The following is a 57,671-nucleotide window of genomic DNA, read 5'->3' on the forward strand; positions in this document are numbered from 1 at the left end:
CATGATCTTCTGGGTCTGCATCATGGGGTTGTCGGGCATCTGGGAGATGCTGCGCTTGATGCTCTGCCGCATGGTGAGGAACGTCGTCGTTCCCATGAGCACACAGGCGATGGCGATGATGACCTTGGCCATGATCGGGTCGCTGGCGCCGAGCTCCAGGAGCTCTTCGGGGGAACTGTTGAACTGGGCGGCGATGGGCGCCTCGAAGATCAGCGCCGCCCGCGCGCTCTCCACCAGTTCCTCGTCGAATCCGTAGCGCGCGTTGCCCTCGGCGACACTGCGCAGCACGCTGAAGAGCGAGAAGAAGACCGGCATCTGTAGGAGCAGCGGAAGACAACCCATGATGGGGTTGGTGCCGCTCTCCTGGTAGAGCTTCATGGACTCCCGCTGCAAGCGCTCCTTGTCATGCTTGTAGCGCTCGCGGAGCTTCATGATCTTGGGCTGGATGTCCTGCATCTTGCGCTGCGTGTTCATCTGTTTGACGAACAGCGGCACCATCAGCAGCCGCATCAGCACGGTGAGCAGGACGATCGACAGGCCCCAGGCCCAGCCGCTGTCAGTGTCGAAGCCGATGAAGGTCAGACCCGTGTGGATCCAGACCAAGATCCGGCCGACGATGTCGTAAAGCCAGTCCAACACCGGCCAACTCCTATGTGGTTCGGTTCAGCTACTAGTTCCCGGGAGCGGTTCCGGTGTGCCCGGTCTCGCCCGCGGACCCTCCGGGCTCCGCGTTCCGGTGTCCTCCGCGTGGTGGAACCGGATCGAGCCCCCCGGGGTTGAAGGGATGGCAGCGGGCGATACGCCGGACTCCCAGCCACGACCCGTACAGCGCACCGTGCACGCGCAACGCCTCGACGGCATACGCGCTGCACGACGGGTAGAAACGGCAAACAGGAGGAAAGAGCGGGCTGATGAAGCGCTGGTAACCCCGAATGGGCCAGATCAGCACACGCGCGAACACCGTCGTTCCGTGCTCGGTCATCGGCCCTTCCACCGTTCTCCACCCTCGTCCGGGCGGCGTTCACCTGCCGTTTCGCCACTCGCCGAGGTCTTCGCCGGAGGCCGTCGCCGACCACGCCGTGGGCGTGACGAGGTTCCCCGGGGGCGCATCGCCGCGGCGATCGCGCTGTCGAGTTGCGCCGCCAGTTCCTCGTACCGCGCGGCGGCGGCCTCGGGTCTGGCACGTACTACAAGCAGGCTACCGTTTGGCAGGACGGCCGATCGAGGCCGCATCAGGTGACGCAACCTACGTTGCACGCGCTTGCGCACCACCGCTCCCCCGACCGCCTTGCTCACCACGAAACCGATGCGAGGCGGCTCGGTCTCCGCGGTACCGGAACCCGGTGGGAGATAGACCACGCCCAGGGCGCCCTGGGACGAACGCCGCCCCCCGCGCATGACGGAGCCGAATTCGGCGCTGCTGCGCATCCGGTTCTTCGGAGAGAGCATCGGCTTCCTTCGGGCTGGGTGGCTTCTTCCCACGAAAAAGGGACCGGTCGGCGAGAGGGCCGGACCGGTCCGAGAACGTGGAACCGAACGTGACCTAGTGGTTCACGGTCAAGGTCGAGCGCCCCTTGCGGCGGCGCGAGGCGAGGATGGCGCGACCGGCCCGCGTACGCATGCGCAGCCGGAAGCCGTGGACCTTCGCGCGACGCCGGTTGTTCGGCTGGTACGTACGCTTGCTCACTGCTGGCTCCAGGGGCGTCTCAGGAAAGTACTACGACAGACCCCCAGGATATGCGGGGTCACGAGGTGCATGAGCCATGGCCGCGCTGCCGTGCGGGCACGGGCGCAGGCGATCATCGGCATAAGCACAAAGAAGATACGGCCTGCTCCGGCCGTGGTCAAATCGGACCGGGCGACGACCACGGCCCACGACACTCGGAAAGCCGGGCCGTCTCGCGCCGATCACCGGGACCGGCGCCCCGCCTCGTTCCCGCGTCCGGCGGAGGCGTCCACGTGAGCGGGCCCAGGGAAAGCCGTCCGACCCACTGCCGGTGCCTCGCCGAGCCCCTGTGGACAAGTCGTTGTCCACAGGCGTGTGAGACTTCCCCAACCTCGGACTCCTGTGGATAACCTCAGCCTGTGGATAACTTCTTCCTCCCTCCTCCTGCCCCTCCCCCTACGGGGGAAGGATTTTCCTTACACACCCACTGAGCTGCAATTTGTGGATAACCATGCGCCCCCTGCGGGAATCTGCCATCCTGTGGACAACCCTGTGGAAAACCTGTGGACAACTCCTCGAAGCTGTGGATACCCACAGGTAGTCAAAGCTTCGGCGTCTTCCGCTACAGCGAAGTTGTCCACAAGCCTGTTCGGCCAGGGCGCTCTCCCAGCCCCGGCACCATCCGGGCCGTAGGACAATGGGAGGCCGCCCCCGATGGCCCCGAGATCGAGAACGCACCGACCGACCCACGGGACACCGGCTCCGCCGTGACCCGGACCACCCCCTGCCGCCCACTCCACACCGCACAGATCCGCATCGAAGGGACAGCACCCATGGCAGGTCACCTTGGCTGACGCACAGGTCAACCTCGCAATGGTCTGGTCCAGCGTGTTGGACGGGATCGACAACGACTCCCTGCCCGCGCACCAGCGCGCCTGGCTTCCGCAGACCCGTCCACTGGGCCTGATCGAGGACACCGCCCTGATCGCGGCTCCCAACGAGTTCACCAAGAAGGTGCTGGAGACACGCCTGTACCCGGCGATCAGCAAGGCGCTGTCCGCGCATCTGGGACGGGAGATCAGGCTCGCGGTGACGGTCGACCCCACCGCGGTGCCGACCCCGCCGCCGACCCCCGCGCCGCACTCGGCCTACGCACGTCGTACACCCGCGGTACGCGCGATGGAGGAACACGGCTCCTCCGTCCCGGGTGCCGCGCCGGCCGGGGCCCCCACGGACGACGAGGCGAACGTGTCGGCCTCCCCCGGTCGACACGCGAGCCCCGCCCCTCCCCCGGACCCCGCCGCACCGCCCACGACCGACTCCCCCACGACTTCGTCGGCCTCGGAGGGGCAGGCGGACCTGCTCGGCCCCCCGAGTCCCGAGACGCCCTACGGAGTCGAGGAGGAGCCGCACACCGTCCGTGACGCGCCCGCGCCCTGGGTTCAACAGACCTTCGCCTCTCCCCAGGAGACGCCCACGGCTCCGCCCCGGTGGGAACAGCCCTCCGTGCTGGAACAGGAGCAGACCTCCTGGCGGCAGTCCTGGAACGACCCCGCATGGGATCGGCCCAACCGCTGGGAGACCCCGCGGGAGGACACCCCCTCCGACGCTCCCGAACCCCCGCCGGAGGAGGGTCGGGGGGAGGAGTCCGGCCCCTCCGCAACGGGAGATCGGCCGGAGGAGGTCACGCCCGGCGCACCCGAGATGCCCTCCACTCCCCCGGGCCGTTCACAGGAGGCCCCGCCGGGCGAGCACGCGCGGCTGAACCCGAAGTACACCTTCGACACCTTCGTGATCGGCTCCAGCAACAGGTTCGCCCACGCGGCCTCGGTGGCCGCCGCCGAGGCACCGGCCAAGGCCTACAACCCATTGTTCATCCACGGCGGGTCGGGGCTGGGCAAAACCCATCTGCTGCACGCCATCGGGCACTACACGCACCGTCTCTACGAGGGCTCCCGCGTGCGGTACGTCAGCTCCGAGGAGTTCACCAACGAGTTCATCAACTCCATCCGGGACGGCAAGGCGGACGGGTTCCGCCGCCGTTACCGGGACATCGACGTGCTCCTGGTGGACGACATCCAGTTCCTGGAGAACAAGGAGCAGACGCAGGAGGAGTTCTTCCACACGTTCAACACGCTGCACAACTCCGACAAGCAGATCGTCATCTCCAGCGACCGTCCGCCCAAGCAGTTGACGACGCTGGAGGACCGGATGCGCAGCCGTTTCGAATGGGGCCTGCTCACCGACGTCCAACCGCCGGAGCTGGAGACCCGCATCGCCATCCTGCGCAAGAAGGCGGCGCAGGAGGGCCTGGCGGCCCCACCGGAGGTACTGGAGTTCATAGCGAGCAAGATCTCCACCAACATCCGGGAGTTGGAGGGCGCTCTGATCCGCGTGACCGCCTTCGCCAGCCTGAACCGGCAGTCGGTGGATCTGGACCTGACCAGCCAGGTACTGCGTGACCTGGTGCCCAACACCGAGGTGCCCGAGGTCACGGCGGGAGCGATCATGTCCCAGACCGCCGCCTACTTCGGCCTGACGGTGGAGGACCTGTGCGGGACCTCACGCTCCCGCGTGCTGGTGACGGCCCGCCAGATCGCCATGTACCTGTGCCGTGAGTTGACCGAACTGTCCCTGCCCAAGATCGGACAGCAGTTCGGCCGCGATCACACCACGGTGATGCACGCCGACCGCAAGGTCCGCGCGCTGATGGCCGAACGACGGTCCATCTACAACCAGGTCCACGAGCTCACCAGTCGTATCAAGGACCAGCCCTCCCTGACCTGAGGCACGGTCCCCGTGCACGGACAGGGGGAGGGGGCACCGGCCGGTGCCCCCTCCCCTCCTCCGCCGACAGGGAGTCGATTCCCCCTGTCGTCGTGTCGCTCTGTGGACATGTCTCCCCGTGGCCTCGTGCACAGGGAGACAGGCCGGTTATCCACAGGGCTCCCGCCACCAGAGACGAGTTATCCACAGCCTTGTGTGGAGGAACGCCCACCTCTGGAGGGATTCGCCTCCTCTGTGGTCACCACCGGCCGTTCCTACCCCGAACAGGCCGTATCCCCTGGTTCTCCGTCTCCTGAAAGCCCTGCCACGTCCCGCGTGCCGACCTGGTCACACAACCTTTCCCATGCTCAATGTCAAGGACCGGACGAGGCCCTGTGGACAACGCTGTGCACAGCCTGTTTGCCCGGGTTGCGGTGGTCTGGAAGGCGGCTGGAAAAAAATTTTTGGGACTTCTCCACGAAGTTATCCACAGGCAAGGGGGTGAATCTGTGGATAACCCTGTGGACAACCTGTGGAAAACTACTCTCCGGCTGTGGGTAACTGCCCCCTGCTCTGTGGACAGGGCACCATGTCATCCGACCACCCGACCACCGGGTGTTGTGGACAACATGGGGAAAACCTGTGGACGAAGCTGTGGACACAGTGTGGAAAACCTGGGGACACCTCTGTCCGTCCACAGGGCACGCGAGTTGTCCACAGCGTTTCCCACAGGGCCTGTGGACAAAAATCCACGGGGTGACCTGCGGAAACAGTGGTTATCCACACTATCCACAGGCCCTACTACTACTGCGCACCTTCATTAACCAAGATGTGGCTTCACAACCGCTCCGCGAAAAATCTGTGGACAACTCTCCGATCCGGGTGCGACACCAGCCGGTCGCCGAGCCGGCAGCGGCAGGGGATGAATCCGGGTAACGTGTGGTCTCGCCCCTGTCCTCCGCCGCCCGGATCCGGACGGTGACACCCCACGGGTCCGAGGCGACTCCCTGCGGCACGGACGGACCGCGCATCCACGTGGTCCTTCGTCCACAGCCCTGTTGACGGAGCCCTCGACAGACCCACAGATCCACGAGCTGCAACGTTGAGGCTTCGACCGGCACCGCCGGTCGTGCGGAAAGTGAGTCGGAAAGTGAAGTTCCGGGTCGAACGCGACGTATTGGCCGAGGCTGTCGCCTGGACCGCGCGCACACTCCCGACGCGCCCCTCGGTTCCGGTGCTCGTCGGCATCCTGCTGGAGGCCGGTGAGTTCGACGGCCGTCAACAGCTGCGTCTGTCCGGCTTCGACTACGAGGTCTCCACCCAGGCCGCGGTGGACGTCGAGGTGGAGGAGCCGGGCAAGGTCCTGGTCACCGGAAAACTCCTGGCGGAGATCACCCGGAACCTTCCCTCACAGCCTGTGGAGGTCTCCACCGACGGCCCCAAGGTCGTCGTCACCGGCGGCAGCGCGAAGTTCACCCTGACCACCATGCCGGTGGAGGACTACCCCACGCTCCCGGAGATGCCCGGTGTGAGCGGAACCGTCGGCAGTGACGCCTTCGCCGCCGCGGTCAGCCAGGTGGCCGTCGCCGCCGGGCGCGACGACACCCTCCCGATGCTCACCGGTGTACGCGTGGAGATCGAGGGCGAGACCATCACGCTGGCCTCCACCGACCGCTACCGCCTGGCCGTGCGCGAGCTCACCTGGAAGCCGGAGAACCCCGAGCTGTCCGCGGTCGCCCTCGTGCCGGCCAAGACCCTCCACGACACGGCCAAGTCGCTGACCTCGGGCGCCGAGATCTCGATCGCGCTCTCCAGCGGCGACACCGGCGAGGGCATGATCGGCTTCGAGGGCGGAGGCCGTCGTACCACCACCCGCCTGCTGGACGGAGAGTTCCCCAAGTACCGGGCGCTTCTTCCGGACACCTTCAACTCCGTCGCCGAGGTCGGTCGCCAGGAGTTCGTGGAGGCCGTCAAGCGCGTCTCGCTGGTCGCCGAGCGCAACACTCCGCTGCGTCTGTCCTTCACCCAGGGACAGCTGGTCCTGGAGGCGGGCACCGGTGAGGAGGCCCAGGCCGTGGAGGTCCTGGAGGCGGACCTGGAGGGCGACGACATCCAGATCGCCTTCAACTCCGGCTTCCTGCTGGACGGACTCGGCGCCATCGGCACCGACGTGGCCCGGATGAACTTCACCACCTCGACCAAGCCGTCGATCCTCACCGGCAAGCCCGCGGAGGAGGGTTCCTCCCCCGAATACCGCTACCTGATCATGCCGGTGCGTCAGCCGGGCTGATCCGCGTCCGGTTCGATTGACTGGTATCTGCCGAAACGATCCGTGATCCGGACCGTTCGGCCCTCCAACCACAGGCGGCGAAGGGGAGCAGCACATGCAGCTCGGAATGATCGGTCTCGGCAAGATGGGCGGCAACATGGCCGTCCGCCTCCGGGAGAAGGGTCACGAGGTCATCGGCTACGACAGGTCCTCACCGGAGCGCGACGTCGACACCTTGGTCGAGCTGGTCGGTCGTCTGGCGGCCCCGCGGGTGATCTGGGTGATGGTCCCCGCGGGCGAACCCACCGCCTCGACGGTCGCCGAGCTGGGCGACCTGCTGGAGGAGGGCGACCTCGTCATCGAGGGCGGCAACTCCCACTACGCCGACGACCGCATCCGTGCCAAGTCCCTGGCGGAGAAGGGCATCGGTTACCTCGACGTCGGCGTCAGCGGAGGGGTCTGGGGCCGTCAGAACGGCTACGGCATCATGGTCGGCGGCCCGCAGGAGGACGTGGAGCGCGTCCGTCCGATCTTCGACGCGCTGACCCCCGACGAAGGCGGCGGCTTCGTCCACGCCGGACGTGTCGGCGCCGGGCACTTCGTGAAGATGGTCCACAACGGCATCGAGTACGGCATGATGCAGTCCCTCGGCGAGGGCTATGAGCTCATGGTCGCCTCCGGCCTCGTGGACGACGTCCCCGGCACCTTCGAGAGCTGGCGTGAGGGCACGGTGGTGCGCTCCTGGCTGCTCGACCTGGTCTCCAAGGCCCTGGAGGAGGACCCGGACCTGTCGAGCCTGCGCGGTTACGCCGAGGACTCCGGTGAAGGGCGCTGGACCGTCCAGGCCGCCGTGGACCTGGCGGTCCCGGCCCCGGCGATCACCGCCTCCCTCTACGCCCGGTTCGCCTCTCGCCAGGACGACAGTCCGGCGATGAAGGTCGTGGCGGCACTGCGTCAGCAGTTCGGCGGACACCCGGTGCACCGGGCCGAGACGTCCTCGGACGTCTGAGCCGCCCACCACCCCTCGCGCATCTGGGGGCGCGCCGACCACGGACGCCCCCCGGACCCCCCTTCCCCGCTCCGTTCTCCCGTGCCGCTGTTTCAGGAGGAAGGCCGGATGTACGTATCCCACCTGCAACTGGCCGACTTCCGCTCCTACAGTGAGGTCCTGCTGGAGATGGGCCCCGGAGTGAACGTCTTCGTCGGCGCCAACGGTGAGGGCAAGACCAACCTGGTCGAGGCGGTCGGCTATGTCGCCACCCTCGGCAGCCACCGGGTCTCCTCCGACGCCCCGCTCGTCCGCCAGGGCGCGCCCCGCGCGATCATCCGGGCCAAGGTGGTGCGCGACGACAGGTCCATGGTGGTGGACCTGGAGCTCAACCCCGGGCGGGCCAACCGTGCCCGGATCAACCAGGCGCCCGCGGGGCGCCCCCGTGACGTCCTGGGGATTCTGCGCGCCGTACTGTTCGCTCCCGAGGACCTGGCCCTGGTCAAGGGTGACCCGGGTGAGCGGCGACGTTTCCTCGACGACCTGCTGGTGGCCCGCACACCCCGCATGGCGGGTGTGCGGGCGGACTACGACAAGGTGCTCAAGCAGCGCAACGCCCTGCTCAAGTCGGCCTCCGGTCGGATGTTCGGACAGCGTTCCAGGCCCGACCTCGGCACGCTGGAGGTGTGGAGCGACCACCTGGCGGAGGCTGGCGCCGAACTGCTGGCCGCCCGACTCGAACTGGTGGAGGAACTGCGTCCGAGGATCGCCCGGGCCTACGCCGGTCTGACCGACTCGGGCGGCCCCGCCGTGCCCCACTACCGGAGCGGGGCGTTCCCCGAGGACGAACCGCCGCCGACCAGCCGTCCACAGCTCGCGGAGGCGCTGCGCGCGGCCATGGACGAGGCCGGGGAGCGTGAACTCCAGCGCGGCGTCAGCCTGGTGGGACCCCACCGCGACGACCTCCACCTGTATCTGGGGGAGCTGCCCACCAAGGGCTACGCCAGCCAGGGCGAGTCCTGGTCCTACGCGCTCTCGCTCAAGTTGGCCGCCTTCGACCTGTTGCGCTCCGACGGCGACGACCCGGTGCTCATCCTGGACGATGTCTTCGCCGAGCTCGATAGCGAACGTCGCCGCAGGTTGGTCGAGCGGGTACGGGACGCCGAACAGGTCCTGGTGACCGCGGCGGTGGCCGAGGACATCCCCCAGGAGTTGGACGGGGTCCGGTTCGGGGTCCGTGAGGGGGGCGTCGAGAGTGAGTGAGGGTCGTCCACACCCTGTGGAACGTCTTCCCGCCTCCGGTCGCGGGATGTGGGGCGGTGACGGTTCCCCTCCACAGCCTGTGGACAAAGGTCGACGGGCGGCCGGACCGCCTTCCTCGCCTCCCTTGTCTCCCTCCTCCGCTCCGGTGACCTCCTCCGTCGGCTCGGGAGCGGACCTGGCCCGCCAGGCGCTGGCCCGTGCCCGCGCCGAGGCCAAGGAGCGGGGAGCGGTGCCGCGCGGCGTCGCGCGCTCACGCCCGCGTGGCCGATTGCGGCCACGCAACGAACCCCAGATGTTCGGTGAGGCGGTGCGCACATGGCTGATCGAGCACGGCTGGCAGGAGCAGGTGGCCGTCGGTGGCGTGTTCGGTCGCTGGTCCGACATCGTGGGCGAGTTCAATGCGAAGAAGCTCCGTCCCGAGAGCTATTCGGACGGCGAACTCGTCGTGGTGGCCGATTCCGCGACGATGGCGACCCAGGCGCGGGCGATGGTGCGTGATCTGATGCGCCGTCTCAACCAGGAGTTGGGTGAGGGGACGGTGGTCTCCATCAAGGTCCGGGGCCCGGGTTCCCGGCGGCGTTGAGGGGGACCGCGCCGACGCGTTCGACTCCCGACCCGTCCACAGCCTGTGGATATCCGCAGATCAGTGCCTGTTCTCCCCTTCGGGTGGATGCCGGGAGCGCGGACGTCGACCGCCGGAGCGTGTTCTCCTGGCACCCCGCCGTGATCGCCACTCAACTGCACCGGGACTTGCCCGGAGGGTCTCCCGCGTGTAGGGACTCGTCTCCCTCCCTGAACGGTCGTTGTGGTGCGGCACAGGGCCGTCGATGCCACTTTGTCGTACCGCGCGGGGTATCATGAAGACGGTTCTTCAGACGCCTGTAGCCGGTACCACGCCCCCAAGAAGAGGATGGGCGGACGGGCCTGCGGCGGACGGTGATCTCCCAGGTGTCGCGGCATGTCGGCCCTTCCGATCACCCCGTCACGGGTTGACCGTCGTCCGCTCGGCCGCGGACGGCAGGCGTCCCCAGCAGGAGGGTGTACCCACTTGGCCTACGACGCTCGATCAATCACGGTTCTGGAGGGGCTTGAGGCGGTTCGCAAGCGCCCCGGAATGTACATCGGTTCCACCGGGGAGCGGGGCCTGCACCACCTGGTCTACGAGGTGGTCGACAACTCGGTCGACGAAGCACTGGCGGGGCACGCCAGCGCCATCGAGGTGACCCTGCTGGCCGACGGCGGAGTGTGCGTCGCCGACAACGGTCGCGGCATCCCCACCGACCTCCATCCCGTGGAGAAACGCCCCGCCGTCGAGGTCGTGCTCACCACGCTGCACGCGGGCGGCAAGTTCGACGGTAAGTCCTACGCCGTCTCCGGCGGTCTGCACGGCGTCGGCGTCTCTGTCGTCAACGCCTTGTCCTCCGCCCTGGACGTGGAGATCCGCCGCGAGGGGCACGTGTGGCGCCAGCACTACGAGATGACCGTGCCGGGGAGCCTGGTCCAGGGTGAGGAGACCGAGGAGACCGGTACCCAGATCACCTTCTGGCCGGACGAGAACATCTTCGAGACGACGGTGTTCACGTTCGAGACCCTGGCTCGACGCATGCAGGAGATGGCCTTCCTCAACAAGGGACTGTCCATCACCATCCGCGACGAGCGGCCCGAGTTCACCGACGGCGGCCCGACGGTCAACACCTTCCACTACCAGGAGGGCCTGTCCGACTTCGTCCGGCACATCAACACCAAGAAGGAGCCGGCCCACGCCTCGATCATCTCCTTCGAGGAGGAGGGCGAGGGCATCGCGGTCGAGGTCGCGATGCAGTGGAACCAGTCCTACACCTCGTCGGTGCACACCTTCGCCAACACCATCAACACGGCGGAGGGCGGCACCCACGAGGAGGGTTTCCGCGCCGCGTTGACCACCCTGGTCAACCGGTACGCGCGAGACCAGAAGCTGCTGAGGGAGAAGGACGACAACCTCACCGGCGACGACATCCGCGAGGGTCTCACCGCGATCATCTCGGTCAAGCTGGCCGATCCGCAGTTCGAAGGCCAGACCAAGACCAAACTGGGCAACACCGAGGCCAAGTCCTTCGTCCAGAGGGTCACCAACGAGCACCTGCGCGACTGGTTCGAGCGCAACCCCGGAGAGGCCAAGGACATCGTGTCCAAGGCCAGCCAGGCGGCGCGCGCCCGCATCGCGGCCCGCCAGGCGCGCGACCTCACCCGACGCAAGACCCTGCTGGAGTCCACCTCCCTGCCCGGCAAGTTGTCCGACTGCCAGTCGACCAACCCGGAGGAGTGCGAGGTCTACATCGTCGAGGGCGACTCCGCCGGCGGATCCGCCAAGGGCGGACGCGACCCCCACCACCAGGCGATCCTGCCCATCCGCGGCAAGATCCTGAACGTGGAGAAGGCCCGGATCGACCGCATCCTCAAGAACGCCGAGGTGCAGGCGATCATCACGGCGCTGGGCACCGGTATCCACGAGGACTTCGACCTCGACAAACTGCGTTACCACAAGATCATCCTCATGGCCGACGCCGACGTGGACGGCCAGCACATCCGCACGCTGCTGCTCACGTTGCTCTTCCGCTTCATGAAGCCGCTGGTCGAGGCCGGCCACGTGTACCTGGCACAGCCTCCTCTGTACAAGATCAAGTGGGACCAGCGCGGTGCCGACGCCGACTACGCCTTCTCCGACGCCGAGCGCGACCGGCTCATCGAGGCCGGGATCGCCGCCGGCAGGAAGGACCCCAGGCCGCGCGACCTGGTCCAGCGGTTCAAGGGTCTGGGCGAGATGAACGCCAGCGAACTGTGGGACACCACGATGGACCCCGCACGACGGGTGCTGCTCCAGGTCAGCCTGGAGGACGCCGCCCAGGCGGACGAGATGTTCAGTGTGCTCATGGGTGAGGACGTGGAGTCGCGTCGTTCCTTCATCCAGAGGAACGCCAAGGACGTCCGCTTCCTGGACATCTAGGGAACCCCGCGTCCGGGGCGATCGCCCCGGACGGTGGACCACGCTCGAACAAGCTTGATAGAAGGGATCGACATCCGTGACGGATGCGAACAACCCGGACGCCCCTGAGGGAGTGGACTCCTCTCTGGAGGCCCCCGCGCGGCCCGCCGACCGGATCGAACCGATCGACATCCAGGTCGAGATGCAGCGCAGCTACCTCGACTACGCGATGTCGGTCATCGTCGGCCGGGCCCTGCCCGACGTCCGAGACGGCCTCAAACCGGTGCACCAGCGCGTGCTCTACGCGATGTACGACGGCGGCTACCGCCCCGACCGCGGGTACTTCAAGTGCGCCCGCGTCGTCGGCGACGTGATGGGCAACTACCACCCGCACGGCGACAGCGCCATCTACGACACCCTGGTGCGCCTGGCCCAGTGGTGGTCCATGCGCATGCCCCTGGTGGACCCCAACGGCAACTTCGGTTCCCCGGGCAACGACCCCGCGGCGGCCATGCGCTACACCGAGTGCAAGCTCGCGCCGTTGGCCATGGAGATGCTCCGGGACATCGACAAGGAGACCGTCGACTTCCGTCCCAACTACGACGGTCGCTCCTCCGAACCCGTGGTGCTGCCCGCCCGTTTCCCGAACCTGCTGGTCAACGGCTCCTCGGGTATCGCGGTCGGCATGGCCACCAACATCCCGCCGCACAACCTGCGCGAGGTGGCCGACGGTGTCAACTGGTACCTGGACAACCCCCAGGTCGAGGACGAGGAACTGCTCGACGCGCTCATCGAGCGGATCAAGGGCCCGGACTTCCCCACGCGCGGACTCATCGTCGGCAAGCGCGGCATCGAGGAGGCCTACCGGACCGGGCGCGGCTCCATCACCATGCGCGCCGTGGTCGAGGTCGAGGAGGACCCGCGCGGACGCCAGACCCTGGTCATCACCGAGCTGCCCTATCAGGTCAACCCGGACAACCTCGCGCTCAAGATCGCCGACCTGGTCAAGGACGGCAAGGTCACCGGCATCGCCGACGTGCGCGACGAGAGCAGCGGTCGGACCGGTCAGCGCCTGGTCATCGTGCTCAAGCGCGACGCCGTGGCCAAGGTCGTGCTGAACAACCTCTACAAGCACACCCAGCTCCAGGAGACCTTCGGCGCCAACATGCTCGCGCTGGTCGACGGGGTCCCCCGGACCCTGCGCCTGGACCAGATGATCCGGCACTGGGTCAAGCACCAGATCGAGGTCATCGTCCGACGGACCCGGTACCTGCTGCGCAAGGCCGAGGAACGGGCGCACATCCTGCGGGCGTTGCTGCGGGCCATGGACCGCATCGACGAGGTCATCGACCTCATCCGCGCCAGCGCCTCCGCCGACGAGGCGCGCACCGGCCTGATGGGCCTGCTGGAGATCGACGACGTCCAGGCCCGCGCCATCTTGGACATGCAGCTGCGCAAACTGGCCGCGCTGGAGCGCAACCAGCTCACCTCCGAGTACGACGAGCTGATGGCGCAGATCGCCGACTACAACGACATCCTCTCCTCGGACGAGCGTCAGCGGAGCATCATCCGCGAGGAACTCGGCGAGATCGTGGAGAAGTACGGCGACGAGCGGCGCACCCACATCGTCCCCTTCGAGGGGGACATGCGCATGGAGGACTTCATCGCCGAGGAGGACGTGGTCGTCACGATCTCCCGCGGTGGGTACGCCAAGCGCACGCGTATCGACAACTACCGCGCCCAGAAGCGCGGCGGCAAGGGTGTGCGCGGCGCCCAGCTCAAGCAGGACGACATCGTCCAGCACTTCTTCGTCACCACCACCCACCACTGGATCCTGTGCTTCACCAACCAGGGCCGGGTGTACCGCACGAAGGCCTACGAGCTGCCCGAGGCGGCCCGCGACGCCCGAGGCCAGCACGTGGCGAACCTGCTCCCGTTCCAGCCGGGCGAGGAGATCGCGCAGATCATGGCGCTGCGCGACTACGAGGCCGCGCCGTACCTGGTGCTCGCCACCCGCGAGGGCCTGGTCAAGAAGTCCCGCCTGGAGGACTTCGACTCCGCGCGTTCCGCGGGCATCATCGCGATCAACCTGAGGGAGGGCGACGAGCTCATCGCCGCGCGTCTGGTCTTCCCCGACGACGACCTGCTGCTGATCTCCAGCGACGCCCAGGCGATCCGGTTCCCCGCCTCCGACGAGTCGCTGCGTCCGATGGGGCGCGCCACCAGCGGTGTGATCGGGATGCGCTTCCTGGAGGGCGACTACCTGCTGAGCATGGACGTCATCCGGCCCGGCGACGGTTCCACGGACGTGTTGGTGGCCACGGAGAACGGCTACGCCAAGCGCACCCTCGCCGAACAGTACCCGGTGCAGAACCGGGGCGGTAAGGGCGTTCTGACGGCCAAGGTGGTGGAGGCGCGCGGCAAGCTCGTGGGCGCCATGATGGTCGATCCCGAGGTGGACGAGATCTTCGCGATCACCTCCGCCGGCGGGGTCATCCGCACCGGTGCCGCCGAGATCAAGCAGTCCGGACGCACCACCATGGGCGTGCGCCTGATGAACCTGGACAACGGCAACAAGATCGTGGCCGTGGCGCGTAACGCCGAGGCCGCCGAGGAGGACGCCGTCGACGCTGAGGAAGGCTCCGTCGACACGGTCGAGGACATCGTCGCCGAGGAAGGCGACCCGCAGGTCTAGACTGCGCGTTAAGCCCCATAAGGGACGCGGGGTCCGGACGAACCGGACCCCGCGTCCCCGGTAGCGCCAATTACCCGCCCTCAAGGAAAGTCCAGCGGTAACGTTTCTATGTCTGACAACCAGCGGAACACCACCACGAACGAATCCGAGCCGGAAACGGCGGAGACCGCCGGCAGCGGGGACGTGGAGACGGCCGGGAAGGACACGGCGAGGACGGGGGGCACCGTGGCCGCCGAGGCCTCCGGAGAAGACGCTCCGGCCACGACGGAGGAGGGCTCCGCCGAGGCCGAGAAGGTCGTCGCCGAGGACGACCCGGCGAAGGCGGAGGAGCCGGCGGCCCCCACCGGAGCGGACGTGGCGGAGGACCGCGCGCAAGCGGGGGGAACGCCAGTGTCCGAAACGAAGTCGTCGGTGCCCAAGGGCCCGAACGCCGTGAAGGCGACCATGTCCAGCCGGAAGGCACACCTGACGGTCTCCCGTGTGGAGCCCTGGTCGGTGATGAAGTTCAGCTTCGTCGTCTCCCTGGTGTGCTTCATCATCCTGTTCGTGGCGGTCACGGTGGTCTACGTGACGCTGTCGATGCTGGGCGTGTTCGAGGAGCTGACCAAGATGATCACCGCGCTCCTGGAGGGCGACGGTGGCGAGGACGAGCTCGGGCTCAACCCCGCCGCCTGGTTCTCACCGGGGCGCGTGCTGGGCTACACCGGTGTGGTCGGCGCACTGAACATCGTGCTGATCACCGCGCTGTCCACGGTGGGGGCGATGCTGTACAACCTGGTCGCCGACCTGGTGGGAGGCCTGGACGTGACGCTCTCCGAGGCGGAGTAGGCGGTTCCGAGCACTCCCGTACGGGGGTAAAATGGGAGGTGAAGAGGGGCGCGTGGACCGCGTCCCGATTCACTTCCGCCTCCGCTCACCGGTTCGCTCCGGTCCTGAGGATGCGGTAGAGTTCCACTCGGAACGAGGGCGTATAGCTCAGTCGGTTAGAGCGCATCCCTGATAAGGATGAGGTCCGTGGTTCAAGTCCACGTACGCCCACACAGTGTGTGAATCCCAGAGCCTTGCTCCTCCATCCGGAGAGCGAGGCTCTTTCTCTTGCGGCACTCCCCCACGTGGAAGTCCCGTCCTCCTTCCGTCGGCGCCCGCGCTCCCCGGCACCGAGCGGTGTCGACAAGGCGCCGAACCGACACCAGGGGGAATCGCCATGTCGACTCGTCTCCCCGTCGACATGGCTCCCCGCCCGAAGGAAGCGCGGTCAGTCGCATGAGCCGACCCGACCCGCGAGCGCGGCGTTGAGTTCGCACACCATGTCGTCGGGGTGCGGGTCGGGGGCGAACGGGTTGAGTTGGGTGTGCACGTGGTGGCGCAGGACCTCGCTCACATACGGGTAGTACGGGGTGCGCGGGCGCAGCCTTCCCTCCTCGACGGCGTCGCGTAGGCGGGTCCAGTACTCGCTGTCCGCCGGGTCCTCCGACTCCAGTTGGTAGCCGCTGCCGCGCGAGGGAAGCAGGCCGGACGCGTGGAGGTCCTCCTGCGCCTCCCTGCCGGTCAGGGACCTGACCAGGCTCCAGGCCTGGTCGGGGTGGCGCGATTCCTCGGTGACCGCCAGGCTGTGGCCGCCGAGCACCGCGACGGGCAGGGGCAGCACCCCGAAGGCCGGATCGTCTCCCTCCGCCTCACCGCCCCAGCCGACCCAGGTGAGGCCTTCCTGAAGGGTCTCGTCGCTCTGGGCGTCGGCTCTGAGCCGGGAGACGGCCCGGGGCCAGTGGCGCATGAACACCACGTCACCGCTGCGGAACCGGTTCAGGCTCTCCGCCTCCGTCTCCTCCAGGGCCGCGCGTGGGATGACACCGGTCTTCTCCTCACCGGGGTTCAGGCCCTCCTCCAGCACGCGCAGTCCTTGGAAGTCCCCGCTCGCGCTGGTGGCCACGGGGCAGTCGCCCCCTTCGTCCGCTTCGTGGAAGATCCCTCCGCCACCGGTGTCCGCTCCGGAACGGTCGTCCAGGATGAACTCCAGGGCGTTCACGGTCAGCCCCTCGTAGTTGCCGAACTGGCCGGTGTACCCGTGGGCCAACCCGTGTTCGTCCCGTACCTCCTCCGCCAGTTCGAGCAGCCCGCGCCAACCGTCGGTGGCGGTCCGCTCGGTGATCTCCTCCGGATCCACCAGGTCCGCGCGGTAGTAGAGCAGCCCGACGTCCATGTGGAACGGCACCGCCCACGCCTGGTCGCGATGACACACGGCGTCCCGGGACCGATCCAGGAAGCCGCCCCATCCCAGGAGTTCGTTCTCGGTGTCCACCGGTAGCAACCACTCCCGTTCGACGAACTCCGGCACCCACTGGTTGTCGAGCGCCAGGACGTCATAGGTCAGATCGTCGGACTGCATCGCCACGGCCAACTGGGAGCGCTGCTCGTCCGCCTCGGGGGCCAGCCACTGAACGTCGACCCTCCAGCCCTCGTTGGCCTCCTCCCACCGTTGGACGAGCCGCATGTACACCCCGTCCTCACCGGACTCCTCCGTGGCGGTGACGTCCACGGCCAGGGCGATGCGGACCACCTGGTCATCCGGTGCCGTGCACGCGGTCGGGCCCAGTAACAGAAGCGGCAGCGCGGCGCATGCGAGGGTGTGGGGTAGGGCCGGACGAGTGCTCACCGGGACACCGCCCGCAGTCCGGCCACGATGCCGTAGACGACCTGGTCGAGTTCGTCGCCGCGTGGATGGTGACACCGGACTCCGGCGCTCGCCATCCGGCTGAGCAGCCCATCGCCTCCGCAGCCCTCGTTGCCCACGGACACCACGTGCACCTGCACGTGTTCGTCCAGCGCCTCCAGAGCGTCGGCCACGTCCTCGGCCTCGGCGCCTCCTCGGGGTTCCGGCAGAGCGACACCGTCGGTGAGCACGATGAGCGCGCAGGCTCCGGGGTGGCCGGGGCGGTCGACGCATCCGGCCAACTCCTCGGCCCCGTCACGGATCGTGTCGGCGAGTGGGGTGGCCGGGAACTCCGCCCGTAACGCGGCGATCGCGGCGCCGGCCGACGCCTCCCGTTCCGGGTCCATGGCGGGCTCGGGGGGCAACAGGTGTTCCTGTTCGGTGACGTCGTCGCCCGAACCGTCCTTCGGAAAGGCCCAGATCCCCACGGTGTCCTGCTCGCCCAGGAGGCCGATGGCGCTTCGCGCCAACTCCTGTGCGGTCTCCAACCGTGTACCTCCGGTACCGGGGCCGGTCATGGAGTCCGACCGGTCGACGGCGAGCAGCACCTCGATCGGGGTTCGGGATCGCTCCTGTTTGTGCAAGGTCTCCTCCAGTCGCTCCCGCCACTCCCCCGACTCGAACTCCGCGGGCGCGGGCACCGCCTCAGGGTGTGCCAGTACGTCGTCCTCACCGAGGGCGAGGCCGTCCACGGCGCGGTAGCCCTCGAAGGCGTCCGATCCCATGTCCCGGTTCTGGGTCATCCACCGTTCGAACTCCCCCACCGCACGTCCCGTTCCGTCGTCCCCTCCCCAGTGCAGACGGACGAACGGGTGGTCCAGGTCGGGCGCGTCGGCGAAGTAGACCGGTACCAGGGGCTCCTCGGGTTTCTCCGACCGCTGGCCGCATCCTGGACCCAGAGCCCCTCCCGCGTTGTAGGTGTGGATCGCGTACTCGGTGCCGAACACCCCGACGGCCGAGGGGGAGACCTCCCCGCTGCGCAGGGCGCACAACAGACCGAGGTTGCCCTCGGCGTCGAGCCCGGCCGACGTCACCCTGCTCTCCGCCAGTTGGATCGCCTCGGCGTTCTCCGGGCCTCCGTAGGCCGAGTACAGGGCGTCGGTCTGGAGCAGTGCCGAGGTCGACGCCTCCGGTGAGGGGCGGGCGAGGAGGATCCCGGCCTCGGCGGCGGCCGTCGCGCACTCGGCCAGGTTCGAACGCGCGCCCTCCGGGTCGGTGCCCGCGCAGGCGGGGATGTCGGCGGCCGAGGCGGGGAGCCCCAGTACCAGTGGGGTGATCCTGGTGGAACCCGTCACGGTCAGGCCGGGCGTGTTCTCCGCGTCTTCGGGTAACAGTGCGATGTCGGCCGTGGAGTCGGGCAGCCAGACGTGGGGTCGTGGCCCCTCCCGCAGGTCCTCCCATCCCGAGCCCAGCAGTTCGCGCGTGCGTTCGGTGCCTCCGGCCGTGGTGACGCTGACACGGACCGGAACGCAACCGTCCTCCTCCCTGCCCCGGTGCGCGGAGAAGTCGACGGCGGAGCGTTGGACGGCCTCGAGCTGGTCGGGCGTGGTGAGCACGACGAGTTCGCCGGGCGGGGCGCACGCGGCGTCCGAACCTCGGAGTTCGTCCAGAAGAGGGCCCGGCCAGACCAGGGCGAGGAAGGCGGCGAGTACGGTGCACAGCACCGTGGAACGCACGATCCAGTGCCTGTGCGTCGCGCGCCTTCGGGCTTTCCTCAACCATGCGAACCGCTTCAAGAACGCGAACCGCGTGGGGACGAACCATGGTCGTCTCCCGGTGTCCTCCTCCAGCAGACGGACGAACTCCGGGTCCTTGGCGAGCCGGTGGGTACGGTGGGCGCGCAGGTCCCCGGTGTCGAGTTTGTGGACGGCGATCACACCGACGAGCAGGCCCTTGGTGAACACGGCGGTGCCGGAGAACCCGTTCCAGGGGACGTCCTTGGTGTACTCCCGTTGAACGCTGAGCACGAGGTCCCCGCTGACGATCCCGTCGAGCGGGCGCAGGCTGCCCTGGAGATGCTTGACGTCCCGGCGGTGGTCGTTCGCCGCGAGGTCCGGGTAGCCGAGCGCGTCGTACCGTTGCGGGTCGTCACCGAAGAACCGGCCCCAGTGCACCGGGGGACAGTGCCGTGCCTTCTCCAGCCGCAGCAGGGCGACGTCCAGGTGTTCACTCGTCCAGCGGACGGTGCACCGGACGAACTCTCCCGGTGGGTCGACGCCCAGGCGTACGTCGACGTTCTCATGGCCTTCGAGCACGTGGGCGGCGGTGAGGACGAGGGAGGGACCGACGAGGTAACCGGTCCCGCCTCTGACGCCTCCCCCGCGCGCCCTGACGCAGACATCCGCGATGAGCCTCTTGTCCACTACCGCAGGTCCCTGTCGTCCTTCCAGCGCGGTCCGCTCTCGGACGCGATCGCGAGGCGGCCACCGTCCGCTCTGGTGAGGGCCAGCGTGAGCGTGAGCCTGTGCACGTTCCTGGCGCCGATCTTGCCGTCGGCGCCCGCGGAGACCACACCGAACCCCACCCCCGCCTTCCCCGAACCCTCCTTGCGCACTTCCAGGAGCAGTTCGACCTCGGCCTCGACGATCTCGATGCCGATCTCGTGTCCTTCTCCCTCCTTCTGTGCCGTGGAGAGTTCCTGACGCAGGCTGTCTATGGCTTCGGCCAACCCGATGTTGGGGGACACCTGATGACTCCTGGAGGTTGTCGGTCGAACCGGCGGAGACAGGGCCGGGGGGTGGGGTGCGTCACACTTTCGCCCCCAGTCTCCCATGCCGTTCTGTCGGTAATAAGGCTTTTTTCGCTGTATTCCATGTGTCTCGGACGCTCTGGCTCGTTCTCGCAGGCTCTGCGCCCTCACGACGGTTCAGGCCTATGTCGACTCGTCGATCCGTCGACGTGTCGCCGGCGATTCCGGGGCCGGCCGGCGTTCCTCGACGGCCTCCGCTCCGGACGGGGCCGACCGCTCCTCCCGTTCGGGAACAGGCCTCGCCCGGCCGGCGCCCGGACCCTTCGGCGCCGACCTCGGGAAGGGGCGAGGGACCTACTCCCCCTCGCCGTGGTCCCTGGGCAGGAGGGATCCCAGGGGGCCCAGGTCGATGTTCAGGTCGGCGACGGACAGCCCGTAGCGCTCACGCAGCTCGGTCATGCGCTCCTCCAGCAACATCAAGGTCATCCCGATGCGCTCCTCCTGCTCCTCGGTCAGGTCGCCCACGTCCACACGACGCAGGGCCTGCCTCTCCATGAGCTGACGCACCAACTCCACCACCGTGAGCACCAACTTGATCAGGTCACGCTCGACCGTGTCGGGTTCGGTCTCGATCCTGTGGCGCAGACGCCCTCTCTCCGTCTCCGCCGGCGGGGTGGTCGCACCACGGCGCGCGGTGGCGTCCAGAGCGTTCTGGAGTTCGCCCAGGATGTCGCGTTCGCCGCCGGTGTCCGTCACCTCGTCGATGTCGCGGACCACCGCCGCCTCGACGGGTTCCGGGGAATCCTCCACCCGGCGGGGAGGTCCGTCGCTTCCTTCCGCCATACCGCTCTCTCCCCTGGGCTCAGTCCCGACGGATCCATCCGCTCAGGGGATGTCCGCCCTCCCAAGGGGAGGACACCTCCTCGTCGATCGACGACACCAGGGCTCTCAGGGAGACCCGGACCAGGTCGACGTCGGCGATGGAGATGGTCAGGTCCCCCGTGACCAGCACCCCCTTGGCCAGGACGCGGTCGAGCAGGTCGACCAGGGAGATGTCCCTGGAGGCCAGGGGGTGGTCCTCGCCCAGCATCCGGCTCACGGAACGGTCCTGTTCGGAGAACGGGACCTCGGGAAGACCGGTGGGGTCCGGGTCCCGGCTCACGTGTTCACCTCCGACGGGCGCCCGGTGGCGAAGGAGTAGGGCGCCCACGGCCCGGAGACCTCGATCCTGACGCCCTCCGGTGCGTGAGAGTCCAGCTCGCGCGCGGTGGCGAGGAAGGCCTCCACCCGTTCCTCGTCCACGAGGTAGGCGTTGTTCATCACGTTCTCCCCCGACGCCTCCGACAGCGCGGCGCTCTGGGGCCGGTGCCGCTCGCGGGCCCACGCGAGTCCTCCCAGGACCTCGTCGGCGCGTTCGCACAGCTCGACGGCCCTCTGCCAGGTGTCGTCGCGGCGGTCACGCTGCTCTTTGCGCCTGCGCAGGTAGGCCCTGCCCGGGTTCGCCTCCCCGGAGGAGGGGCGGGCGGGTGGGACCGAGGGCGCGGGTGCCTCGGCGTAGACCTTCACCCCCAGTTCGACCCGTCCCGCCAGTTCCCGCAGGGCCGCCTCGAAGGCCTCACCGTGCTCTCTGAGGACCTCGCGTACCCGCTCATCTGAGTGGTAGACCGTGGCCAACCTCAACGGCACGGTGACGGTGCGACGTCCGACCGCCTCCACCACGCCGTGGTGGGCTCGGGCGACCTCCTCCAACCAGCGCAGGTCCTCCAGACTGTTCCTGAGCGCCTGTTCACCGAACTCGTGCAGAGGGACGGTGCTGACCACGGCGGTCAGCCGAGCCTCGGTCACCACGTGAACGGGATGGCCGCCGACTCCGGTCAGCCCGTCCACGGCTCCGGCGTCGAAGGGGCGGCACACCGCGTAGACGTAATCGGCGTACTCAGGCGGGCCCATGGTCCTCCTCCCCCTCGGCCGGGCGCGGAGCGAAGTCCCGCTCGGAGGGCTCCTCCCGTGGCCCCCACCGGGCCGAGTGCGTCGGCGCGGCGGTGACCTCCGCCGTCCGGTGCTCCTCCAGGGCCGCCACGCGCTCTCGCAGGCGCCGGTTCTCCTCGGCCAGTTCCTCGTCCTCACGTCGCCTCGCGCGGGAGGAGAGGGCCGGATCGTGCTCCCACCAGTCGATGCCCATCTCCTTGGCCTTGTCCACCGAGGCGACGAGCAGACGGAGCTTGACCGTGAGGAGTTCGATGTCCAGCAGGTTGATCTGGATGTCCCCCGCGATCACGACCCCTTTGTCGAGCACGCGTTCCAACACGTCGGCGAGGTTGGCGGCGGAGGAACCGCCGGCGGATCGGATCTGTCGTGGCTCACCACGCCAGGGCGTCGGTTCGCTCATACGTGCCCTTTCCTCCCTCGGTTCGCCGCTCCCCCGGTGGTGGGCACGGTCCCCGTCGTGGTGCCCACAGAACCCTTCCCGCCGTCATCGCAGACCCTGGTACCTCTCGGCCTCCTCCAACCGGTCCAGCAGCGCGTCCTCCAGACGGTCGAACTCCCCCTCCGACAGTTCGCCGTCGTCGAACCGCTCGTAGAGCTCCGCCAGCTGTCTCCGGATACGTGAGGTGTCGTACTTCTCCTGCTCGGCGGCCTCCAGAACCTGGCGGGTCGTCCAGTCGACGAACCGGATCGGGGCCGCCGGGGCGGTGAGTATCGCGCTGAGGAGGCCCATGTCCTCCTCCTTTCCGGATGGGAACCCTCGTGGGGCCGGTCATCACTGCGGTGACGTCACGAAGCTGTACGGGGGCAGGGGTCCGTTGACACGCACCTCCATGTAGGCGTCGAACTCCCGTCGGAGCCGCTCGGCCTCACCGAGGAATTCCTCGGCCCGGTCCCGGTGCACCAGGAAGGAGACGTTGGCCAGGCAGCCGTCCACGAGCGGCCCCTGGGCCGTGCGCTCGGCGTGTTCGGCCAGGGGCTCGACGACGGCGCCGGAGTCGCGCTGCTTCAGCTCCTCCAGTGCCTGGGCCACCTGCTCCCCGAAGGCCATGCGTTCGGCGGGCGTGCCTCCCCCGGCCTTTCTCAGGGCCTCGTTCCTGGACCTGAGCCCCTCGTCCTCGCCGAGCACGGTCCGAAGGGCCGCCTCCTCCACGTGTGAGGCCTTGACGTTGAACTCCACCCGGTCCTCCAGTCGGTCGAGCAGAGTGGAGTAGTGGTCCGCGAAACGGCCGAGCTCGGCGGCGACGGTGTCGTCGTCCTCGCTGACCGCTCCGAAGCGCATGGGCAGTACACCGTGGTTCCGGGCCAGCCGCTGGAGCACCTCCTGGTGGGCGGCCAGGTCACGTCTTTTGGCCCTCAGCCCCTGGGGGGCGTCGCTGACGGCCGCGGCGATCCCGTGGGCGCGCACGAACCGTACCGGGGGCGCGTCCTCACCGACGCCGGACAGTTCCATCTCGTCCAGTGACCCGTCGTCGTGGACGAACCCGTAGACGTAGGTGCTCACTCCTTCTCCTCCTTCCTCTTGGACGAGGTGCGGCGGCGAGCGTGCGCGGGCTGCTTCTCCTCGTCGCGGTCCTCGTCCCGTCCCTTGGAGAAGGACTCGGAGATGGCCTCGGCGGCCCCGGTGAGAGCGCCCTTGGACTTGCTCCGCGAACCCTTCTCCATGCCGCTGTCGAGGAGGTCGGGAAGCCCCGCGCCTCCGCTGGCGGCCAGGTCCAGACGGTTGCACGCCTCGGCGAAACGCAGGTAGGTGTCGACGCTGGCGACCACGATGCGCACGTCGACGGTGAGAAGTTCGATACCCACGAGCGAGACCCTGGCGAACACGTCGATGACCAGGCCCTTGTCGAGGATGAGGTCGAGGATCTCGTAGAGATCGCCGGAGCCGCCGCCTCCCCCGGTCTGTTGCATCACCGTCATCGGAACCGTGTTCCTTTCCTCGGACGCGTACGGAGGGAGGGGCTTTCGCCCTCGCTCGGGGCGACCGGCCTCATGGGGTGTCGGAACGTCCGCGTGTGTAGCGCTTGGTGCGCCTGTAGCCTCGGATCTCCCCTTCGGAGTCCAGTTCCACGGTGTAGGTGGCCAAGAGGCTCATCGTGTCCGGAATCCGCCGGAGCTCGACCGCCTCGATGGTCAGATCCCACCCGTCCTCGGATCGCTCGAACCCGGAGACCCCCTCGATCTCGATCCCGGTCAGCTCCTGGAACTGCCTCTGCGCCTCGCGCACGCGCCCCGCCAGACTTCTGCGGCGCTTCGTGGGAGGGGCGGAGCCGTTGTCACCCTCGTCGTCCTGGCTCATGGATCTCCCGCCCACCGGCCACGTTCGGACTTCTTCTCTGTTTCTCGGGCGCACCCGTTATCAAAATAGGGCAAAACGCCCTATATGGGATAAAAGGGAAAGTGCATGAATATTTACTTTCCCAAGGCCATGGGCGGGAGGCTCGAACCCGTGCGAGGCCCCGGCGTGTGGACCCGGCCCTGTGCCGGATCGACGACGAGAGCGGCCGCCATGTCGACACGTCCACATACCCGCATGGCGACGTGCCCCCATGTGGACAGGTCGCCATCACGGGGCCTGAACGTCCACGGGCCCCGTCGCCTCCTCCTTGGAGACCTGGGTGCGCGGGGTGACGAGGCTGACGACCACCCCCACCACCAGGGCCGCGAGGAGCGAGGGGATCACCGCGTTGCCCCAGAAGGCGGTGAAGGACTCCACGTTGTCGACGCCCAGGGTCGCCACCGAACCTCCCGGCATCGAGGCGATTGCCCCTGCCACCTTCTCGGTGACGCCCTTCACCGCACGGCCGGCGCCGTAGTAGTGGCTCATCTTCTCGGCGAAGGTCATGAAGCCGTGCTTTCGCACGTCGGAGAAGAGCCACAACAGAAGGAAGACGCCCGCCGCCCCACCGATCCCGTACGGCATGCCGGCCCAGCCGTTCTGGTGGGCGAAGCCCACCGCGCCCAGGCTGGAACCGGTGCCGACCAGGGCGGCGAGGGTACTGCCCATCACCAGGGGAGTGCCGAGCTCGCGTTCCGCGAGCGGGAAGTCCTCACCGCTGCTGGTGCGTCGGGTGACCCACCGGCCGATGCCCAGCATGAGGAGGACGGCGATGAGCAGGGCCGTCAGGTAACCCGGATGGGCTTCGATCGTGGTGTTTCTCCAAGGGTGGGACGGGGATGTCGCTCGCGTGTTCGAGGGGAGAGCTCCTGGAGCGCGCGGAAGGAACGGGGACGCCCGGCCGAACCGGCGCCGGACACCCCCTGGGCGGTGCCGGCCCTCTCTACCCGGCCGGCTTGTACAGCACCGCGTCGACCTCGATGAGGAATCCGGGGAGATCGGCTTGGACCGTGGTGCGCACGGGGGGCTCGTCGCCGAAGTACTCCGCGAACACCGTGTTCATCGCCGGGAAGTCGTCCATGTCGCGCAGGTACACCCGTGCCTGGACGGCGTCGGCCAGGCTGGATCCCGCGGCCTTGGCGACGGCGGCGAGGTTGTCGAAGGTCGCGCGGGCCTGCTCGTCGAAGGACCCGTCCACCAGTGAGCGGTCGGTACGGTGCGGGGTCGCACCGGCGAGGTGGACGAAGTCCCCGGCGATGACCGCCTGGGAGTAGGGGCCGCCGGGCGGTGCGGCGTCCGGGGCGTTGACGATCTGCTTCTTCTTGCTCATGTGCCTTCCTCTGGTCGGGGTGCGCCGGACGACCGGCGCGTTCAGAACAGGGTGCGGACCGCGTCCACGATCCGATGGTCGGAGTCGAGCACCGGGATCAGCGGCCACTTGTCGAACACCGTGCACGGGTGGGACAGCCCCAGTTCGACCACGTCCCCGACCCTGGGCGCGGTGTCACCGGTGTCGGTGAACTCGAGGAAACCGTGGTGGTCGTTGAGTTCGACGACGCGTGTCCCGTGGTCCAGCGGTGTCCTGGCGTCCCCCCGCAACAGAGCCCGGGGGACGGGGAGGTCGATGTCGAACGACACGTCGCGCTTACCGACTCCCAGGAGCGCCCGCCCCGGCTCGGGACACGAGAGCACGCGCGCGTAGCAACTGAGGGCGGGGCGCAGGGGATCGGGATCGGCGGAGGAACGCAGGGGCGAGGTGCGTTCCATGAACAGGTCGTCGTGGGTGAGGTAGCAGCCCGACCGGACGATCCTCCGTACCGGGCGTGACAGTTGCGACGGTGCCGACAGGGCATCGGCCACCAGGTCCGGGTAACTGCTGCCACCCGCGGTGACGATCACCTCCGAGGCTTCGGAGAACAGCCCCTCGGCGTCGGCGCGCCGCGCGAAGTCGAAGAGGCGGTCGAGCCAGTCACGGACCCGGGCGGGCGAGTCGTCGTCCCTGCGTTGGGGGAAGACCCCCTCGAAGGCCTCGACTCCGACCAGGGTGAGGTGCGTGGCGGCGGCCACCGCCCTGGCCAGGGAGAGGGCCCCGTCCACGTCGCGGACACCGGTGCGCCTGCCCTCGACCCCCAGCTCCATCAGGACCGGCAGGGGCCGTTCCGCGCCGGCCAGGGCGGATTCCATGATCCGCGCTCCGGCCTGGGAGTCCACCAGGCACAGGACCTGGAACGACGGGTCGGACAGGGCGTCGCGGATCCAGGCGAGCTGGCCCTCCTCCACGACCTCGTTGGCGATCAGGACGCGCTGGACGCCGAAGGAGCGCATCGTACGAGCCTGTGCGACGGTGGCCGCGGTCAAACCCCACGCTCCGTGTTCCAACTGCGCCGACCACAGGTGCGGCGACATGGTGGTCTTGGCGTGGGGTGCCAGGTCGAGCCGTCGCTCCGCGCACCAGCGGGCGAATCGGTGCAGATTGTGCCGCAGGGCGGACTCGTCCAAGGTGACGGCGGGCAGCCACAGATCGCGCAGGCGCAGACCTGCGGAACGGACCTCCGAGGCCGTGACGGGGCTGTGCGGAAGGGAGCGGGCCTCGACCGGAGTGGCGTCCAGTGCGGCCAGCGCGGCGGAGGGCAGTCTCGCCCCCGCGATCGAAGACGCGGTGTGCGCATCGGTGTCGGTCACTGTGCTGTCCCCTGCTGTTCCGGGCCCGCCACCGCTTCGGGGCGGGGGAAGTGTTCGTCGAAATCCTCAGCGCGGTCCAGGTACCGGACGGAGGTCCGCACCCGTTCGCGGCGGTCGTCCTCGGCACACCGTTGGGCTTGGCTGAGCGGCACCCACGCGGGCGGAGGCTCGGCGGCGCGCGGCGAGAGCAGTCGACCGGCGGCGTAGGTGGCGATGTTGCCGAGGCGCATCGGTGCCTCGCGCACGCCTCCGTGTACGTCGACGGTGGGAAACCTGCCTTCTTCCACGGAGAACACGGCGATGTCGGCGGTGGCTCCGACCTCCAGGGTTCCGGCGGCCAGTCCGAGCGCACGCGCGGGACGCACGGTGGCCGCCGCCACCGTCTCGGGCAGTCCCATTCCGGCGGCCAGTGCCTTGCCCATGACGGTCGGTAGGTCGAAGGCGGGGCCGTAGACGGAGCGGATGTGCAGGTCGGTGGAGACGATGGGATCGATACCGGCGGCCAGTTCCGCCTCGAACACGTCGAAGTCGAACGCGCCCGACCCGTGGCCCAGATCGAAGACGACTCCACGGTCACGCAGACGTGACAGGGCGTCCGTGGGACGTCCGTCCGCCACCAGGTCGGTGGCGACCCCCGTGGCGCAGTGGGTGAGGATGTCCCCCTCCTCAAGGTACGGGGCGACGTCGGGGAGCCCGGGCGGGCCGTAGCCGATGTGCACCATGAGCGGTCTTTCGATGCGTCGCGCCAGTTCGGCCGCTCGGCGGAGCGGTTCCAGGCCGTGTGCCCCCACCGTGTGGCGGTCGATCCTCGCCTTGACCCCCCTGACCAGGTCCCCCTGCCGGGCCGTCACGGCGACGGCGGTGTCCACGTCGAGGTTGTCCAGTACGTGGTGCTCACCGGTGCGTCCGACCAGACCGAGTCCGGAGACGTTGATCAGCGCGTGGACGCGGAACGGGACGGGATCGACGACGAAGCGCCTGAACCCCTCCAGCGCGTAGGCTCCGGTGGATCCGGCGTCGACCCAGGTCGTCACACCGGTACGCCAGGCCAGGGGCTCGGGGTCCAGGCCCCAGTAGGTGGCGCCGTGCCACACGTGCGTGTGCATGTCCACGAGCCCCGGCAGCACCAGGTGCCCGGAAACGTCCACGGTCTGGGACGCGCGGGACCTGGGCAGGGCGGTCTCGACGGCGGCGATCCGTCCCGCGTGCACGGCGACGTCGGCGGTTCCGTCCCGTCCCGAGGCGGGGTCGATGACGCGGCCGCCGTGGAGCAGCAGGTCCCACATCCCGACCACCTCCTCTTTTGTTGCATTATGCGCAACAGTGTTGCTTATATTTCACCAGCTTGAATAGCATTCCGTGGTGTCGCAGGTCAACACCCCGCGTGAGGCGGGTGACCACCAACCACCGGGAGGTCGTGGTGAGCATGCCGCAGGGGACCGTGATCCAGGAGGAGGCGTCCAGGACGCGTTCCGACGCAGGCCCCGGGCGGCATGACGTCGTGTGCGTGGGCGAGACGATGGCGCTGCTGGTCTTCGAAGACCACGCTCCGGGTTCTCCTCCCCGGTTCCGTTCCGAGATCGGCGGAGCCGAGTCCAACGTCGCCGTGCATCTGGCGCGGGCGGGGCGTTCCCCCGTCTGGCTCAGCGCTCTGGGAGACGACCCCTTCGGTCACTGGATCCGCGAGAGGCTCGGTGCCGAGGGCGTGCACTGCGTCGCGCGCACCGACCGCGACCGCCCCACCGGGCTGTACATGAAGGAACCCGGCCCGCGGGGAACCCGGGTGCGCTACTGGCGCCGGGGCTCGGCCGCCTCCACCCTGAGCCGGGACGACGCCGCCCAGGTACGGCGACTGCTCCCCCGCCTCGTCCACACGTCGGGGATCACCGCGGCGCTGTCCGACTCCACCGCCGAGCTGGTCGACGAACTACTGCGGTCCCCTTCCCGGTCGATGCTGCGCAGCTTCGACGTGAACTACCGGCCCGCCCTGCACGGCGACCACAACGCCGGTCGGCTGCTGGAGCTCGCGCGCGGCGCCGACATCGTCTTCTGCGGTCTCGACGAGGGCCAGGCCCTGTGGGGGGTCCACGGACTGGAGGAGTTGGCGGCCCTGCTCCACGGCCCTGAACTGATCGTCATCAAGCAGGGCGCGGAGGGGGCCACCGCCGTTCGCGGTGGTGAGTCCTGGTTCGCACCCGCTCCACAGGTGGAGGTCGTCGAGCCGGTCGGTGCCGGAGACGCCTTCGCGGCGGGCTTTCTGGACCGGCTGCTGGACGGCGCTCCGATGTCCGCTTGTCTGGCCGAGGGTGCCCGCCTGGCGGGGACCGTGCTGGGCGTCCACGGTGACATCCCACCACGAAGGGGCCCCGTGCGGGTCGCCTGCGAGACTGGCGCCGCCCTCGCCCAGGGCCCCGCCCATGACGAGTAAGGGGAGGACCATCGGTGTCCAGCAGTGTCGAACGCGCGATGCGGATCCTTGTGGAACTGGCCGAAGGCCCCGCCACCATCAGTGAACTCGCCCGTCGTCTCGACGTACATCGCGCGACCTCACTGCGCCTGCTGCGCACCTTGGAGGAACAACGCTTCGTGCGCCGTACCGACGACGGCGGCTACCAGTTGGGGCCGCGTATGGCCACACTCGCCGCAGCCGCGTTGGAGGGCCTCGACATCCGCGGCCTGGCGTCCCGCCACCTCAGGGACCTGGGAGCCTCCTGTGGTCAGACCGTCCACCTGGGAGCGCTGGAGGGCGATCGTGTGGTGTACCTGGACAAGGTGGAGTCACGTCACGCCGTGCGCATGTACTCCCACATCGGTGCTGTGGCACCACTGCACGCCACGGGCATCGGCAAGGCGATCCTGGCCCACATGCCCGCACGGGAGCGTGAAGACCTGCTCGGTGATCTCCCGCTCCCCCGCTACACCCCCAACACCAGGACGGAGCGGGCCCTGCTCGACGAGGATCTCGACCGTGCCGCGGAGCGGGGGTGGGCCCTGGACGACTTCGAGCACGAGGAGTTCATCCACTGCGTGGCCGCACCGGTCCGGAACGCCCCGGGACGGGTGGTCGCGGCGATATCGATCTCCGCTCCGAGCATGGTCCTGGACAGGCCCGGCCTGCTCGCCCTCACCGGAGACCTCACCAGAACAGCGGACGACATCAGCGAGGAATTGGGTTGGAGCCGAAGATGAGCACTGTGCACGCCGGTACGCGCATGGAGGGTGAGGTCCCCGAGTACCTCGGTGCGGACGCCTTCGGTGTGGGTGTCGGAAGTTCCCTCTCCTCCGGCGGAGCCTTGGAGGAACTCGTGTCCGCCCCGTCCCGGGGGTGACCGGGCCGTGGACGCTTCCGTGTGAGGTGGACAGGTGGTCGGCACGATGGCACGGCCGCGCACACCACATCGGAGCGAGCGCCCGCCGTGGCCTTCCGTGCGCTTCACGCCGTCGTGTTGGGGCCGGGTCGTCGTTCTTCTCCGCCCCGTCTTCTTCCCCGTCTTCGAGGGTCATGGCGGCGGCCGGCCCGGACCGAAACGTGCGTGTGAGATCCGGGACGGGGTTTTCGTACCCGAAGCATTCCATGAGCGAGGGAGAGTGGGTTCCCGGGGTTTTTCCGGACCAGGTCCCCGTACTCAGGGAAGGGTTTTTCCAAGGTCCCTCCTGCGGGGGCAGGGCAGGGGGAGAGATCCGGTCAGGAGATCAGAAGACCTGTTCCGAGGGTGAGGACGCCGAGGGCGAGAAGTGCGGCTCCCGCCCATATCAGGAGGACGAAACGATTCGGACGGGTGGCCTCGCCGCCCATGGCGGAGAAGAAGAAACCCGCGGGGATCAGAATCGCCGAACCGGGTACGGCCAGCCGGGCGAGCCAGCCGAGAGGACCGTCGAGGGAGGCGGCGTCGGCCAGGAGGAGGGTCACCAGGCTCAGGGTGACCAGGACGCCGGCATGGGCGTGTCCCGCACGGAAGAAGGACTTCTGGAAGGGCGTGAAGGAACCGCCGCCGCTTGCCACGCGCAGGAGGAAGAAACCTCCGAACTCGATGGTGACGATGGTGATCAGGACTACTCCGGAAACGATTCTACTGAGGTCGCTCAGGGCAAGTTCCTGCATTTCCACTCCAGTGGTGTATGAATTTTTTCATGGTCGTGTCAGGCCGTTCTCGTGCCCACGACCAGGCTCTGAGGGCCGTGTGGTCCTCAATCGGGTGAGTTCTCCTCCTCTCGTTTCTCCGTTTCCTCTCTGGCCCATTCGGCCCATTCGTGGATGGCCGTGGAGATACGGAATCCGAGTTCGGCGGAGAAATAGCCGAAGCCCCGTCCCGGTTCCTCGGCGAGGGCGTTCCTCAGTTCGGCGAGCCGCTCGGCCCGTCGTCGATAGTGCTCCCTCTCCCGCTCCAGCAGTCGCAGGGCCTGCTCCGGGGTGAGGAGGGACATCAGGAAGGAACGCAGCGCGATCTCGTTGCGCACGGTCCTGTTCGGCTCCACCTCCAGCAGCCAGCGTTCGAGTGCGGCACGGCCCTCCTCCGTGGCGGTGTAGTGCTTCGCTCCCCGGGGTCGATGCTCCTCGTCGACATCGACCAGGCCGGCCTCGACCATCTTCACCAGCTCCGGATAGATCTGGGAGTGGCCGGCCTTCCACACGTGGTCGATCGATCCACTGAAGGACTTCGCCAGGGTGTACCCGCTGGCCCCTCCCTCGGAGATCAGTAGTCCGAGCAGCGCCATGCGCAGCGACACTCCACCTCACCTCTCGACTCTGACATGTCAGTTTTGACATGAAAGCTAGCACATGTCAGAGCTGACATGTGAGCATCCGCTCGTGGACCTTCGAGGCGGGGGCGAAGTCGCGGGTGGTCCGGTCACGGGTGGGCAGGGCCGTTCTTCCGTTCCCTTCGGGTTCCCCCTCGGGCGTCCCGTTCTTCGTCGAAGCTCCATCGTGACAATGTGGTCGCGAGCTGTCAGAACCCCTTGCCACAGGCTATTTCTCACCGACCGTTCGGTCAGGACATAGCGCCCGAGCTGCGAAAAAAGAGGATCAAGTGTAGAAAGTGGAGTGCATCACATGGCATGGTGTGCGGAGGCTCGGTCGACGTTCCGAGACTCCCCTCCGCCATGTGCGGGCACAGTGCGGTGGCCCCAACGACGTGGCCACCGCACCGGGCGCCTGTGAGCAGAACCCGACCTCGGTCGGCAGAGAACATACGGAGTATCCATGGCAACTTCCGACCCCACGGCCACCGGGCCGGTCGGCGCTGACGAGAAGAAGGAGCGGCGACGCGTCCTGGCGGGCACCATGGTCGGGACCACCATCGAGTGGTACGACTTCTTCATCTACGCCCAGGCCGCGGGCCTGGTGCTCGCCCCCCTTTTCCTGGCGCCTCTGTCCGAGACCAACTCGGCCCTGGCCCAGGTGCTGTCCTTCGCCACCATCGGCATCTCCTTCCTCTTCCGCCCCCTCGGTGCGATCGTCGCCGGCAGCCTCGGGGACAAGATCGGCCGAAAGAAGATGCTCGTCGCGACCCTCATCATGATGGGCGTCGCCACCTGCCTCATCGGCCTGCTGCCCACCTACGCCCAGATCGGAGTGGCGGCCCCCGTCCTCCTGATCCTCCTGCGCATCCTCCAAGGCATCTCCGCCGGTGGTGAGTGGGGAGGCGCCGCGCTGATGTCGGTCGAGCACGCGCCGGTCGACAAGCGCGGATTCTTCGGCTCCTACCCCCAGATCGGCGTCCCCTGCGGCATGATCCTGGCGACCTTCGTCGTCTGGGTGCTCACCGCGACCATCGGCCAGGACGCCTTCCTGGAGTGGGGTTGGCGCATCCCCTTCCTGCTGTCCTTCTTGCTGATCATCATCGGCCACCTCATCCGCAAGTCGGTCGAGGAGTCCCCCGTCTTCAAGCTCATGCAGCAGCGCAAGGCCAGGTCCTCCGCCCCCCTGGGACAGCTGTTCCGCAAGAACAGCCGGGAGGTCGTCCTCTCCGCGATGATCTTCATCGCCAACAACGCGGCCGGATACCTCGTCATCGCCTTCCTGGCCACCTACGCCTCCCGGCCGGTGGAGGAGTTCGGTCTGGGCATGGACCGCGGTCCCGTGCTCCTGGCGACCACGCTCGCCTCGTTCGGCTGGCTCATCTCCACCCTGTACGGCGGCATCCTCAGCGACAAGCTCGGCCGGGTGAGGACCTTCCAGCTCGGCTACGTGCTGCTGGCCGCCTGGGCCGTGCCGATGTGGTTCATGGTCGACACCGGGAACATCTACATGTACTTCCTCGGCGTCTTCGTCTTCACGCTGACGTTCGGGTTCAGCTACGGCCCCCAGTCGGCGCTGTACGCGGAGATGTTCCCCGCCGAGGTCCGCTACTCCGGTGTGTCCATCGGCTACGCCCTCGGCGCGATCTTCGGTGGTGCCTTCGCCGCCACGATCGCGGAGCTGCTGCTCACCGAGACCGGTGTCTCGTGGTCGATCGGTGTCTACATCGTGGTGGTCTCGGCGATCTCGTTCCTCGGTGTCTCCCTGGTGAAGGAGCCCATGGGCGTCGACCTGCACGTGGACGACGCCGAGCCGACCGAGCCGACCCCCGCGAAGTAGGACGCGCGCACAAGGGGCGACAGGTCGGTTCGTCGACCTGTCGCCTCGTCTCCTCGTCGACGGTACCGGCCCTCACCCGGCCGGTGCCGTCACCGTCCGCCCGGAAGGAAGTCCTGGGCCTTGGCCTTGATCCCCTGCCTGAGCACCTCCCACGCCTCGGGGTCCCCCTTGGCCAGTGCCTTGGCCACGCTCTCCATCTGCTCCAGCGTCGCGTGCGGAGGAATCGGGGGGACGGCCGGGTCGGTGACGAACTCGACCAGGCAGGGGCGGTCCGCCGCCAGGGCCCGCCGCCAGGCGTCGCGCACGTCGTCGGGATCCTCCACCCTGATCCCCAGCATCCCGATGCTCTCGGCGAACCCGGCGTAGGGGAAGTCGGGGAGCCGTTGCGAGGGAATGAACTGGGGGGCGTTCCCCATCGCCCGCAGCTCCCAGGTCACCTGGTTGAGGTCGCGGTTGTTGAGGACGGCGACGACGAGCCGTGGGTCCTCCCACTCCCGCCAGTAGTGACCGATGGTGATCAGTTCGTTGAGACCGCTCATCTGCATGGCACCGTCTCCGACGAGGGCGACCACCGGCCTGTCGGGGCGGGCGAACTTCGCCCCCGTGGCGTAGGGCGCGCCGGGGCACATCGTGGCAAGGGTCCCCGACAGGGAACCGCGCATGCCCTCCCGGAACCTCAGGTGCCGCGCGTACCAGTTGGCCACCGAACCGGAGTCGGCCGTCACGATCACGTCGTCCGGCAGCAACGGGGACAGTTCGTGGAAGACCCGTTCGGGGTTGACCGGATCGGCCTCGACGTGCGCGTGACGTTCGAGGACCCGGTTCCAGCGCTCGACGTCCCCCTCGATCTTCTCCCGCCACGACCGGTCGGTCTTGCGGTCGACCAGGGACAGCAGCATCCGTAGCGTCTCGGCGGCGTCCCCGACCAGGTTGCACTCGAACGGGTAGCGCATCCCGATCATGGTCGGGTCGATGTCGATCTGGACCGCCCTGGCCTGACCGAACTCGGGCAGGAACTGGGTGTAGGGGAAACTGGACCCCACCATGAGCAGGGTGTCGCAGTCGCGCATCATCTCGTAGGAGGGACGTGTGCCCAACAGGCCGATCGCGCCCGTCACGAAGGGCAGGTCGTCGGGCAGCACGTCCTTGCCCAGCAGGGCCTTGGCCACCCCGGCGCCGAGAGCGTCGGCCATGGCGACGACCTCGGGCGCGGCTCCCCTCGCGCCCTGACCCACGAGGACGGCGACGCGCTCGCCCTCGTTCAGGATGGCGGCGGCCTCCGCCAGGTCCTCCGGGGCGGGCGTGGACTGCGCCGAGGGCACCCCGAGACTGGAGGGCACCATCTTGAACTCGTGCTCGGGCGCCGAGTACTCCAGCTCCTGGACGTCGCCGGGGATGACGACGGCGGTGACCGTGCGTCTGCTCACGGCGGTCCGGATCGCCCGGTCCAGCACGTTGGGCAGCTGCTCCGGCACGGTGACCATCTGCAAGTAGTCGCCGGCGACGTCCTTGTAGAGGGACAGCAGGTCGACCTCCTGCTGGTAGGAACCGCCCAACGCGGTGCGGTCGGTCTGTCCGATGATCGCCACCACCGGCACGTGGTCGAGCTTGGCGTCGTAGAGACCGTTCAGCAGATGGATGGCCCCCGGCCCGGAGGTGGCCGCGCACACGCCCAGACGGCCGGAGAACTTCGCGTATCCGACGGCCTCGAAGGCCGCCAGCTCCTCGTGCCGAGCCTGTACGAAGCGGGGCTTGTTCCCCGCCCGGTCCCAAGCCGCGAGCAGACCGTTGATCCCGTCACCGGCGTAGGAGAAGACGTGCTCGACCCCCCACTCCCGCAGGCGCTTCAGCACGTGGTCGGCCACCAGTTCCGCCATGACGCTCCCTCCCGGGTCGACACCGTCGGCGGCGCCGCGTCCGCGGCCTCCGGGCCGCTCCGCGCGCGTGCGCCCCCGCGGTTCGCCCTCCTTCGGACACGGGTCGCTCCGCTGGCGCGCCTACCCCGACCTCACGTCCGCATTCACCTCGAACGTCGGGGCCGTCGCGGACGAACGCCGACCACCCCCGCCCGGGAGGCGTTCCGCGAAGGTTCCGCCGCCGAGGGACGACCCGACCGGGAGTGACTCGTGTCACTTCGGGTAGTCGTCCACCGCCTCTTCCGTGATCGCGGAGGTGGAGGAGGCGCACACGAACACGGGGAGGAAACCATGTCCGGAAGGACGCCGTCCCAAGGCGGGACCCAGATTTCTCGCGAGCCCGTCCGCATCGCCGCGCTCGTCGTCGGCATCGTCTTCCTGGTGGTGGGGGTGATGGGGTTCATCCCCGGCCTGACCACGAACTACGACCAGATGCAGTTCGCGGGCCATCACTCCGAGGCCTACCTACTCGGTCTCTTCCAGGTGTCGATCCTGCACAACCTGGTCCACCTGGTCTTCGGCGTGGCCGGGGTGGCGATGGCGCGCACCGCGGCGGCGGCCAGGCTCTTCCTCGTCGGCGGTGGCGTGATCTACCTGGTGTTGTGGCTGTACGGCCTGGTGGTCGAATACGACAGCGCGGCGAACTTCGTGCCGCTCAACGACGCCGACAACTGGCTGCACCTGGGGCTGGGGATCGGCATGCTCGCGCTCGGGTTCCTCCTGAAGCCCACCGACAGGGCGGGGCGCTAGACGGACGCGGGCCGAGCCCCGGAGGGATTCCGGGGACCCGGCCCGCGCGTCGACGCCGATCAGCGTCGATCGAGCCACTCGTAGGCGGCACTGGTGGCACAGGCGTAGACGGCGTGGTGCCACAGGTCGACCCCGACCTCCTTCACGCCCCACCGCCAGGCCGGGGGTGCCGTCCCCGTGGCGGGAAGGGCGACCTGCTCACCGCCCCACACCAGGGCCAGGTGCGCGGCCGCCGCGAGGGGACCGTGCAGTCCGGCGGCGCCGAGCAGCCCTCGGACGGCCCCCCACGAGGTTCCGTACCCCCAGTGGACCAGCGTGTTGAACCTCCGCTCCCCCGTCTCCCCGCTCGGCCGGACACCGAGCACCTTTCCCGCGGCGTCGGCGGGTGAGGAACTGTCCCCCCGACCGCGCAACTTCGCCTCGGCGGTGCTGGAGACCGTCATGGCGGCGGTGCCGACCAACCCGGCCAGCAGACCCCTGCCCACGGCGGAGGAGGCGGACGCGAGCACCGTCGCCGGTTCCATACCGGTCCTCCTCAACGCTCGACCACGTGCCGCTGGTTGGGCACGCAGTGGGTCATCGTCAGACCCGACACGTCGCGGGGACCGTTCCTGCCCAGGTTGGCCAGGCGCTGGCGGTCCTCGTCGGTGAGGTCCTGACTCTGCAACGGATCCAGGTGCGCCACGTCCTCCGGCTTGATGTTCAGTCGCTCGCCGACGCGCAGCCCGAGGTCGTCCTCGACCAGCAGGAGGTGCCAGACCATGCGCTCCTGGATGGGACGGACACACTGGGAGAGCTGTGTCGCGAAGTTGTGCACGAGGTCGTCGCGCTCCCACTGTTCCATCAGCATGTAGCGCTGCCCGGCCTGCTTGTAGTCGTTGGTGCGCACGATGCGCTTGCGGGTGAGCCGGCCCCGGATCTCCGGGCCCTGCTCGTCGTGCGTGGGGTACTGGGCCTCACGCAGGCCGCCGGTGATGGACGGCTCGTAGTTGACGTGCGGATTCTCCCCCGTGGAGTCCTGGTAGTAGGCCATCATGCCGTCGCGCTGGTTGGTGCGCACCGTGGCGTTCTTGGCCTGGTTCACCGGGAGCTGGAGGTAGTTGGGCCCCACCCGGTGACGCTGGGTGTCGCTGTAGGAGAAGGTGCGACCGACCAGCATCTTGTCGTCGGAGAAGTCCAGGCCGTCCACGAGCACACCGGTGCCGAAGGAGATCTGCTCGTTCTCGGTGAAGTTGTCCGACACGGTGCGGTCGAGCACCATCCGCCCCACCGGCTTGGGCGGGAAGTCGTTCTCCGGCCAGGTCTTGGTGTCGTCCAACGGGTCGAAGTCGAGTTCGAGGTGTTCGTCGTCGCTCATCATCTGCACGAGAAGCTCCCATTCGGGGTGGTCGCCCCGATTGATGGCTTCGTGCAGGTCCTTCGTCGCGTGGCCGGTGTCGGTCGCCTGGATGTTGGCGGCGTCGGCCTCGGTCATGCTGCGCACACCCTGCTTGGGCATCCACGTGTACTTGACCAGAACGGTCTCGCCCACGTCGTTGACCCACTTGTAGGTGTTGACGCCGAAGCCCTGCTGGTGCCGGTAGCTCGCGGGGATGCCGCGCGGGCTGAACAGGTTGACCAGCATGTGCAGGCACTCCGGTGTCTGCGACATGAAGTCGAAGATGCGGTTGGGCTCTTGGCGGAAGGTCACCGGGTCCGGCTTGAGCGAGTGGATCACGTCCGGGAACTTGATGGCGTCGCGGATGAAGAACACCGCGAGGTTGTTGCCCACCAGGTCCCAGTTGCCCTCCTCGGTGTAGAACTTGACGGCGAACCCGCGCGGGTCGCGGGCGCACTCCGAGGAGTCCCGTCCGCCGATGACGGTGGAGAAGCGTACGGCGACGTCGGTACGCTTCCCCGCGGTCTGGAAGAGCTTGGCCCGGGTGTAGCGGCTGATCGGTTCGTCACCCCACTTGCCGTAGGCCTCGAAGTAGCCGAACGCGGTCACGCCGCGCGCGTGCACCACCCGCTCGGGGATGCGCTCACGGTCGAAGTGACTGATCTTCTCCAGGAACTGGTAGTTCTCCAGCGTGGCGGGCCCCCGCTCGCCGACCGTCCGCTGGTTCTGGTTGTCGAAGACAGGGTGCCCCTGGCGGTTGGTGAGGACCTCCCGGTCGTCCCCCGGTGCCGGACCCTGACTGGATACGTCCGTCATGACTGCTCCCCCACAACGTCGTCATGTTCGCTTCCCAGACCTCCCCTGCCCACCGTCGCGCCCGGGGACTCACGGCCAGGGAAGAGCAGGGGAAGTCCTTACCAATCGGGGGACGTGCCAAGACCTCCGTCCTGGTAGGAGGGGTTGCAGGAGTGGTCCGGGTCCGTGGACGGCGGGCCATGTTTCACGTGAAACCTCGTTACCGCCGACACCATGGGATCCCCACGGATCGACCAGGGGCGGCGTGTCCCCACCCACGGGGACCGCCCCTTGGCACACGGTGGAGGACCGGTCCCATTCCTGTCCGTGGGTAGCGGGAGATCTGGAGACGTCAACGGGCCCCCGGGGCCGATGCGGAGGCGAGCATGGGCGTGCGCACGTGGATCGAGTCGTGGCCGGTGTACCGGCAGCTCACCGGTGAGGACCGGATGGGGCTCGGGGCGGCGGCGAAGTCGAGCCGGACGGAGAACCTCAGAACCCGCACGGAGGACGCCGACAGGGTCGTGCAGTCCGTCTGTCCCTACTGCGCGGTGGGTTGTTCCCAGAACGTCTACGTCAAGGACGAGAAGGTCGTCCAGATCGAAGGCGACCCGGACTCCCCCGTCAACCGCGGACGCCTGTGCCCCAAGGGGGCGGCGAGCCTCCAGCTCACCACCGGGTCCAGCCGGGAGGAAAAAGTCCTCTACCGCCGTCCCCACGGCACCGACTGGGAGGAACTCGACCTCGACACCGCCATGCGGATGGTGGCCGAGAGGGTGATCCGCACCCGCGAGGAGACGTGGGAGGACGAGTACCGCGGGCTGAAGGTGGCCCGCACCTTGGGGATCGCCAGCCTCGGTGGCGCCACCCTGGACAACGAGGAGAACTACTTCATCAAGAAGCTCCTGACCGCGCTCGGCGTCATCCAGGTGGAGAACCAGGCCCGGGTGTGCCACAGCTCGACCGTCGCGGGACTCGGGACGAGCTTCGGTCGTGGCGGGGCGACCATGTTCCTCCAGGACCTACAGAACTCCGACTGCATCGTCATCGAGGGTTCCAACTTCGCCGAGGCGCATCCCGTCGGCTTCCAGTGGGTCATGGAGGCCAAGGCGCGTGGAGCGGTGGTCATCCACGTCGACCCCCGCTTCAGCCGCACCAGTGCCCTCGCCGACCTCTACGTGCCCATCCGCGCGGGCACCGACATCGCCTTCCTCGGCGCGATCATCAACCACGTCCTGACCGAGGAGAAGTACTTCCGCGACTACGTGCTCGCCTTCACCAACGCCGCGACGATCGTCGGCGAGGAGTTCCAGGACACCGAGGACCTGGACGGCCTGTTCTCGGGGTTCTCCGAGGAGAGCAAGACCTACGACGTCACCAGCTGGAGCTACGACGGAGTGGAGGTCGCCGCCGCGTCCGGCAACCGTAACCAGCTGTACAAGACGCGCTCGGAGGCGGATGTCTCCATCAGCCATTCGGGACACCCCGAACAGCAGGGCTCGGGGGGCGCGGTGATCAGGAACGCCTCCAAGGAGGACCCGACGCTCACCGATCCACGCTGTGTGTTCCAGATCCTCAAACGCCACTACTCGCGCTACACGCCGGAGATGGTGGAGGAGGTCTGCGGCATCCCGCAGGAGACCTTCCGGCGCGTGTGCGACCACCTCACCGAGAACTCCGGCCGTGACCGCACCAGCGCCTTCTGCTACGCCGTGGGCTGGACCCAGCACACCGTCGGATCGCAGTACATCCGCGCCGCCTCCATCCTCCAGCTGTTGCTGGGCAACATCGGGCGGCCCGGGGGCGGTATCCAGGCACTGCGCGGGCACGCCAGCATCCAGGGCTCCAGCGACGTGCCGACCCTGTTCGACCTGTTGCCGGGGTACCTGCCCATGCCGCACGCCCACAAGGACCAGTCCCTGGCGGGCTACATCCGGGCCAACGGGCACCCGCACAAGGGCTTCTGGTCCAACATGGACTCCTACATGATCAGCCTGCTCAAGGCGTGGTGGGGCGAGAACGCGACCGCCGAGAACGACTACTGCTTCGACTACCTCCCCCGGCTCACCGGCTCCCACAGCCACTACGACACCGTCATGGCCCAGATCGCCGGGGACTGCAAGGGCTACTTCCTCATGGGCGAGAACCCGGCGGTGGGGTCGGCCAACAGCAGGGCCCAGCGCATGGGCATGGCCGAACTCGACTGGTTGGTCGTACGCGACTTCTCGCTGATCGAGAGCGCCACCTGGTGGAAGGACGGTCCGGAGATCGAGTCCGGGGAGAAGAGGACCGAGGACATCGCCACCGAGGTGTTCTTCTTCCCCGCCGCCGCGCACACCGAGAAGTCGGGCACCTTCACCAACACCAACCGGACACTCCAGTGGCACGACCGTGCCGTGCTCCCCAAGGGGGACCAGCGCAGCGATCTGTGGTTCATGTACCACCTGGGACGGATCATCCGTGAGATGCTCGCCGACTCCGACGACCCGAAGGATCGCGCGATCCTCGACCTGACCTGGGACTACCCGTTGGAGGAGGACGGTGAGCCCGACGCCGCCGCCGTCCTGCGCGAGATCAACGGCCACGACTCCGAGGGCCGTCCGCTCAGTGTCTACACCGAACTGCGCGACGACGGATCGACCTCGTGCGGCTGCTGGATCTACTGCGGCGTCTTCAAGGACGGGGTGAACCAGGCGGCACGCAAGAAGCCCCACACCGAACAGGACTGGATCGCCGCCGAATGGGCCTGGTCGTGGCCGGACAACCGGCGCATCCTCTACAACCGAGCCTCCGCCGACGAGAACGGGGAACCGTGGAGCGCCCGGAAGAGCCTCGTGTGGTGGGACGCGGAGCAGGGCAGCTGGGTCGGGCACGACACGCCCGACTTCGAGAACCGCAAGGCACCCGACTACCGTCCGCCCGAGGACGCGCAGGGCGTGGCCGCGCTGAGCGGACGGGACGCCTTCATCATGCAGGCCGACGGCAAGGGGTGGCTGTACGCGCCGGCCGGGCTCAACGACGGACCGATGCCCACGCACTACGAGCCCCAGGACACACCGTTCGCCAACCCCCTGTACGGACACCAGCGCAACCCGACGCGACTGACCTATCCGCACGAGTACAACCTGTACCACCCCGACCCCGGCACACCGGAGGCCGAGGTCTACCCGTACGTGGTGACCACCTACCGGCTCACCGAGCACTTCACCGCGGGGGGCATGAGCAGGTGGACGCCCTACCTGTCGGAGTTGCAACCCGAGTTCTTCTGTGAGATCGGGCCCGAACTGGCCGAGGAACGGGGACTCGAACACGGCGGCTGGGCCACCATCGTGAGCGCGCGCAACGCCATCGAGGCCAGGGTCATGGTCACCGACCGGATGGTCCCGCTGAGGGTACAGGGGAAGGTGATCCACCAGATCGGTCTGCCCTACCACTGGGGGCCCAACGGGTACTCCACCGGTGACGCGGCCAACGAGCTGATGTCCATCTCCCTGGATCCCAACGTGCACATCCAGGAGGTCAAGGCGATCACGGCCGACATCCGACCGGGTCGTCGGCCCAGGGGACCCGAGCGCCTCGCCCTGGTGAGGGAGTACCACGCGAGGGCCGGAATCACGGAACAGACGGGACTGGAGGTGTGAGGGTGTCCGTGGACAGCAGTGGAAACGGCAGGCCCGAGCGGGTCGGTTTCTTCACCGACACGAGTGTGTGCATCGGTTGTAAGGCCTGCGAGGTCGCCTGCAAGGAATGGAACATGGTCCCCGAGGACGGTATGGACTTCACGTCCATGTCGTTCGACAACACCGGGCGGTTGAGCGCCGACACCTGGCGTCACGTCGCCTTCGTCGAGCAGCGCGAACCCCTGGGCTTCCAGGACCCGGGCGTGGGCCGACCCGGGCCGGTCGACCTGGGCATGCCGGCCTTCGAACTGCCCGGAGCCTCCACGGGGGCCGAGGAACGCGGTGACTTCCGCTGGCTGATGTCCTCGGACGTGTGCAAGCACTGCACCAGTGCCGCCTGTCTGGACGTGTGCCCGACCGGCGCGCTGTTCCGGACGGAGTTCGACACCGTGGTGGTACAGGAGGACATCTGCAACGGTTGTGGGTACTGCGTGCCGGCGTGCCCCTACGGGGTCATCGACCGGCGTGAGGGGGACGGCCGGGCCTGGAAGTGCACCCTGTGCTACGACCGGCTCGGGGAAGGGCTGGAACCGGCCTGCGCCAAGGCCTGCCCCACGGAATCGATCCAGTTCGGCAACCTGGACGAACTGCGTGAGCGAGCCGAGAAGCGCGTGGAGGACCTTCGGGAGGCGGGGGTGTCCTCCGCCCGCCTGTACGGCGAGGACCCGGCCAACGGGGTGGACGGCGCGGGCGCCTTCTTCCTGCTGTTGGACGAGCCGGAGGTCTACGGACTTCCGCCGGACCCGGTGGTGACCACCCGGGACCTGCCGTCGATGTGGAGGCACGCCGGTGTCGCGGCCGCCTCACTGCTGGTCGGAGCGGTCGCGATGTTCGCGGGGAGGCGCTGATGAACAGGTCGGAAGTGACCAAGGAGGATGTCCGCGGTCGGACCCCCGGCCGGGACGCGATCACCGGGGCCGCGGACGTGGTCGGAGCGGAGCAACGTCGGCAGAGGGGGGAGGGCCGCAGACGAAAGGGACGCGGAGAGCCCACGCGCGTACCCGACGCCGAGTTCCGGTCCTACTACGGCAAGCCGATCCTCAACCAGATCGTGTGGGAGGCCCCGGACATCGGCGGGTACCTCTTCCTGGGGGGCCTGGCCGGCGCCTCGTCGGTACTCGCCGCGGGCGCCGAACTGACCGGCCGCCCCGCCCTGGCCCGACCGCTGAAATACGCCGCCCTGGGCGCGATCACCGGTTCCACGGCCGCGCTCATCCATGACCTGGGACGGCCCGAGCGCTTCCTCAACATGCTGCGCGTGTTCAAGCCGACCTCGCCGATGAGCGTAGGATCGTGGATCCTCCTCACCTACGGCCCCCTCGCGGGGGTCTCCGCGGTGACCTCCGCCACCGGATGGTTCCCCCGGATCGGCCGCGCGGCCACGCTCGGCGCCGGGGTGGTGGGTCCGCTCGTCGCCACCTACACCGCGCCCCTGGTCTGCGACACCGCCGTGCCCTCCTGGCACGACGGCTACCGGTACATGCCGTTCGTCTTCGCCTCCTCGGCGGCAGCGGCGGCGGGGGGAATGGGACTGATCACCGCTCCCCTGGACCAGAGCGGGCCCGCGCGCCGTGCCGCCGTGGGCGGGGCCCTGGTGGAGAGCGTGACCTCCAGCACCATGGAGTACCGCATGGGACTGTCCGGGGAGCCCTACCGGCGGGGGCGGGCGGGCGCCTTCATGCGCGCCGCCAAGGCGCTCACCCTGGCCGGGGCCGCCGGAGCCGTGATCGGCCGACACAGCCGCCTGGCCTCCGCGGTGAGCGGTGCCGCCCTGGTCGCCGGGTCGGCCTGCACCCGGCTCGGGGTCTTCTACGCCGGGACGCAGTCCGTCGAGGACCCCAAGTACACGGTGATCCCCCAGCGCCGACGGCTGGAGGAGGGGAAGGCCGCAAGAGGAGAGGGGGAGGGCGGTGTCAGCGTCCCCCAGGCCAGGGACTCCCAGGACTGACATGGTGAAGCGTCCCGACACGGCATGACGCCGACCGGACGTCGAGACGGACCGAGGGCCCGGTTCCCGCGAGAGGGAGCCGGGCCCTCGGCGTACGGGCGATACCTCCGTACGCCGAGGGGCGTCGCGGATCCCGTTCACGCAGCCGGGAAGGTGTTCCAGGCCACTTGTCCACGAAGGCCAGTGTTATGTGTCACACCAGTGGACGTTCTGCCTGAAGAACCCCCGCGTTTATCGACGTTTTCTTTATTTTTCTCCCGATGTGGCGAACATATGGCAGGAAACACCACCATATGTCTGTACACATCTCTCTGACATTGGAGGTTGGAAGCCATGGCTGATGACCGGGACCTTCTTCCCTCCGAGCAGCCCGTGCAGCTGCTCGACGAGACCGGGAGCCCCGTGGCCGGGGCCGCTCTGCCCTTCCCGGACTCGGAGCGGCTGCTCGCCGCCTACACCTCCCTGGTGATCGGCCGCCGCGTCAACGACCAGGCCAGCGCCCTCGTTCGCCAGGGCCGCCTGGCCGTCTACCCCTCCTCACACGGGCAGGAGGCCTGCCAGACGGGCGCGGCCATGGCCCTGGCGGAGGGCGACTGGCTGTTCCCGACCTACCGCGACACCGCCGCCGTGGTCGCGCGCGGCGTGGACCCGGTGGAGGTCCTCACCCTGCTCAAGGGCGACTGGCACGCCGGCTACGACCCCTACGCGCACCGGGTGGCGCCACAGGCCACCCCCTTGGCCACCCAACTGCTGCACGCGGTGGGCGTCGCACACGCCGCGCGCCTGCGCGGCGAGGACACCGTGGTCATGGCGCTGTGCGGAGACGGGGCCACCAGCGAGGGCGACTTCCACGAGGCGCTGAACTTCGCGGCCGTGTTCAAGGCTCCGGTGGTGTTCTTCGTGCAGAACAACGAGTACGCCATCTCCGTCCCCCTGGCCAGGCAGACCGCCGCCCCGTCCCTGGCCCACAAGGGCGTCGGCTACGGGATGAAGGGCGAGCGGGTGGACGGCAACGACACACCCGCGGTGCTCGCCGTGCTGGACCGCGCGATGGCCGCCGCCCGCGCCGGCGAGGGACCCCAGTTGGTGGAGGCGCACACCTATCGGATGCAGCCGCACACCAACGCCGACGACGCGAGCCGCTACCGCAGCCAGGAGGAGGTCGACCCCTGGGAGGCCCGTGACCCGCTGTTGCGCATGGAGACCTACCTCAAGCGCAAGCGCGTGCTCACCAAGGCCCGCATCGCGCAGATCACGGAGAAGGCCGAGGCCGTGGCCGCCGCCATGCGCGAGGGCATCGCCAAGGACACCGACCCCGAGCCCGCCGAACTGTTCGCGCACGTGTACTCCACCCCCACACCGCAGCTGGACGAGCAGGCCGCCTTCCTGGCCGACGAACTGAGCAGAGAGGGCACCAACTGACATGGCGACCGACTCCACCAAGCTCTCCATGGCGCAGGCCCTCAACCAGGCCCTGCGCGACGCCATGACCGAGGACGAGACGGTGTACGTCTTCGGCGAGGACGTCGGACCCCTCGGCGGCGTCTTCCGCATCACCGACGGCCTCACCGCCGAGTTCGGCGAGGACCGCTGCTTCGACACCCCGCTCGCCGAGTCCGGCATCGTGGGCATGGCCGTGGGCATGGCGATGAACGGCATGCGCCCGGTCGTGGAGATGCAGTTCGACGCCTTCGCCTACCCCGCCTTCGAACAGATCGCCAGCCACGTGGCCAAGACCCGCAACCGCACTCGCGGCCGGGTCGCCCTGCCCATGGTCATCCGCGTCCCCTACGCGGGCGGCATCGGCGGGGTCGAGCACCACTGCGACTCCTCCGAGGCCTACTACGCGCACACCCCCGGCCTGACGGTGGTCACCCCCTCCACCCCCGCCGACGCCTACTTCCTGCTGCGCGAGGCGATCAGGTCCGATGACCCGGTCGTGTTCATGGAGCCCAAGAAGCTGTACTGGGGCAAGGACGAGGTCGACACGTCGGCCCCCGAACCCCCCATCGGCAGGGCGGTGGTGCGCCGTCCCGGTACCGACGCCACGCTCATCGCCTACGGACCCTCGGTGTCCACCGCGCTGGAGGCCGCCGAGATCGCCCAGCAGGAGGGCCGCAGCCTGCAAGTGGTGGACGTGCGCTCCCTGGTGCCCTTCGACGACGCCACCGTGTGCGAGGCGGTGCGCTCCACCGGTCGTGCCGTCGTGGTCGCCGAGGCCAGCGGGTACGCCAGCGTCGCCTCGGAGATCGTCGCGCGCGTGACCGAACGCTGCTTCCACTCCCTGGCCGCGCCCGTGCGCCGGGTCACCGGTTTCGACATTCCCTTCCCGCCGCCGAAGCTGGAGCGCTTCCAGCTGCCGAGCGTGGACAGGATCCTGGACGCCGTCGACGACCTTCAGTGGGAGGACCAGTGACGACGCAGACCTTCGAGCTCCCGGACCTGGGAGAGGGGCTCACCGAGGCCGAGGTGGTGCGCTGGCTCGTCGCCGTCGGCGACACCGTGGCCATCGACCAGCCGATCGTGGAGGTGGAGACCGCCAAGTCGATCGTGGAGGTCCCCTCCCCCTACCAGGGCACCGTCAGCGCGCTGCACGGAGAGGAAGGTCAGGTCCTGGAGGTCGGCAAGCCGCTGATCAGCGTGGACGACGACTCCTCCCCCGAGCCCGCCGCCCCGGTGTCGGTGGAGGGAGAACGTTACCGGGAGGAGGAGCGCGCCGGAGCGGGATCGGGGAACGTGCTGATCGGTTACGGCACCCCGGACGCGAGCGCCTCCGGACGCCGTCGCCGTCCGCGTAAACGTCCACCCGCGCGGCCGGCCCAGCCCGCCGCGCCCACGCCGGCGACGACCCCCGCCGCCAAGCGCCCTCCCCTGGTCACCTCGCCCCTGGTCCGACAGATGGCCCGTGAGGCCGGGATCAGGATCTCCGAGATCACCGGCAGCGGTCCGAACGGTCTCATCACCCGGCGCGACGTGCGCGAGGCCATCGAGGCGGCCAGGTCCGTGCCCGCCGCCGCGGCCACCACCGCAAGGCCCGAGCCCGTTCCCACGGGTGCGGTGGACGCGCGCACGGGGTTGGTCGAGTCCCAGCGCGTACCCATGAGCGGTTTCCGCAGGAGTGTGGCCGAGTCGCTCTCCCGCAGCCGCCGGGAGATCCCCGAGGCGACGGTCTGGGTGGACGTGGACGCGACCGAACTGGTTCGCCTACGCCAGTCCGACCCGTCCGGCCCCGGCCTGCTGTCCTACGTGGCGCGGTTCGTGCTCGCGGGCCTGCGCGCCTATCCCGAGCTCAACGGGCTGGTGGACGCCGAGCGCGGCGAACTGGTGCAGTACGACGGTGTGAACCTGGGCCTGGCGGTGCAGACGGACCGGGGCCTGGTCGCCCCGGCGGTGATGGGCGCGCACCGGCTCACCACCATGGAGTTGGACGCCGAGATCAAGCGGCTCACCGCGGCGGCCCGGGAGGGCAAGGCGAGCCCGGCGGAGATGACCGGGGGCACCTTCACCCTCAACAACTACGGATCGCTGAGGGTGGACGGCAGCGCCGCCATCATCAACCACCCGCAGGTGGCGATCCTGGGCCTCGGCCGGATCATGGACCGGCCGTGGATCGTGGACGGTGAGCTGACCGCCCGCAAGATCACGCAGCTGTCGTTCGCCTTCGACCACCGCGTGTGCGACGGCGGCGCCGCCGCGGGCTTCATGCGCGTGGTCGCCGACGCCATGGAGAATCCGGCCGCGGCCATCGCCCGTCTGTAGGCGGGGCCGGGTCCGGAGCGGGTGCCTGAGCGGGCGTCTGAGCAGACGTCGAGCGAGCGTCTGAGCGGTGCCTGAGCGGTGCCTGAGCGGTGCCTGAGCGGTTCCTGAGCGGGCGCCGGAACAGGCATCTGGGCAGACGTCGAGCGGGTGCCTGAACGGGCGTCGGAACAGGCATCTGGGCAGGCGTCTGAGCAGGCGTCTGAGCGGTGCCTGAGCGGTTCCTGAGCGAGCGTCGAGCAGGCGCCGGAAGAATGGACGAGCGCCCCGGGGAGTCGGCCCCCGGGGCGCTTCCCTCTTCTTTTTTTGGGGGGGAGTCTTTTGGGGGAGTCGCGGTCTGCCCCTGCCCCCGTGATCTTGCTCCCAGCGTCACTGGGGGCGCTCGGGAGTGACGCCCGGAGCAAGATCACGGGGAAAGGCGTGCTTCTTCGGGGTGTGCGAGCGCTGGCGGAATGGTCCAGTGGATCTTGCTCCTAGCGTCACTGGGGGCGCTCGGGAGTGGCACCCGGAGCAAGATCACGGGGAAGTGCCGGGCGGGTCCCCGCCCACAGAGGAGAACAGGGGCCCGCCCGAGGACCCGTCACCGGCCGGCGCGAGATCTTCCGGCCCGCGCCCGCCGTCATCCAGTCGAGTCCCTCACCCGGTTTTCCATTATCCCTTAATCCAGGATACGGATGGCCGGAACTGTGATGAAAGTTTCCATCCAGCCGCTTCCTTTTCTACCCCTTCGATCGGATTTCGAACCCTCAGAACGCCATAGGCGGATTCAGGGGCTTTCCCGAACGTCCTCGAACTGTTCCGAACGAAGCCGAACGGCAAGGGAGCCTGTGGGTGACGAGAAGGAGTTAACGTGACTTGCAAAGACAACACGGCCTTATTCGGACATACCTTCGATTTTGGCGTGGTCTTCTGGTCTGACATAAGGTAATTTTTCCTCACCGACCTTTCAGCCGCATCCCTGCGTGTCTGTGGCATCTTCCATATCCCGTCACCGGCGCGCTTCTCAGGGCTCTATGCGGCCATCCAGTCGAATCTGAAAATCACTCACGAAAGTCACTTCATGACCGCTCATCTTGTAGTGGACGCGATGACCTGGCGCGTTCTGCTCGTGATCACCGTTGTCATCGTCGCTCTGTTCCTTCACCGTCAGGGCTACGACGTCGCTCTTGCCCTGCTCGTGGCCGCGGCGGCCCTCACCGTTTCCGGCGAGGCGGCCCGCCACGTCCTGGCCCGGGACGCGCGATGACGGGCCGGTCTCGCCGTGTGTTCGGCGACATCCGCTTCATGGTCACACCAGGAGCCCGTCCTCGGAACATCCGTGTGGCCGGCGACGGCACGCTCTGGGGCGAGGTGCCCTTGGTCCTCTATCGGGAAGTCGCCTTCGAGCCGACGAAGGGGGGCCGTACGGTCTTCACACCGGTCAAGAATCCTCGCGATCCGGACACCGGGACTCTCGGGGATGTACCGGATGACCTCCCCGGGTACCAGCTCAAGCCGGATCCGCTGAAAGCCGAGACGGTCGCCGAGTTCATGGAGACGTTGCGTCGCTACCGGCGTTGGGCCGGGTCACCGTCCTACCGCGAGATGGTCCAGAGGGTCGGTACGGGCTCGGCCGCCGGTTTCTGGGAGGCCCTCAACCGTGACCGCCTGCCGAAGCTCGCCATGTTGAACGCGATCATCGTCGCGCTGGGCGGTAAGGGGGAGTACTTCCAGCGGTGGGTGACGGCCTGGCGGTCTTTGGACGGCCGGATGGCCGGAGCGCCGTTCATGAACGCTCTGCCCCCGGCCGAAGAAGACACCTCACCCTGAGGATCCTGAGAACCCTGAGGACTCTGGGAAGGAAGGTGCTCTGGGAACGGCCGTCCCCAGAGCACCTCTGTGTTCCCTCGGTCTGCCTCTTTCCCCCGTGATCTTGCTCCCAGCGTCACCGGGAGTGCTCGGGAGTGGCACCCGGAGCAAGATCACGGGGAAAGGCGTGCTTCTTCGGGGTGTGTGAGCGCCGGCGGAGCGGATCAGTGGATCTTGCTCCTAGCGTCACCGGGGACGCTCGGGAGTGGCACCCGGAGCAAGATCACGGGGAAGTGGCCGCACCCTTTTCGGTCACCGCGTCCCCGTTTCCGTGAAGGCGGTGCCTATGCTCGGTCGCCATGGCCTTAGGAACCGTGGACCAGTGGGTCCTCAACGCCGCCGAACCGTACGCCCTCGCCCGCTTCTGGGCCTTCGTGCTGGGAGGTGAACCGGTGGCCAGGGAGGACGGTTGGGCACTGGTGGAGGGTGGTCGGGGACGGCCACGACTGTCCTTCCAGCCCGATCCCGCGCCCAAGACCGAGCGCAACCGCGTCCATCCGGACGTGCGGGTGGACGACATCTTCGCCGCCACCGAGGCGGCCGTGGCCGAAGGCGCCCGCCGAAGAGGCGATCCGGTCACCGACGCCCAGGGAACCTTCCAGGTGCTGCTCGATCCCGAGGGCAACGAGTTCTGTCTGGTGAGTCCCGTCAAGCGCTGAGACACCCCGAAGGACAGGGGCGCGGGGCCCGTGGCCCCCGACGGCCGTTCACCGCCGGGGGCTCCGTGCCGGCTCCGCGGGGCGGTGGCCCGGGAGGGTCCGGCGGCCCAGGCGGCCCAGGGTCCTCTCATGCCGCCGCCGAAGGCGCCCCCGGCCGACGTTCACCGCCGGAGGCGCCCCATGTCGACTCGTCGACGAGGTCACTTCTCGACGAAGCCGTTTCTCCCCAAGGCGACGAACCTACTCGTCGCCCTTGGCGACCAGGGTGAGCACGTCGTAGGTGGCCACCGTCTGGCCGTCCTGGTCGGTCACCAGGGCGTCCCACCGCACCTCTCCGTAGTCGGCGTTGGTGCGCGGGGTGATCTGCTTGGCGGTCAGGGTGACCCGGATGGTGGTGTCCTCCTTCACCGGCGTGAGGAAACGCAGGTTGTCCACACCGAAGTTGGCGAGCACCGGACCCGGGTTCGGCTCCACGAACAGGCCCGCGGCCAGTGACACCACCAGGTAGCCGTGCGCCACGATCCCGCCGAACAACGGGTTGGCGGCGGCGGCCTCCTCGTCGGTGTGCGCGTAGAACGTGTCACCGGTGAACTCGGAGAAGTGGTCGATGTCGGCGCGGGTGATGGTGCGCTCCGCGGACTGGATGGTGTCGCCGATCCGCAGCTGGGAGAGGTCCTTGCGGAACGGGTGCACCTCCTCGACGGTGCGCTTCGACCCCGTGGTCCAGTGACCGGTGATCGCGGTGACCATGTCCGGGGAGGCCTGCACGGCGGTGCGCTGCATGTGGTGCTTGACGCCCCGCACACCGCCGAGCTCCTCACCGCCGCCGGCGCGACCCGGACCACCGTGCACCAGGACGGGAAGCGGTGATCCGTGGCCGGTGGACTCCTTGGCGTCGTCCCGGTTGAGCACCAGGATGCGCCCGTGCCAGGGCGCCAGGCCCAGGACGACCTCGCGCGCCACGTCGGGGTCGTTGGTGACCACCGAGCCGACCAGGCTTCCGCTGCCGCGCGCGGCCAGCTCCACGGCCTCGGCGACACCGTCGTAGGTGATCACGGTGCTGACCGGGCCGAAGGCCTCCACCTCGTGGGGTTCCCGGGCGTCGGAGCCGGCGCGCAGCAGGATCGGTGACATGAACGCGCCGGACTCGGCGTCGGCGCCGACGACCTCCACGTTCTCGGGGTCGCCGTAGACGATCTCGCTGGTGGAGCTCAGCGCCTTGACGGCCTTGCGGACCTCCTCGCGCTGGTCGAGCGAGACCAGGGCGCCCATCCGCGTCTCCGGGTGGTCGGCCGCGCCCACCACCACCTTGGACAGACGGTCGGTGAGGGCACCGATGACGGCGTCGGCCTTCTGCTCGGGCACGATGATCCGGCGGATGGCGGTGCACTTCTGTCCGGCCTTGACGGTCATCTCGGTGACGACCTGTTTGACGAACAGCTCGAACTCGGGGTCCTCCTCGGACACGTCCGGGCCCAGGATCGAGCAGTTGAGGGAGTCGGCCTCGACGTTGAGCTGGACGCCGCCGCTGACCACGTTCGGGTGGTTGCGCAGGATGGCGCCGGTGGCGGCGGAGCCGGTGAAGCCCACGATGTCCTGCGGCCCCAGGCCGTCGAGGAGCCCCTTGTGGCTGCCGACGAGAAGCTGGAGGGAACCCTCGGGCAGGAGCCCCGACTCGACCATCCGCCGCACGACCGCGACGGTGAGGTAGGCGGTCTGCCCGGCGGGCTTGACGATGCTCGGCATCCCGGCGAGGAAGGCCGGAGCGAACTTCTCCAGCATGCCCCACACGGGGAAGTTGAAGGCGTTGATCTGCACGGCCACCCCCGGACGGGACGTGTACACGTGCTGACCGACGAAGGTGCCCTGCTTGCCGAGGGGCTCCAGGGGGCCGTCCAGGATGACGGTGGAGTTGGGCAGCTCACGGCGACCCTTGCTGGAGAAGCTGAAGAGGGTGCCGAAGCCGCCGTCCACGTCCACGGCGGTGTCACGCTTGGTCGCACCGGTCCGGTACGAGAGCGCGTAGAACTCCTCCTTGTGCTCCATCAGGTGCTTGGCGACCTCCTTGAGGAGGTTGGCCCGCTGGTGGAAGGTGAGCGCGCGCAGCGCGGGCCCGCCGACACGGCGTGCGTAGTCCACCATCCCGGCGATGTCGGGGCCGTTCGCCGAGACGCGGGCGACGGTCTCGCCGGTGTTCGCGTCGGCGAGGGGCGTGCCTTCGTCCGCAGGGGTGAACCACGCACCCTGGGCGTAGCTCTGCAGTGTTTCCGACACCTGACGGTCCTCTCCTCGGATGGTCGGTCTCTTGCCGAACAGTATTACAGACCGATCGGTCAGTAAATAGTGCCTGGAGGGGGGAACCCGCTTCCACCTGCGTTTTTCACGTCAGAAGGCCGTGTGCGACCCTCTCGCTCCCTCCCGGCGGGCAGGAGCCCGCGACCCGCGCCGTCCGCACACGCGGGGAGGGGTGGGGCCCTCCCCGCGCGTCGACGACCGGTCGCGGGGGTCGACAAGTCGATTTGTCGACATTGGTCGGCGAGTCACGTCGTGGCCGGGGCGCTACCGGGCCAGAGCCAGGACCTCCGCCCCGGGAAGGCCGGCGAGCAGCTTGCCGGGGACCAGGAGCTTGGAGCGGCGTACCCCGCTTCCCACGACCACCTCGTCCTCGGCCACGACCGCCTCGTCCACCAGGACGGGCCAGTCCCCCGGCAGGCCGAACGGTGTGATGCCGCCGTACTCCATGCCGGTCAGCCCGGTGGCCTCCTCCATGGGAGCGAAGGAGGCCTTGCGGGCTCCCAGGTGGCGGCGGACGACGCCGTTGACGTCCGCACGCCGGGTGGCCGGCACCACGCAGGCCGCGTAGGACACCTCACCGCCGCGCCTGGCCGCGACCACCACGCAGTTCGCGCTCGTGCTCAGGGGCATGCCGTACCGCTGGCAGAAGGCGGCCGTGTCCGCCAGGGCGGGATCGATCTCCGCCACCCGTGCCTCGTCGATTCCCCGTACCGCCGTGAGCACCGGCTCGGCCAACAGTTCCGGGTGCAGGTCCGCACGCACCCAGTTCAGTTCACCGGACATGGCATACCTCGCTGTCGTCGAAGGAGGGAAGGTCTCCCCGCGAAGGCGCGGAGGAGGGGTGTGTCTCCAGGCTAGAGGCCGTGTGCCCGACCTTCGTGCATCGTCGCAGGCCGTTGGAGGTTCACACGGAGCGCGCAACGTTTCGGTCCCAGGGGCGCTGCGAGTTGGTCCTAGCGGTCGCCCCTGTCCATATTCGGCCTGATAGCGGGCGATGTGCGAGGAAGCTGCGGCATAGAATCCGTCACATGGAGACCCCCACTCCCGATCCCCTCTTCGGTATCACGCTGCATGAGCGTTACATTCTCGGCAAGCGGCTCCGCAGCGGCGCCTCGGGGACCGTCCACGTCGCACACGACCTCGAAGCCGACCGGACCGTCACGGTCACGGTCCTGCACCCGTGGCTGGTGAACGACCACGGCGCGGTGCACGCGTTCCTCGGTCGTGCCCAGACACTGGAGGACCTCGACCACGTGGGGCTCGCCAGGGTCCTCGGCCACGGTCGGGACGGCGACCACGTGTACGCGGTCACCGAGTACACGCAGGGGGAGACGCTCGCCGAGGCCTTGGGCGGAGGGGAGTTGCGCTACCCGCCGCACGCGGCGCTGGCCATCGTGGCCGGGATCCTCACCGCCCTCGACACCGCGCACGACGCGGGCGTCGTCCACGGAGACCTGGGCCTGGACAAGGTGGTCGTGGCCGGTGGGGGAACGGTGCGGGTCATCGGATTCCCCCTGCTCTTCGACGAGGAGGAGGACGAGGGGCCCGAGACGCGCACCGACGTGGGCGCCGTGGGGCGGCTCCTGTACACCCTGATGACGGGTGCGGCCGTCGACCCGGACACCCACCCCCTGCGACCGTCGTCCGTCCTGCCCGGCCTGCCGCCGGACCTGGACATGCTGGTGGCCAACGCCACCGACCCCAACCCGCGCTACCGCCCCCGGGACGCGGGCCAGTACCTCACCGTGGTCGAGCAGGTGCTGCGGTCGCTTCCCGGAACCTCCACCGAACCCACCGACGACGACACCAGGCCGATCCCGATCGTCTCCGTCGCCCCGAGCGTTCCCCCCGGACAGGAGGGTCCGCCGGTCCCGTGGTGGCGGCGTGTCCCCGTGCTCCTCGGCGCGGGAATCCTGGTCATGGCGCTGTTCGCCGCCGGGTGGGCGCTCATGCCCGAGAAGGCCGTCGCACTGCCCGACGTCGTGGGGATCTCCACCGAGGAGGCGGAGGAATACCTGACGGCCCTCGAACTGGACCTGGTGGTGCACTTCGAGGAGACCTACGACGACGCCGTGGCACCCGGCTCGGTCGCCGAGAGCACGCCCTCGCCCGGAAGCGCCGTGGAGCGAGGGGCCGAGGTTCTTCTGTGGGTCTCCGCGGGACCCCGGTTCGTCGCGATCCCCGACGTGGTCGGAGGCACCGAGAACGACGCCCGCGACATGCTGCGCGAGGCCGGCTTCACCGACATCGAGGTCGTCCAGGAACACTCGGCGGAGGAACCGCCGGGCACGGTGCTGTCCTCCGAACCCGCCGTGGGCGAGGAGGGCGACCGTGAGGAACCGGTCGTCCTGCGCGTGAGCGAGGGCGTCATCGTCCCCACCCTGGTGGGAATGTCCCAGGAGGACGCCGTCAAGGCGCTCACCGGCCTCGGCCTGACGGTGGAGACCACCGAGGACCACCACGACACCGTGCCGGTGGGTGAGGTGAGCGGACAGACACCCGAACCCGGCACGATCCTGCCCGAGGAGGGCGCCGTCACCCTCACGGTGTCCCTCGGGCCCGCGCCGGAGGAGGAAGAGGAGGAAGAGGAGGAGGAAGCCGAGGACACGACCGAGGAGGAGTCCTCTCCCACCGAGGACGACCGTGGCGACGGTGGCGGCCGTGGTGGTGGCCGTGGTGGCGATCACGGCGAGGGGGACGGTGGTGGCCGCGGCGACAGGGAGGCGAACTCCTGCGGAGTCCCCGAGTGGGACCCGGGAACCACCTATGACCGGGGCGACCGGGTGCGGTACCAGGGCCGCGAGTACGAGGCGCGCTGGTGGATCCAGGGCTATCCGCCGAGCGGCAGCGAGTGGGGCGTGTGGGAGGACAAGGGCCGCTGTTGAGGACCCCCGCTCGTCGGACCCGCGTGTTAGCGTCTTCCTGTGGACCGACACCCGCGGCGGTGGGACTTCGCCCTCGCTCCGCCGCACAGTGCTCCGGGAGTCGTCTCGATGGTCGGCTACCGGGGCCTGCACGTGCCCGAGAGTCTGCACCGAGGCCTGCCCTCCTCCTCCCTGACCTTCATCGTGGCCCTGGACGAGGGGGTCGAGGCCGCCGACACGGGGGAGGCCCTGGCCAAGGCCCGCCCGAACCCACTGGTCCTGGGCGGACTCCACCTGCGGGCCGGCCACATCCGACAGCGGACCGGCCAGGCCGGTGTGCAGATCGCGGTGCATCCCCTGGCCTCCCGCGCGCTCTTCGGAACGCCCAGCGCCGAACTCGACGTGAGCGACTACGACGGCACCGGCCTGCTGGGACGTCGGGCCCTGGAACTGCACGAGCGACTGACCGGCGTCGACGGATGGCGCGAGGCCTTCGCCCTGGTCCGCGCCTACCTCGTCGAGCGCTACGGTGACCGTGGCGGCGCGGGCCCCCGTCCGGAGGTCGCCCACGCCTGGCACCTGCTGCAACGCGGCAGGGGACGCGCCTCCGTGGACTCCCTCGCCCGCACCGTCGGGCTGAGCCCCCGCCACCTGGGAACGCTCTTCCGACGGGAGGTCGGGCGCTCGCCCAAGACCGTGGCGACGCTGATGCGCTTCGAGCACGCCACGACGCGCATCGCCCACGACGTCCGACTGCGCGGCCGTACCGATTTGGCCCTGGTCGCCGCGGACACCGGGTACAGCGACCAGGCCCACCTGAGCCACGAGTTCGTCCGCTTCGCCGGAGTCCCACCGCGGACATGGCCGGCCGAGGAGTTCCGAAACATACAAGACGGCGGCCACGCGCTCTCAGCAGACTGAGGACATGACCACCAACGATCCCACGATCTGGGTGACACTACAGGCCGACGACGCTCCCGCGCTGATCGACTACTACGTCGACACCTTCGGGTTCGTCCTCACCACACGCCATGACATGGACGACGGAGCGGTCGCCCACTCCGAACTCCGGTGGCCCGAGGGCTCCGGCGGTGTCATGCTCGGCAGCCACCGACCCGGAGGGGGGTGGTCCCGCGAGCCGGGCACGGCCGGCACCTACGTGGTCACCTCCGATCCCCAGGCCCTGTACGCAAGGGTCGTGGACAGGGGCGCCGACGTCGTCCGGCCACTCGACAGGACCGACTACGGAGCCCGCGAGTTCTCGGTGCGCGACCCCGAGGGCAACCTGTGGTCGTTCGGTGACTACACGGGAGAACCCCTGTGACGGAACAGGACTCCTCGGTGACCGATCCGAGGTGCCGGGGCGGCGGGCGGCGCCCCGGCACACCTCTTCGACCACGCGTGTGGGTTCCGCGTACACCGATTCGGGACTGAATGTATGTGGCCACTACATGTGAAATAGATCATTCGAGTCCTACCTTCAGATCGGCACCCCATCCCCCGGCTCGGGCGGTTGCGTCGCACAGGCGGGTGCAGATCTGGAGGAGAAAAATGCGTAAGGTCCCCTTGACCGCCGCCTCCTGCGCGGTCGTCCTCGCGATGACCGCCTGCGGAAGTCCCGGCGACGCCGCGGGGGGAGGCGAGGACGCGCCCGTCAAGGTCGGTATCGTCTACTCCGCCTCCGGTCCGCTGGCCACCTACGGCGAGCAGTACAAGCAGGGCTTCGAGGCCGGCCTCGACTACGCCACGGGCGGGTCCATGGAGGTCGACGGCCGTCCCATCGAGGTCGAGTACATGGACGACGCCGGAGACCCCACCAAGGCGGTGTCCGCCACCCGGGACCTCATCGGCACCGGCCACGACATCATCGCCGGATCCACCGCTTCCGGTATCGCCGTCCAGGTCGCCCCGCTCGCCGAGCAGAACGACATCCTCTTCATCTCGGGCCCCGCCGCGACCGATGCCATCACCGGGATCAACGACCACACCTTCCGCTCGGGACGCCAGACCTACCAGGACATCCTCACCGCGGGCACCTTCATGGACGACCCCGCGGGCGCCGAGGTCGTGGTCTTCGCCCAGCAGAACGCCTTCGGGCAGGACAACGTCGCCGCCGTCACCGAGGTCCTCGAAAGCGAGGGCGCCAGTGTCGACAGCGTCCTGGCCCCGCCGGACACCACCGACCTGA

General features: G+C 68.7%; 51 protein-coding genes, 1 tRNA gene and 1 pseudogene (2 of these 53 cut by a window edge). 27 read left to right on the plus strand and 26 right to left on the minus strand.

Translation table 11 applies throughout. The features are described from left to right. The 4 genes from yidC to rpmH form a co-directional block, all read right to left on the minus strand. On the minus strand, positions 1-639 hold the 5' portion of the coding sequence (yidC, locus tag PFX91_RS17620) for a membrane protein insertase YidC (protein WP_285733267.1). 294 nt of this gene lie to the left of the window's left edge; the window shows 639 of its 933 coding nt (coding positions 1-639); it begins with the start codon at positions 637-639; the stop codon falls past the left edge of the window. 31 nt (positions 640-670) lie between these two features. Continuing rightward, positions 671-982, minus strand: a complete 312-nt coding sequence (gene yidD / locus PFX91_RS17625; RefSeq protein WP_285733268.1) for a membrane protein insertion efficiency factor YidD — start codon at positions 980-982, stop codon at positions 671-673. Continuing rightward, positions 979-1,449 carry a ribonuclease P protein component gene (gene rnpA, locus PFX91_RS17630; protein ID WP_285733269.1) on the minus strand — a complete coding sequence of 157 codons (471 nt, stop codon included), beginning with the start codon at positions 1,447-1,449 and terminating at the stop codon, positions 979-981. Before rnpA ends, yidD begins: the two co-directional genes overlap by 4 nt. A 94-nt stretch (positions 1,450-1,543) precedes the next feature. Further along, positions 1,544-1,687 carry a 50S ribosomal protein L34 gene (gene rpmH, locus PFX91_RS17635; RefSeq protein WP_285733270.1) on the minus strand — a complete coding sequence of 48 codons (144 nt, stop codon included), beginning with the start codon at positions 1,685-1,687 and terminating at the stop codon, positions 1,544-1,546. 852 nt (positions 1,688-2,539) lie between these two features. Here rpmH and dnaA point away from each other — a divergent pair. The 9 genes from dnaA to PFX91_RS17680 all read left to right on the plus strand — a co-directional run bounded on the left by dnaA (position 2,540) and on the right by PFX91_RS17680 (position 15,647). After that, positions 2,540-4,453, plus strand: coding sequence for a chromosomal replication initiator protein DnaA (gene dnaA, locus PFX91_RS17640; protein WP_502888332.1), 1,914 nt, complete (start codon positions 2,540-2,542; stop codon positions 4,451-4,453). A gap of 1,129 nt (positions 4,454-5,582) precedes the next feature. Then, positions 5,583-6,722 carry a DNA polymerase III subunit beta gene (dnaN, locus tag PFX91_RS17645; protein ID WP_285733272.1) on the plus strand — a complete coding sequence of 380 codons (1,140 nt, stop codon included), beginning with the start codon at positions 5,583-5,585 and terminating at the stop codon, positions 6,720-6,722. A gap of 94 nt (positions 6,723-6,816) precedes the next feature. Beyond that, complete coding sequence (gene gnd / locus PFX91_RS17650) at positions 6,817-7,710, plus strand: phosphogluconate dehydrogenase (NAD(+)-dependent, decarboxylating) (RefSeq protein ID WP_285733273.1); 894 nt, start codon at positions 6,817-6,819, stop codon at positions 7,708-7,710. Positions 7,711-7,818: 108 nt separating this feature from the next. Beyond that, a complete protein-coding gene (recF, locus tag PFX91_RS17655) occupies positions 7,819-8,952 on the plus strand; it encodes a DNA replication/repair protein RecF (RefSeq protein WP_285733274.1) in 1,134 nt (377 codons plus the stop codon). Between the two features lie 145 nt (positions 8,953-9,097). After that, entirely contained in the window at positions 9,098-9,535 is a 438-nt protein-coding gene (locus PFX91_RS17660; protein WP_285733275.1) for a DciA family protein, read from the plus strand. Between the two features lie 465 nt (positions 9,536-10,000). Then, on the plus strand, positions 10,001-11,935 hold the full coding sequence (gyrB, locus tag PFX91_RS17665) for a DNA topoisomerase (ATP-hydrolyzing) subunit B (protein WP_285733276.1): 1,935 nt from the start codon (positions 10,001-10,003) through the stop codon (positions 11,933-11,935). A gap of 76 nt (positions 11,936-12,011) precedes the next feature. Then, positions 12,012-14,609, plus strand: a complete 2,598-nt coding sequence (gene gyrA / locus PFX91_RS17670) for a DNA gyrase subunit A (RefSeq protein ID WP_285733277.1) — start codon at positions 12,012-12,014, stop codon at positions 14,607-14,609. A 108-nt stretch (positions 14,610-14,717) separates the two neighbouring features. Next, positions 14,718-15,437 (plus strand): DUF3566 domain-containing protein, encoded by a 720-nt coding sequence (locus tag PFX91_RS17675; RefSeq protein WP_285733278.1) that lies wholly within the window; start codon positions 14,718-14,720, stop codon positions 15,435-15,437. A gap of 136 nt (positions 15,438-15,573) precedes the next feature. Next, positions 15,574-15,647: transfer RNA gene (locus PFX91_RS17680), tRNA-Ile, on the plus strand. A gap of 217 nt (positions 15,648-15,864) precedes the next feature. Here PFX91_RS17680 and PFX91_RS17685 read toward each other — a convergent pair. From PFX91_RS17685 to PFX91_RS17755, 15 genes and pseudogenes are all read right to left on the minus strand, one after another. Continuing rightward, positions 15,865-17,262, minus strand: coding sequence for an extracellular solute-binding protein (locus PFX91_RS17685; RefSeq protein WP_285733279.1), 1,398 nt, complete (start codon positions 17,260-17,262; stop codon positions 15,865-15,867). Next, the gene (locus PFX91_RS17690) at positions 17,259-19,682 is read right to left on the minus strand and encodes a trypsin-like peptidase domain-containing protein (RefSeq protein WP_285733280.1); all 2,424 of its coding nucleotides are present in this window, start codon (positions 19,680-19,682) and stop codon (positions 17,259-17,261) included. The genes PFX91_RS17685 and PFX91_RS17690 overlap by 4 nt, the downstream gene beginning before the upstream one ends. Next, positions 19,682-20,005 (minus strand): trypco2 family protein, encoded by a 324-nt coding sequence (locus PFX91_RS17695; protein WP_285733281.1) that lies wholly within the window; start codon positions 20,003-20,005, stop codon positions 19,682-19,684. The genes PFX91_RS17690 and PFX91_RS17695 overlap by 1 nt, the downstream gene beginning before the upstream one ends. A 357-nt stretch (positions 20,006-20,362) precedes the next feature. Further along, positions 20,363-20,851: a gas vesicle protein K gene (locus tag PFX91_RS17700; RefSeq protein WP_285733282.1), complete on the minus strand. Its 489-nt coding sequence runs from the start codon at positions 20,849-20,851 to the stop codon at positions 20,363-20,365. 19 nt (positions 20,852-20,870) lie between these two features. Next, positions 20,871-21,170: a gas vesicle protein gene (locus tag PFX91_RS17705; protein WP_285733283.1), complete on the minus strand. Its 300-nt coding sequence runs from the start codon at positions 21,168-21,170 to the stop codon at positions 20,871-20,873. After that, entirely contained in the window at positions 21,167-21,958 is a 792-nt protein-coding gene (locus tag PFX91_RS17710; protein ID WP_285733284.1) for a GvpL/GvpF family gas vesicle protein, read from the minus strand. Before PFX91_RS17710 ends, PFX91_RS17705 begins: the two co-directional genes overlap by 4 nt. Then, on the minus strand, positions 21,945-22,397 hold the full coding sequence (locus PFX91_RS17715; protein ID WP_285733285.1) for a gas vesicle protein: 453 nt from the start codon (positions 22,395-22,397) through the stop codon (positions 21,945-21,947). The genes PFX91_RS17710 and PFX91_RS17715 overlap by 14 nt, the downstream gene beginning before the upstream one ends. An 84-nt stretch (positions 22,398-22,481) precedes the next feature. Next, entirely contained in the window at positions 22,482-22,727 is a 246-nt protein-coding gene (locus PFX91_RS17720) for a gas vesicle protein GvpG (protein ID WP_285733286.1), read from the minus strand. Between the two features lie 42 nt (positions 22,728-22,769). Continuing rightward, positions 22,770-23,498 carry a GvpL/GvpF family gas vesicle protein gene (locus PFX91_RS17725; RefSeq protein ID WP_285733287.1) on the minus strand — a complete coding sequence of 243 codons (729 nt, stop codon included), beginning with the start codon at positions 23,496-23,498 and terminating at the stop codon, positions 22,770-22,772. After that, the gene (locus PFX91_RS17730) at positions 23,495-23,914 is read right to left on the minus strand and encodes a gas vesicle structural protein GvpA (RefSeq protein ID WP_285733288.1); all 420 of its coding nucleotides are present in this window, start codon (positions 23,912-23,914) and stop codon (positions 23,495-23,497) included. Before PFX91_RS17730 ends, PFX91_RS17725 begins: the two co-directional genes overlap by 4 nt. A 70-nt stretch (positions 23,915-23,984) precedes the next feature. Next, positions 23,985-24,293: a gas vesicle protein GvpO gene (locus PFX91_RS17735; protein WP_285733289.1), complete on the minus strand. Its 309-nt coding sequence runs from the start codon at positions 24,291-24,293 to the stop codon at positions 23,985-23,987. Between the two features lie 486 nt (positions 24,294-24,779). Beyond that, positions 24,780-25,091 (minus strand): annotated as a pseudogene (locus PFX91_RS17740) (sodium:solute symporter family protein); the annotation flags it as partial. Between the two features lie 184 nt (positions 25,092-25,275). After that, complete coding sequence (locus PFX91_RS17745) at positions 25,276-25,662, minus strand: RidA family protein (RefSeq protein ID WP_285733291.1); 387 nt, start codon at positions 25,660-25,662, stop codon at positions 25,276-25,278. 41 nt (positions 25,663-25,703) lie between these two features. Further along, a complete protein-coding gene (locus PFX91_RS17750) occupies positions 25,704-27,014 on the minus strand; it encodes an alanine racemase (protein ID WP_285733293.1) in 1,311 nt (436 codons plus the stop codon). Next, the gene (locus PFX91_RS17755; RefSeq protein ID WP_285733295.1) at positions 27,011-28,300 is read right to left on the minus strand and encodes an amidohydrolase family protein; all 1,290 of its coding nucleotides are present in this window, start codon (positions 28,298-28,300) and stop codon (positions 27,011-27,013) included. Before PFX91_RS17755 ends, PFX91_RS17750 begins: the two co-directional genes overlap by 4 nt. 107 nt (positions 28,301-28,407) lie before the next feature. On the opposite strand from PFX91_RS17755, the gene PFX91_RS17760 reads away from it, so the two are divergent. From PFX91_RS17760 to PFX91_RS17770, 3 genes are read left to right on the plus strand one after another with little or no spacing between them, the layout of a single operon-like run. Further along, on the plus strand, positions 28,408-29,442 hold the full coding sequence (locus PFX91_RS17760) for a sugar kinase (protein WP_285733297.1): 1,035 nt from the start codon (positions 28,408-28,410) through the stop codon (positions 29,440-29,442). Positions 29,443-29,456: 14 nt separating this feature from the next. Further along, positions 29,457-30,203 (plus strand): IclR family transcriptional regulator, encoded by a 747-nt coding sequence (locus PFX91_RS17765; protein WP_285733299.1) that lies wholly within the window; start codon positions 29,457-29,459, stop codon positions 30,201-30,203. Continuing rightward, complete coding sequence (locus PFX91_RS17770; RefSeq protein WP_285733300.1) at positions 30,200-30,343, plus strand: hypothetical protein; 144 nt, start codon at positions 30,200-30,202, stop codon at positions 30,341-30,343. The genes PFX91_RS17765 and PFX91_RS17770 overlap by 4 nt, the downstream gene beginning before the upstream one ends. Before the next feature lie 356 nt (positions 30,344-30,699). Here the strand turns inward: PFX91_RS17770 and PFX91_RS17775 are convergent, their stop codons facing one another. Both PFX91_RS17775 and PFX91_RS17780 read right to left on the minus strand, forming a co-directional pair. Continuing rightward, positions 30,700-31,116: a hypothetical protein gene (locus tag PFX91_RS17775; protein WP_285733302.1), complete on the minus strand. Its 417-nt coding sequence runs from the start codon at positions 31,114-31,116 to the stop codon at positions 30,700-30,702. A gap of 86 nt (positions 31,117-31,202) precedes the next feature. Then, positions 31,203-31,742 carry a PadR family transcriptional regulator gene (locus PFX91_RS17780; protein ID WP_285733303.1) on the minus strand — a complete coding sequence of 180 codons (540 nt, stop codon included), beginning with the start codon at positions 31,740-31,742 and terminating at the stop codon, positions 31,203-31,205. Between the two features lie 475 nt (positions 31,743-32,217). On the opposite strand from PFX91_RS17780, the gene PFX91_RS17785 reads away from it, so the two are divergent. After that, positions 32,218-33,594: an MFS transporter gene (locus tag PFX91_RS17785; RefSeq protein ID WP_285733305.1), complete on the plus strand. Its 1,377-nt coding sequence runs from the start codon at positions 32,218-32,220 to the stop codon at positions 33,592-33,594. A gap of 89 nt (positions 33,595-33,683) precedes the next feature. On the opposite strand, the gene PFX91_RS17790 is transcribed toward PFX91_RS17785, so the two are convergent. Next, positions 33,684-35,471 (minus strand): thiamine pyrophosphate-requiring protein, encoded by a 1,788-nt coding sequence (locus PFX91_RS17790; protein WP_285733307.1) that lies wholly within the window; start codon positions 35,469-35,471, stop codon positions 33,684-33,686. A gap of 330 nt (positions 35,472-35,801) precedes the next feature. Here PFX91_RS17790 and PFX91_RS17795 point away from each other — a divergent pair, with 330 nt between their 5' ends. Continuing rightward, on the plus strand, positions 35,802-36,260 hold the full coding sequence (locus PFX91_RS17795) for a DUF4383 domain-containing protein (protein ID WP_285733308.1): 459 nt from the start codon (positions 35,802-35,804) through the stop codon (positions 36,258-36,260). A 59-nt stretch (positions 36,261-36,319) separates the two neighbouring features. Here the strand turns inward: PFX91_RS17795 and PFX91_RS17800 are convergent, their stop codons facing one another. Beyond that, positions 36,320-36,784, minus strand: coding sequence for a hypothetical protein (locus PFX91_RS17800; protein WP_285733310.1), 465 nt, complete (start codon positions 36,782-36,784; stop codon positions 36,320-36,322). An 11-nt stretch (positions 36,785-36,795) separates the two neighbouring features. After that, positions 36,796-38,454, minus strand: coding sequence for a catalase (locus tag PFX91_RS17805; protein WP_285733312.1), 1,659 nt, complete (start codon positions 38,452-38,454; stop codon positions 36,796-36,798). A gap of 365 nt (positions 38,455-38,819) precedes the next feature. On the opposite strand from PFX91_RS17805, the gene fdh reads away from it, so the two are divergent. From fdh to PFX91_RS17850, 9 genes are all read left to right on the plus strand, one after another. Then, on the plus strand, positions 38,820-42,074 hold the full coding sequence (gene fdh, locus PFX91_RS17810) for a formate dehydrogenase (RefSeq protein WP_285733313.1): 3,255 nt from the start codon (positions 38,820-38,822) through the stop codon (positions 42,072-42,074). Further along, on the plus strand, positions 42,071-42,961 hold the full coding sequence (locus tag PFX91_RS17815) for a 4Fe-4S dicluster domain-containing protein (protein WP_285733316.1): 891 nt from the start codon (positions 42,071-42,073) through the stop codon (positions 42,959-42,961). The genes fdh and PFX91_RS17815 overlap by 4 nt, the downstream gene beginning before the upstream one ends. Beyond that, entirely contained in the window at positions 42,961-44,061 is a 1,101-nt protein-coding gene (gene nrfD, locus PFX91_RS17820) for an NrfD/PsrC family molybdoenzyme membrane anchor subunit (RefSeq protein ID WP_285733318.1), read from the plus strand. Before PFX91_RS17815 ends, nrfD begins: the two co-directional genes overlap by 1 nt. A gap of 333 nt (positions 44,062-44,394) precedes the next feature. Next, the gene (gene pdhA / locus PFX91_RS17825; RefSeq protein ID WP_285733320.1) at positions 44,395-45,483 is read left to right on the plus strand and encodes a pyruvate dehydrogenase (acetyl-transferring) E1 component subunit alpha; all 1,089 of its coding nucleotides are present in this window, start codon (positions 44,395-44,397) and stop codon (positions 45,481-45,483) included. Between the two features lies 1 nt (position 45,484). Further along, positions 45,485-46,477 carry an alpha-ketoacid dehydrogenase subunit beta gene (locus tag PFX91_RS17830; protein ID WP_285733322.1) on the plus strand — a complete coding sequence of 331 codons (993 nt, stop codon included), beginning with the start codon at positions 45,485-45,487 and terminating at the stop codon, positions 46,475-46,477. Next, positions 46,474-47,820: a dihydrolipoamide acetyltransferase family protein gene (locus PFX91_RS17835; RefSeq protein ID WP_285733324.1), complete on the plus strand. Its 1,347-nt coding sequence runs from the start codon at positions 46,474-46,476 to the stop codon at positions 47,818-47,820. Before PFX91_RS17830 ends, PFX91_RS17835 begins: the two co-directional genes overlap by 4 nt. Before the next feature lie 1,057 nt (positions 47,821-48,877). Further along, positions 48,878-49,063, plus strand: a complete 186-nt coding sequence (locus tag PFX91_RS17840) for a hypothetical protein (RefSeq protein WP_285733326.1) — start codon at positions 48,878-48,880, stop codon at positions 49,061-49,063. Between the two features lie 38 nt (positions 49,064-49,101). Beyond that, positions 49,102-49,626, plus strand: coding sequence for a hypothetical protein (locus tag PFX91_RS17845; protein WP_285733328.1), 525 nt, complete (start codon positions 49,102-49,104; stop codon positions 49,624-49,626). Between the two features lie 338 nt (positions 49,627-49,964). After that, positions 49,965-50,324 carry a VOC family protein gene (locus PFX91_RS17850; RefSeq protein WP_285733329.1) on the plus strand — a complete coding sequence of 120 codons (360 nt, stop codon included), beginning with the start codon at positions 49,965-49,967 and terminating at the stop codon, positions 50,322-50,324. 240 nt (positions 50,325-50,564) lie between these two features. Here the strand turns inward: PFX91_RS17850 and paaZ are convergent, their stop codons facing one another. After that, complete coding sequence (gene paaZ, locus PFX91_RS17855; RefSeq protein WP_285733332.1) at positions 50,565-52,598, minus strand: phenylacetic acid degradation bifunctional protein PaaZ; 2,034 nt, start codon at positions 52,596-52,598, stop codon at positions 50,565-50,567. Between the two features lie 285 nt (positions 52,599-52,883). After that, positions 52,884-53,402, minus strand: coding sequence for a YbaK/EbsC family protein (locus PFX91_RS17860; RefSeq protein ID WP_285733334.1), 519 nt, complete (start codon positions 53,400-53,402; stop codon positions 52,884-52,886). A gap of 245 nt (positions 53,403-53,647) precedes the next feature. On the opposite strand from PFX91_RS17860, the gene PFX91_RS17865 reads away from it, so the two are divergent. From PFX91_RS17865 to PFX91_RS17880, 4 genes are all read left to right on the plus strand, one after another. Continuing rightward, entirely contained in the window at positions 53,648-55,504 is a 1,857-nt protein-coding gene (locus tag PFX91_RS17865) for a PASTA domain-containing protein (protein ID WP_285733337.1), read from the plus strand. 39 nt (positions 55,505-55,543) lie between these two features. Continuing rightward, positions 55,544-56,404, plus strand: coding sequence for an AraC family transcriptional regulator (locus PFX91_RS17870; RefSeq protein WP_285733339.1), 861 nt, complete (start codon positions 55,544-55,546; stop codon positions 56,402-56,404). A gap of 4 nt (positions 56,405-56,408) precedes the next feature. Further along, positions 56,409-56,807: a VOC family protein gene (locus PFX91_RS17875; protein ID WP_285733341.1), complete on the plus strand. Its 399-nt coding sequence runs from the start codon at positions 56,409-56,411 to the stop codon at positions 56,805-56,807. Positions 56,808-57,034: 227 nt separating this feature from the next. Further along, a protein-coding gene (locus tag PFX91_RS17880; RefSeq protein ID WP_285733342.1) for a substrate-binding domain-containing protein crosses the window boundary here: on the plus strand, positions 57,035-57,671 show its 5' portion. The gene runs 539 nt beyond the window's last position; only the first 637 of its 1,176 coding nucleotides appear in the window; its start codon is at positions 57,035-57,037; its stop codon lies beyond the right edge, outside the window.

It is taken from the genome of Nocardiopsis sp. ATB16-24 (assembly GCF_030271535.1).
Lineage (GTDB): Bacteria > Actinomycetota > Actinomycetes > Streptosporangiales > Streptosporangiaceae > Nocardiopsis.

Excerpts from the sequence above, each read along its gene's own strand:
- PFX91_RS17700 (WP_285733282.1), bottom strand. The coding sequence starts at position 20,851 with ATGGCGGAAGGAAGCGACGGACCTCCCCGCCGGGTGGAGGATTCCCCG.
- PFX91_RS17710 (WP_285733284.1), bottom strand. The coding sequence starts at position 21,958 with ATGGGCCCGCCTGAGTACGCCGATTACGTCTACGCGGTGTGCCGCCCC.
- PFX91_RS17745 (WP_285733291.1), bottom strand. The coding sequence starts at position 25,662 with ATGAGCAAGAAGAAGCAGATCGTCAACGCCCCGGACGCCGCACCGCCC.
- pdhA (WP_285733320.1), top strand. The coding sequence starts at position 44,395 with ATGGCTGATGACCGGGACCTTCTTCCCTCCGAGCAGCCCGTGCAGCTG.
- rnpA (WP_285733269.1), bottom strand. The coding sequence starts at position 1,449 with ATGCTCTCTCCGAAGAACCGGATGCGCAGCAGCGCCGAATTCGGCTCC.
- PFX91_RS17795 (WP_285733308.1), top strand. The coding sequence starts at position 35,802 with ATGTCCGGAAGGACGCCGTCCCAAGGCGGGACCCAGATTTCTCGCGAG.
- PFX91_RS17830 (WP_285733322.1), top strand. The coding sequence starts at position 45,485 with ATGGCGACCGACTCCACCAAGCTCTCCATGGCGCAGGCCCTCAACCAG.
- PFX91_RS17840 (WP_285733326.1), top strand. The coding sequence starts at position 48,878 with ATGACCGCTCATCTTGTAGTGGACGCGATGACCTGGCGCGTTCTGCTC.
- gnd (WP_285733273.1), top strand. The coding sequence starts at position 6,817 with ATGCAGCTCGGAATGATCGGTCTCGGCAAGATGGGCGGCAACATGGCC.
- nrfD (WP_285733318.1), top strand. The coding sequence starts at position 42,961 with ATGAACAGGTCGGAAGTGACCAAGGAGGATGTCCGCGGTCGGACCCCC.
- PFX91_RS17790 (WP_285733307.1), bottom strand. The coding sequence starts at position 35,471 with ATGGCGGAACTGGTGGCCGACCACGTGCTGAAGCGCCTGCGGGAGTGG.
- PFX91_RS17850 (WP_285733329.1), top strand. The coding sequence starts at position 49,965 with ATGGCCTTAGGAACCGTGGACCAGTGGGTCCTCAACGCCGCCGAACCG.
- PFX91_RS17775 (WP_285733302.1), bottom strand. The coding sequence starts at position 31,116 with ATGCAGGAACTTGCCCTGAGCGACCTCAGTAGAATCGTTTCCGGAGTA.
- PFX91_RS17735 (WP_285733289.1), bottom strand. The coding sequence starts at position 24,293 with ATGAGCCAGGACGACGAGGGTGACAACGGCTCCGCCCCTCCCACGAAG.
- PFX91_RS17770 (WP_285733300.1), top strand. The coding sequence starts at position 30,200 with ATGAGCACTGTGCACGCCGGTACGCGCATGGAGGGTGAGGTCCCCGAG.
- PFX91_RS17875 (WP_285733341.1), top strand. The coding sequence starts at position 56,409 with ATGACCACCAACGATCCCACGATCTGGGTGACACTACAGGCCGACGAC.
- PFX91_RS17800 (WP_285733310.1), bottom strand. The coding sequence starts at position 36,784 with ATGGAACCGGCGACGGTGCTCGCGTCCGCCTCCTCCGCCGTGGGCAGG.
- fdh (WP_285733313.1), top strand. The coding sequence starts at position 38,820 with ATGGGCGTGCGCACGTGGATCGAGTCGTGGCCGGTGTACCGGCAGCTC.
- yidD (WP_285733268.1), bottom strand. The coding sequence starts at position 982 with ATGACCGAGCACGGAACGACGGTGTTCGCGCGTGTGCTGATCTGGCCC.
- PFX91_RS17785 (WP_285733305.1), top strand. The coding sequence starts at position 32,218 with ATGGCAACTTCCGACCCCACGGCCACCGGGCCGGTCGGCGCTGACGAG.
- PFX91_RS17805 (WP_285733312.1), bottom strand. The coding sequence starts at position 38,454 with ATGACGGACGTATCCAGTCAGGGTCCGGCACCGGGGGACGACCGGGAG.
- recF (WP_285733274.1), top strand. The coding sequence starts at position 7,819 with ATGTACGTATCCCACCTGCAACTGGCCGACTTCCGCTCCTACAGTGAG.
- PFX91_RS17860 (WP_285733334.1), bottom strand. The coding sequence starts at position 53,402 with ATGTCCGGTGAACTGAACTGGGTGCGTGCGGACCTGCACCCGGAACTG.
- PFX91_RS17755 (WP_285733295.1), bottom strand. The coding sequence starts at position 28,300 with ATGTGGGACCTGCTGCTCCACGGCGGCCGCGTCATCGACCCCGCCTCG.
- PFX91_RS17865 (WP_285733337.1), top strand. The coding sequence starts at position 53,648 with ATGGAGACCCCCACTCCCGATCCCCTCTTCGGTATCACGCTGCATGAG.
- PFX91_RS17845 (WP_285733328.1), top strand. The coding sequence starts at position 49,102 with ATGGTCACACCAGGAGCCCGTCCTCGGAACATCCGTGTGGCCGGCGAC.
- PFX91_RS17675 (WP_285733278.1), top strand. The coding sequence starts at position 14,718 with ATGTCTGACAACCAGCGGAACACCACCACGAACGAATCCGAGCCGGAA.
- dnaA (WP_502888332.1), top strand. The coding sequence starts at position 2,540 with ATGGTCTGGTCCAGCGTGTTGGACGGGATCGACAACGACTCCCTGCCC.
- PFX91_RS17715 (WP_285733285.1), bottom strand. The coding sequence starts at position 22,397 with ATGAGCGAACCGACGCCCTGGCGTGGTGAGCCACGACAGATCCGATCC.
- PFX91_RS17720 (WP_285733286.1), bottom strand. The coding sequence starts at position 22,727 with ATGGGCCTCCTCAGCGCGATACTCACCGCCCCGGCGGCCCCGATCCGG.
- PFX91_RS17730 (WP_285733288.1), bottom strand. The coding sequence starts at position 23,914 with ATGACGGTGATGCAACAGACCGGGGGAGGCGGCGGCTCCGGCGATCTC.